We start from the raw sequence: 41,412 nt of genomic DNA, 5'->3' as shown, positions 1-41,412 counted from the left end.
GTACGAGAGCGATCCTCCGCCTTGCGATCGCACGCACCAGCCGCCGCGGGCCCCGCCTTGCAGGCGGACGGCGCTACTTTGAAGACACCCCCTAGGTCCCGCGGGCCGGTGGTCGTACGCCGATATCCCGATGTAAGGGGAGCGGCCGGGCTGCGACCATTACCGCCATGTCTCATGTCCCGTCAGGCACCGAAACCGCGTCCGACCAGCAGCCCCCGGCCGAGCGAGAGCGCGGACGCGGCACCGACGGCGCGCGGCCGGCCCGCACCTGGGCCGTCATCATCGCCGCGTGCGCCGGGCAGTTCCTCGTCGTACTCGACGTCTCGGTCGTGAACGTCGCGCTGCCTTCGATGCGCACCGACCTGGGACTCGGCACCACTGGTCTCCAGTGGGTGCTCAACGCCTACTCGATCGCTTTCGCCGGCTTCATGCTTCTCGGTGGCCGCGCCGCCGACCTCTTCGGCCGCAAGCTGATGTTCCTCGCCGGGCTCGGCGTCTTCACCGCCGCGTCCCTGGCCGGCGGTCTCGCGCAGGAAGGCTGGCAACTGCTGGCCGCCCGCGCCGTTCAGGGCCTCGGCGCCGCCGTACTGGCCCCCGCGACCCTCACCATCCTGACCGCAGCCGTCCCCGCCGGACCGGCGCGGACCCGGGCCATAGCCACCTGGGCGGCCGTCGGTGCGGGCGGTGGCGCGGCGGGCGGGCTCGTCGGCGGCGTCCTCACCGACGTGCTGTCCTGGCGCTGGGTGCTGCTGATCAACGTGCCCGCCGGGGCGCTCGTCCTGGTCGCCGCCGTGGTGTGGCTGACGGAGAGCCGGGCGAAGGAGGCACGGCGCCGGCTGGATCTGTCGGGCGCCGTCCTGGTCACCGGCGGTCTCGCCGTCCTCGCCTACGGCATCGTGCAGACCGAGCAGTCGGGCTGGGGAGCCGCCGGGACGCTCGTGCCGCTGCTCGGCGGACTGCTGCTCCTCGCCGCCTTCCTGGGGGTGGAGGCGCGCGCGAAGGCGCCGCTGATGCCGCTGAGGCTCTTCCGCGTCCGGGCGGTATCGGCGACCAACGCGGCGATGCTGGTGTGCGGTTCGACGTCGTTCGCGATGTGGTTCTTCATGACCGTCTACGCCCAGAACATCCTCGGCTACACGCCCCTCGAAGCGGGCCTCGCCCTGATACCGAGTTCGCTCAGTGTCGTCGTCGGCTCCAAGCTGGCACCCGTGCTGATGCGGCGGATCGGTGCCCGCGATGTCGCGGTCATCGGCGCGTTCGTGGGCGCGATCGGATTCGGCTGGCAGTCGACGATGACCGCCGACGGCACCTTCCTCAGGACGATTCTGGGTCCCGGCATCCTGATGATGGCCGGCGCCGGACTGACCATGACACCGCTCGCCGCCCTCGCCACGGGCGGCGCGGCACCGGGCGAGGCCGGTCTCGTCTCCGGTCTGGTGAACACCTCGCGGACCATGGGCGGGGCCATCGGCCTCGCGATCCTCTCGACGGTCGCGGCGGCGCGGACGTCACACGGGACGGATCCGGTGGCGCTGACCGGAGGGGTACGCGCTGGCCTTCCGTACCGCGTCGGGGCTGCTGGTCGTCGCGGCGGTGCTGATGGCCCTCTGGCTGCCGCGCCACTCGGACACGTAACGGCGCGTAACGCGGCGGGACCCGGGCCGGATGCTCAGAGGCTCAGAGCCAGCCTTGCCGGCGCGCCGCGCGTACGGCCTCCATGCGGTTACGGGTGTGGGTCTTGCCGATCGCCGAGGAGAGATAGTTGCGGACCGTCGACTCGGACAGCCGCAGCTTCTCGGCGATGTCGGCGACGGTCGCCCCGTCCACGGACGCGCTCAGCGCGTCCCGTTCGCGCGCGGTCAGCGGGCTCGGCCCCGCGCTCAGCGCGGCGGCGGCCAGCGCCGGATCGACCACGGTCTCACCCGCGAGCACTCGCCGGATCGACTCGGCCAGCTCCTCCACGGGCCCGTCCTTGACCAGGAACCCGGCGGCCCCCGCCTCCATGGCCCGGCGCAGATAGCCGGGCCTGCCGAAGGTGGTGAGGATCAGCACCCGGCAGTCGGGGACCTCGTCGCGCAGGTCGGCGGCGGCGTCGAGACCGCTGCGGCCGGGGAGTTCGATGTCGAGCAGCGCCACGTCGGGGCGTGTGGTGAGCGCCGTGCTCACGATGGTGTCCCCGGTGGACACCTGGGCGACCACTTCCATGTCCTCCTCCATGCCGAGCAGCAGCGCGAGGGCGCCGCGCATCATGCCCTGGTCCTCGGCGAGAAGGACTCTGATCATGCCGGTTGCCCCGATTCCGTCGGTGAAGGTGAGACCGCCGGTGCTGCCGCTGCCGTCGGCGGCCCGTCCGCCGCGAGATCCACCGGAAGCACGGCCGTGACCCGGAAGCCGCGCCCCGCCGGGCCCGGGGGCCCCGCTTCGAGCGAACCGCCCGCCACCGCCAGCCGCTCGGTGAGCCCCTTCAGGCCCGTACTCCTGCCACGTGTATCGCCGGCCGTGTCGCCGCCCGCGCCGTCGTTCATGTCGCCGGCCGGTCCAGAGCGTACGCCGCGGCCGTTGTCCGTGATCACCAGCCGTACCTGTTCCGGCGCGCCGTCGACCGTGATCTCGCACCGGCTCGCCCCGCTGTGCCGTACGGCGTTGGTGACGGCCTCCCGTACGACCCAGCCCAGCAGCGCCTCCGTACGCGGCCCGAGCGGCGGCCCCGACTGCCGTACGACGGGCTCGATCCCGGCGGCGGTCAGCCCGGAGCGCGCCCGGTCCAGCTCGGTCGAGAGGCTGCTGTCGCGGTAGCCGGTGACGGCCTCGCGGATCTCGGTCAGCGCTTGCCGGCCGATGGACTCGATGTCGGTGATCTGCGCCAGCGCCCCGTCCATGTCGCGCGGCGCGAGCCGGCGCGCGGCCTCCGACTTCACCACGATCACGGACAGGGTGTGGCCGAGCAGGTCGTGCAGATCGCGCGAGAACCGCAGCCGCTCCTCCTCGACCGCCGAGCGTGCCAGCTCCTGCCGGGTGGCGCGCAGCTCCGTGATCGTCTCGGTCAGCGCCAGGATCGCCGCCGTGACCAGCATCGACATGATCGTGGCGTACGAGATGGTGATAGCGCCCCAGCCGTCGTGAACCGCCGCGACGACCGCGACCACCAGCGTCAGCGGCACACCGGCCAGGGCGAGGGCCCGGCCGCGCAGCACGGTGCCGCAGGCGAGTCCGAACAGCGGGAAGAACAGCAGCCAGCTGCCCCCGTACGCGCCGCCGAGGCCGAACGTCATCACGGCCATGCCCCCGAGCGGCCACCAGGTGCCGGGACCGCGCCGCCGCATCGGGTGGAACGCCCGGAACACCACCTGTATGTAGAGGGTGTTGAAGATCAGCAGACCGGCGCCGCCGAGCCAGGGGCTCGGGGTGTCGCCCTGGACCAGGTTGGAGAGTGAGCCGAGGCCCAGCAGCAGCCAGGGCAGCATGGTGAAGCCGGAGGCCCGGCGCGGCGGCCGGGGGTGCCCGCAACGTGTTCTCTTCGGATTCTCGCTCATGCCGTCCTCGCGGATTTGCGGTAGGACATCACAGCGTACGAACCGAACGCCGCCAGCCACCCGAGAAGTACGGCGACTGTCGCGGTCGCGGGGGCGTGTCCGTCGGTGGTGGCCCAGCCGAGTTCGGCGAAACCGTGGGCGGGCGTGTACTCGGCGAGGGTCCGCAGCCATTCGGGGAACGCCTCGATCGGGAACCAGAGCCCGCCGACGACGGCCAGACCCATCAGGGCCCCGGTGTTGACCACTCCGGCGCTCTGCGCGGAGAGGCGGTAGCCGTTGCCGATCCCCAGCAGCGTGAACGGCAGTGTGCCCGCCCACAGGAGGAGGACCAGGACCGCCCACTGCCAGGCGTCGAGCCGTACGCCGTTGGACACGGCGCCGGCCGTCAGCACCGCCAGGATCGCGGGCAGAACGGTCACCGAGCTGGTGGCCGCGCGGCCGAGTACGACCTGGCGGGAGCGCATGGGTGTGATGCGCAACTGGCGCAGCCAGCCGAGCGAACGGTCCTCGGCGATGCCGGAGCCGACGCTGACGGCGGCGCCGAGCGCGCCGTAGGCGGCCATGCCGACCATGGCGGTCGTCTTCCAGGCGTCGCCGGCCTCGTCGGCGCCGCCGAGGTTGGTGAACAGCAGATACATCAGCACGGGCATTCCGGCGCTGAAGATCACGAATCCGGGGTCGCGCAGGGTGCGGCGGACTTCGAGCCTGACGTACTCCAGCATCACACCGTCTCCTTTGTCGCCGTCGTTGTGGTCGCCGCCCGGTCCGTCGCCCCTGTGGCCGTCAGCGCCAGGAAGGCGTCCTCCAGCGTGGCGTGGGCGACCTCCAGGTTTCTGACCATGCCGAGCCCGACCAGCGCCATGACGGTCGCGTCGGAGTTGTCCGTACGGAGTCGGGCCCGGTCGCCCCGTATCTCCACCGACACGACGCCCGGCAGCGCGCCGAGTCCCTCCGTGCCACGACCCGCCAGGTCGAAGGCGACGAGATGGTCGCCGACCGCGCGCTTGATGCGCTCACCGCTGCCGTCGGCGACGATCCGGCCGTGGTCGACGACCACGATCCGGTCGGCGTTGTCGTCGGCCTCCTCCATGTGGTGCGTGGAGAACAGGACGGTGTTGCCCCGGCGGGCGTAGGCCCGCATGGAGGTCCAGAACGCGCGTCTGGCCTCCACGTCGAGCGCCGCCGTCGGCTCGTCCAGGACGATCAGCTCGGGGTTGCCCGCGAGGGCGACGGCGAAGCGGACGCGCTGCCACTGTCCGCCGGAGAGCTTGTCGACGCGGCGGGCCGCGAGTTCGGTGAGCCCGGCGAGATGGAGGGCCTCGGCGACGGGCAGCGGGTGCGGGTAGGTGCTCGCGACGAACGAGACGAGTTCGCGCACCGTCGTACGGCGGACAGGACCGCCGTCCTGGAGCATCGCGCCGACCCGGCCCGATCGCACCGTGCGCTCGGGGGTGTCGCCGAAGAGACGGACGCGTCCGCTGTCGGGCTCGTCGAGGCCGAGCAGCAGGTTGATGGTGGTGGACTTGCCCGCGCCGTTGCGTCCGAGGAGTGCGAGGGTCTCGCCGCGTGCGATGTCGAGGTCGAGGCCGGCCACCGCGCGTACGGCGCCGAAGGACTTGACGGCTCCTTCGACGCTCACCGCGGGCGTGGTTCCGGGGCCGGGGCCGCTCGCCGTCGCAGGACCCGGTCGTGTGATCGGTGCCGTTGCCGTTGCCGCTGCCGTGGGCTGTGTCATGCCGACGACGCTACGGAGCGGGGGCGGTCCTGCGGCAGATGCGCATGTACGGACTCCGCCGGTACAAATGTCCTGCCCCCGCCGGGGGTTCCGCCTCGAACGCCGAACGGGCCGCCCAGCAGGGGGCGGCCCGTTCGGCGTTCGAAGACGTGGTGTTACGACGCGTGGCCGCTCTGCCCGTTGTCCCCCGGGCGGCGGTGGCGGCCGTTGACCGACGACTGGGAGTCGTCCGTCGCGGCGGCTCCGCCCCGGTGTTTTCCGTGGCCGGTTTCGTCCCGGTCGCCGACCACCTGGTGCGGACGGTTCTGGGCCGTGTCTGTTCGGCTTTCAGACATGTGGGAAGTCACCCCGTTGGATCGCTGATGGCGCTGATGCCGCCGCTTGCGTGGCACACGGAGGCCGGCCGTCCCCGTACCGGCCGACCGGACCCGCGGCGAAATTCTAACCAGCCCTACCCGGCGGCCGTTCGCCCGGTGAGGGGTGCCTGCTGCAAGGGAACCGGCTTGCGGGCCAGGCGAGTTGGACCGGGCGCTGACCCATTTTCGCCCGTGGCTTCCGCTTGTGCGGGTTCCGTGATCGATTCGGGTTCTTCGTCCCCCGCCGTGGCATGCCAGGTGTCCATCGGTACGTCCCTGGGCACATCGCGCGGCGCCTCCACCCGTGCCACGCCGCACGGCATCGTGCCCGTGGCGTACGGCAGTTGGAGCACCCCGTCCGGCGACCACAGCCCCGTCCCGGCCAACCAGCCGTCCGGCGCCGCCTGTTGGTGCAGCCGTCGGCCCGACGGCCGCCATGTCCCCACCCACGTGCCGGCCGGACCGTCGATCCGCAGCGCGACCGCGCAGCTCTCCGGCATCAGAACCTGCCCCGGCTGTACGGCGAACGGGGTGACCGTGCGGCCGGCCGGGCGCAGGCACTCCGGGAAGCGCACCGGCCGCGCGCTGCCCAGCACGCCCCAGCCCAGCCGGTCGTGCCCCGGCGCGTCGGAGCGGATCAGCAGCAGACCGCTGTCGGCGTCGGCCAGCAGCAGCCGGTCGTTGCTGCCCTCCGTGATCTGGAGGAACGGGCTGACCTCGCCGCCTCGTCGCAGATCGACGGCGACGGTCTTGACCACGCCGTCCAGTTCGCGGTCGAGGGCCAGCAGCCGCCCCGTACGGTCGAGCCAGACGCCGCCCGTGCAGCGGCCACGCACGGTCGTGACCGGTTCCGGGCCGAACGCGCCGCCCGCCACCTGCCAGAGTGTGGTGCCGTGTTCACCGGGGGCCAGCGCGTAGGCGCTCCTGCCGTCGGGCGACGGCGGCAGCAGCGTCAGCCGCGCGCATTCGACGGCGCCCAGGGGCAGTTCACCCGTGCCGGGCCCGGTCGGATAGAGCAGCGAGAACGCCTGCCGGTCCGACACCTGACGGTGGATCAGCACCCGCCCGTCGGTCAGCGGCAGCACCTCGGCGTCGGGTTCCTCGGGCTGGTCGAGCGGGAGCGGTACGGCGTACGGCTCGGGCCCGTCCAGCGTCCACCGCTCCGGGAACCACGCCTCACCGGCACCGTCTCCCTTCTCGCCCTCCTCCGGAGAAGGGCCGGCGCCCGCCTCCGTACCGAGGGTCAGCCGAGCCGCGTAGGAACCGTCCGCCGCGATCACGAATCCCGCGCGCCGGGCGGCCCCGTCCGGCGCGGCGCTCTCCACGCTCTCCATCACACAGGCTGTCATCGCTCAGTCACCTCCGGCGACGACGCTAGGTTCGCACTCGCTGCCGAACAACACGGGACAACCCGCTTCACACATAAGGGTGGCCGGTCAACGGTTCGGCTGAGCGGGAGGGGGTGCTTGTGCTGAGCGGCGAGGGCATGCATAAGGTAAGGCATCCCTAAGTAAGAAACTTTGGAGCGCAGATGTCCGTTCGACGCCGCGGCACAGCCGCACTCGTGGCCCTGGCCGCCGCCTTCTCCCTCGCGGCCTGCGGGAGCGACGGAGGGTCGGAGGAGTCCGCGCCGCCCGCCGCCGGTGCGGACAAGAAGGCCGTCGCCCAGGGCGGCGAGGACTTCGCCGAAGCGGCGACGAAGACCGCGGGCTACGGCACCGACGCCAAGCCGGGCGAGTTCCCCCGTACCGTCACCCACGCCATGGGCAAGACCGTCGTGAAGGCCCGTCCCGAGCGCGTCATCGTGCTCGATGTCGGCGAGTTCGACAACGTCGTCTCCCTCGGCGTCGAACCCGTCGGCTACGCGCCCACCGAGGGCGACGTGGCCATACCGTCCTACCTGGAGAAGGGCGCGGGCAGCCCGAAGAGCGTCGGCACCATCAACGGCCTCAACCTGGAGGCGATAGCGGCACTCAAGCCCGACCTGATCCTCGGCAGCCAGCTGCGCGCGGCCGACAAGTACGACGAGCTGTCGGCGATCGCCCCCACCGTGTTCTCCATCCGCCCCGGCTTCACCTGGAAGGAGAACTTCCGGCTCAACGCGGCGGCGCTCGACCGGAGCGCGGCGGCCGATAAGGCGCTCGACGCGTACGACGCGAAGGTCAAGGCCCTCTCCACCGACATCGGCGCCGACAAGCCGACCGTCTCGATGGTGCGGTACATGCCGGGCAAGATCCGCCTGTACGCCAAGGCGTCCTTCATCGGCACCATCCTCGACGACCTCGGTGTGCCGCGGCCCGCGAACCAGCGGATCAACGATCTCGCCGTCGAGGTCAGCCCCGAGAAGATCGACGAGGCGGACGCCGACTGGATCTTCACCGGTGTGTACGGCGACGCCAAGGCCACCAACCGGGACACCGCGCGCGCCAACCCGCTCTGGAAGAACCTCAAGGCCGTGAAGTCGGGCCAGGCTTCGGACGTACCCGACGAGACGTGGTACCTGGGCCTCGGAGCCACCGCCGCCGGCCTGGTACTGGACGATCTGCGCGGCTTCCTGGCCGAGTGACGTCCGGCCGTGGCCGGGGAAGCCTCCCCGGCCATGGTCGCGGCACCATGCCTGGCAGGTAGCCTGTGCCCCGTGCCCCGCCTGTCCGAAGTCCTCGCCCAGCTCGACGCCCTCTGGCCGCCCGAGCGGGCCGAACAGTGGGACGCCGTCGGCACCGTCTGCGGCGATCCCGACGCCCCCGTGACCCGGGTCCTGATCGCGGTCGACCCCGTCCAGTCCGTCGTGGACGAGGCCCTGGAACTCGGCGCCGACCTGATCCTCACCCACCACCCGCTCTATCTCCGCGGGACGACGACCGTCGCCGCGGGCACCTTCAAGGGCCGCGTCGTGCACACACTCATCAAGCACGACATCGCGCTGCACGTCGCGCACACCAACGCCGACAGCGCCGATCCGGGAGTCTCCGACGCCCTCGCCGGCGCGCTCGGCCTGCGCGTCGTGGGCCCCCTCGTACCCGACCCGACCGACCCCGCGGGCCGCCGCGGGCTCGGCCGGATCTGCGAACTCGACCGCCCCGCCACCCTTCGCGACTTCGCCGCGCGCGCCGCGCACCGGCTGCCCGCCACCGCGCAGGGCATCCGCGTGGCCGGCGATCCCGACGCCCTCGTCAGCACCGCCGCTGTCAGCGGCGGATCGGGCGACAGCCTCTTCGACCACGTGCGGGCGGCGGGAGTGGATGTCTTCCTCACCGCCGACCTGCGCCACCACCCGGTCTCCGAGGCCACGCAGCGCTCACCGCTGGGGCTGGTCGACGCCGCGCACTGGGCCACCGAGTGGCCCTGGTGCGAGCTGGCGGCCACCCAGCTCGACGAGATCTCCGACCGTCACGACTGGGACCTGCGGGTCCATGTCTCGAAGACGGTCACCGACCCCTGGTCCTCCCACCATTCCTCAGGAGCCCCCAACTGAACGCCGAACCCGCCGACCAGATCCGACTCCTCGACGTCCAGGCTCTCGATCTGCGACTCCAGCAGATCGCCCACCGGCGCGACTCGCTGCCCGAGCACGCCGAGATCGAGTCGCTGAACAAGGACCTCACCCAGCTGCGCGACCTGCTGGTCGCCTCGCAGACCGAGGAGAGCGACACCGCGCGCGAGCAGACGAAGGCGGAGCAGGACGTCGACCAGGTCCGCCAGCGCGCCGTACGCGACCAGCAGCGGCTCGACTCGGGCGCCGTCACCTCGCCCAAGGACCTCGAAAGCCTCCAGCGCGAGATCGTCTCGCTCGCCAAGCGCCAGGGTGACCTGGAGGACGTCGTCCTTGAGGTCATGGAGCGCCGCGAGGCCGCGCAGGAGCGGGCCGCCGAGCTGACAGGGCGTGTCTCGTCCGTCCAGGCCAAGACGGACGACGCCGTCACGCGCCGGGACGCCGCCGCCGAGAAGCTCGACGCCGAGGGGGCGACGGCGGCCAAGGAGCGCGAGACGGTGTCGGCGACGATCCCCGCCGACCTGCTCAAGCTGTACGAGAAGCTGCGGGTGCAGCAGGGCGGCGTCGGCGCGGCCCGCCTCTACCAGCGCCGCTGCGAGGGCTGCCGGCTGGAGCTCAACATCACCGAGGTCAACGAGGTCAAGGCGGCGAGCCCCAGCACCGTCCTGCGGTGCGAGAACTGCCGCCGCATCCTTGTCCGTACGTCCGAATCGGGTCTGTAGATGCCGACCTTCGTCGTCGAGGCGGACGGCGGGTCACGGGGCAACCCCGGCCCTGCGGGCTACGGGGCCGTCGTGCTCGACGCGGTGACCGGTGAGACGCTCGCCGAGGCCGCCGAGTACATCGGCGTCGCCACGAACAACGTCGCCGAGTACAAGGGCCTGATCGCCGGGCTGAAGGCGGCGAAGGCACTCGACCCGGCCGCCGACGTGCGGGTCCGGATGGACTCCAAGCTCGTCGTGGAGCAGATGTCGGGCCGCTGGAAGATCAAGCATCCCGACATGAAGCCGCTGGCCGCCGAGGCGTCGCGGATCTATCCCACGGGGCAGGTCCGCTTCGAGTGGATCCCGCGCGAGAAGAACAAGCACGCCGACCGGCTCGCCAACGAGGCGATGGACGCGGGCAAGAAGGGCAAGCAGTGGGAGCCGTCGGCGTCGAACGCCGAGCTGGGCGCGGGAGCGCGGCGTAAGTCCACGCGCTCGGCCGTCGCGCCCGCCCCCGACGGACCGCCGGGGGACGCGGCGGCCGGCGCGGCGAAGGCGCGCGCGGCGCTGGCCGCCTCGTACGAACTCACCGTCGGCGTCCCCGAGCAGGCAGCCCCGTCCGTCGGGTGGGGCCCGGCCGACCTGGGCACCCCCGCGACCTTCGTGTTGCTGAGGCACGGCGAGACGCTGCTCACCCCCGAGAAGCGCTTCTCGGGCAGCGGGGGAGGCGACCCGGAGCTGTCGGCGGTCGGCCGCAGGCAGGCCGACGCCGTAGCGGCGGCGCTCGCCGCGCGCGGCACGATCCAGGCCGTCGTCTCCTCGCCGCTGCTGCGCTGCCGCGAGACCGCCGGCGCCGTCGCCACCAGGCTCGGTCTGGAGGTACGGGTCGAGGACGGGCTGCGCGAGACGGACTTCGGCGCCTGGGAGGGGCTGACGTTCGCCGAGGTCAGGGAGCGGTACGCGGACGATCTCGGCGCCTGGCTGGCCTCGCCCGACGTGGCGCCGACCGGCGGCGGCGAGAGCTTCAACGCGGTCGCGGCGCGGGTCGCCGCGACGCGCGACGCGCTGATCGCGCGGTACGTGGGACGTACGGTGCTGGTCGTCACGCATGTGACGCCGGTGAAGACCCTGGTCAGACTGGCGCTGGGAGCACCGCCCGAGTCCCTGTTCCGGATGGAGCTCTCGGCGGCGTCGCTGTCGGCGGTCGCCTACTACGCGGACGGCAACGCGTCGCTGCGCCTGCTGAACGACACGTCGCATCTGCGCTGAGCGGTCGCGGGCGGGGAGGGGCTCGGTATGGCCTGGCAACTGACCGACGACGCCGGGGAGTTCCGTACGGCGGCGGCCCCCTGCCTCGCACTGGACCCCGCCCGCTCGACGCTGCTGCTGACGATCAGCGAGTCGCTGCGCACGAACGGGGCCGGGGCGCCCGCGCGGTTCGGCTACTGGCGGGCGGGCGAGGACGCGCCGGTCTCCGCCGCCTTCCTCCAGACACCGCCGCTGCGCCCGCTGCTCGGCCCGATGCCGGACCGGGCGGCGCGCGAACTCGTACCCGTACTGCGCGCCGTGGACCCGTCGTTGAGCTCCGTACAGGGTGAGGAGGCATGTGTACGGGCGTTCGCCGCCGAGTGGACCGGGCGCCCCGGCGGCTGGCGGGTCTCGCACCGGGTACGGCTGTTCCGCCTGGGCGAGCTGACCCCGCCGGACCCCGCACCCGCCGGCCGCGCACGGCTCGCGACCGCCGCCGACCTGTCGCTCCTCGCCGAGTGGATGAGCGCTTTCGCGACAGACACCGGCCAGCCGGTCAGGGCGGACGGGGACTACAGACAGGCCACGGCGGAGCGCGTCGTGGCCGGCCGGCTGTGGGTGTGGGACGTCGCGGGCGCACCGGTGGCGATGGCCTCGGTCACCCCGATCCTCGCGGGCCAGGCACGAGCGGCGCCCGTCTACACACCGCTCGCGCTCCGGGGCCGGGGTTACGGGGGCGCGGTCACGGCCGCGGTCAGTCAGGCGGCCCTGGACGCGGGGGCCGAACAGGTGCTGCTCTACGCGGACTTGGCGAATCCGACGAGCAACGCGCTCTACCGGCGGCTGGGTTACCGGCCCCTGGTGGACAGTCAGGTTCTGACGTTCGATCGGCGGACGCCCGCCTGAGCAGGGCGTCCCGCGTCAGCGCAGCGCCGCCGCCTCGCGGGCCAGTTTCTCCACCCGGGGCCAGTCCTTCTCCCTGAGCGCGTCGGGCGGCAGCATCCAAGTGCCGCCCACACAGGCCACGTTGGGCAGCGCCAGATAGGACTCCGCCGACGCCAGGGAGATCCCGCCCGTCGGGCAGAACCGGGCCTGGGGCAGCGGGCCCCACAGGGACTTGAGGTACGCCGTGCCGCCCGCCGCCTCCGCCGGGAAGAACTTCATCTCCGTCACGCCGCGCTCCAGCAGCGCCACGACCTCCGACGCCGTCGAGACACCCGGCAGGAACGGCACCCCGGACGCCAGCATCGCGTCGAGCAGGCTCCCGGTCCATCCCGGGCTGACCAGGAAGCGCGCCCCGGCCGTCACCGACTCCGTCACCGACTCCGGCGTGATGACCGTCCCCGCGCCCACCACCGCCTCCGGCACCAGTGCCGCGATCGCCCGGATCGCCTCCAGTGCGACCGGGGTGCGCAGGGTCACCTCGATCACGGGCAGGCCGCCGGCCACAAGGGCGCGGGCCAGGGGCACGGCATCGGCGGGATCGTCCACGACGACGACAGGGACAACGGGGGCGAGGTCGAGCACGGAGGTCATACGGCCATCCTGCCGCGCCGCCCACGCTCCCCGCAACGAGCGTTGCGTCCTGTGCAACGGGGCCTGGTGCCAGCCCGGCGGGAGCCCTCAGTGGATCTCCGTCACCACCACGTCCAGCGCCCACGGCCGCCCCGCCCCACCCGGCTCGGCGACCTCCACCACATACCCCAACTCGCGCAGCGTCTCCACCAGTTGGGCGGGTTTCCGCGGCCCGGCACCCGCCATGAGCAGGTCCCGGACGAGCCGCCCCTTCGTCGCCTTGTTGAAGTGGCTGACCACCGACCGCTTCTCGACACCGTCCACGACCTGCGCGTGCAGGACGCGCACCGTCGCCGTACGGGCGGCGACCTCGCCCACCGGCTTCCAGGCCGGCGCGTACGACGACGAGCGCAGGTCCAGTACGAGCCCGGCGCCCGCGGCCTCGGGCAGCACCGGCGCCATCGCCTTGCGCCAGTGCGTGCTCAGCGCCCCGACGCCCGGCAGGCGTACGCCCATCGAGCAGCGGTACGACGGGATCCGGTCGCCGATCCGCACCGCTCCCCACAGCCCGGAGAAGACCAGCAGCGACTTCCCGGCCCGCCGTCGCGCGGCGGTGTCCAGCGTGGCGAGGCCGAGCGCGTCGTACAGCACCCCGGTGTAGATGTCCCCGGCCGGCCGCGCCCCCGCGGTCCGCAGCTCCACGTTCTTCGCGATCTCGCCGCGCAGCCCCTCGCTCAGGCCCAGGACCTCGGCGGCCTTCTCCTCGTCGGCGGCGCACAGCTCCACCAGCTCGTCCAGTACGGCCGCGCGTGCCTCGGCCAGGGCGGGCAGTGACAGTGACTCCGGCTTCAGCGGAGCCCCGCGGCCGGACGCGGCCTTGCCTTCCGACGGCGGCAACAGCACGAGCACGGTGGTTCTCCTCAAGGACGTACGGAACGGGGGATGCGGCCCCCCGTTCCGCCAGGTTAAGCGGTACGGCGGAGAGGGCGGGCTTCGCCCACGACGAGGGCACTGTCGCGTGGTCCCGTCATGCGATCTTCCCCTCGGCCAGAAGCTGAGGGTCCTCTTCCCGCTGCTCCCCCGCAGCTTGCTCTGCCCTGCGGCCGGCAGTGAGGAGGATCGCCAGTCCCGCCGTCATGATGGCGGCGATGGTGAGCAGTGCGTAGGTATAGCTGCCGGTGGCGGTTGCTATGGCGCCTGTGAGGTAGGGGCCGATGAAACCACTGAGATTGCTGACTGAATTGATCAGCGCGATGCCTGAAGCCGCTGCGGCACCCGTCAGGCACAGAGGGGGCAGCCGCCAGAACTGTGGCATGGCGGTGTAGATGCCGGAGACGCTGAGGCAGAAGGCCATGATGAACAGCACGTTGTTACGTGTGAAGGTGGCCAGCAGCAGGCCGAGGACCCCGAAGGCCATGGGCACGGCGGTGGAGAATACGACGGACTTGCGTGACGCCACCTTGGGCCACGCCAGCATGGCGATGATGGCGATGGCCGACGGGATGCCGGCCAGCAGCACGCTGCTGACGTTGGACGCGCCCGAGATGCTGCCGGTGAGGGTGGAGATCATCGTGGGCAGGAAAAAGGCGATGGGGTAGAGACCGAAGACCACCGCGAAGAAGGCGAGGGCGAGTGCCCAGACCCGGCCGCTGGTGAGTGACTGCCGTATCCCGGTCAGCGCGCCATGGGCTTCATGGTTAGCGGCCTCCTGCGCGATCCGGAGCTCGACAGCTTCCTTCTCCGCCGGGGTCAGCCACTTCGCGTCCTTGGGGCGGTCGGGCAACAGGGTGAAGATGAGGATGCCGGCCAGGACGGTGAGGCCGCCTTCGACGAGGAAGAGGGAGCGCCAGCCGGCAAGGCCTGTGAGGGCTTGTCCCCAGGACAGAAGAGCCGCTGCCAGGGGTGAGCCGATGATGCCGGAGAGCGGGATCATCATGAAGAACGCGGACATGGCCCAGGCCCGTTGTCTGCGGGGGAACCAGAAGGTCATGTACAGCAGGATTCCCGCGGCCAGTCCTGCTTCGGCGAAGCCGAGCAGGATCCGCATGGCGTAGAGCTGTCCGACATTCTGGACGGCGGCTGTCGCGACGGTGACGGCACCCCAGGTGACAAGGATGCGGGTGATCCATCGTCGGGCTCCGAAGCGGCGCAGCATCATATTGCTGGGCACTTCGACGAGAACGTATCCGATGAAGAACAGTCCCGAGGCCAGGCCGATCTGGGCGGCGGTGATGTTGAGGTCCTGCCTCAGCGACTCGGCCATGTAGCCGAGGTTCGCGCGGTCGATGTAGCTCATCACGTAGGCGATCCCGATGAGCGGGATGATGCGTGCGCCCACCTTGCGCCAAAGGCGGCGCATCGCGCGGTCGGTGAGGGCGGGGACGGTGACCTCGGCCATTGCGGACCTCTCTGTGGGTTGGGGTGATCCTGTGAGCGGCGTGGCGGGGTGTTGTGCGCCTGGGGTCTGTCGTTCGGATCAGGCCTGATCCGAACGACAGGCCCTAACGGCGCCGAGCGGTTCGGAGCTTGTGTGTGGCGGTGGTGTCGACGGAGCCGTCGGGGGTGATGACCACGCCGTAGTCCCGGGCTGCGCCGGCAACCGTCACCTTCTCGTCGAGTACGTCCTCCAGGACCCGGGTGGCGTCACGGGTACAGGGGTCCCCGTGGCCTCCTCCTCCAGCGGTGACCTGACGGTGGCGGTCGCCGGCGGCGAAGGTCCGGATGACCTTGGAAGGCAGTAGCTGTCGCCGGGCCGTTCCGTCGTGGAGAGTGTTGGACGACGGGGTGCCCTGACGGCCTCCTTGAAGGCCGTAGGGCAGGTGGGTGCGTCGGTCGGAGCGGATTTGGACCGATGCCTCGGGGTGGAGGATTGTCATGTCGCGGAAGGTCGACAGACCGCCGCGCCACCGTCCGGGGCCGCCGGTGTCCGGGAGATAGCCGTAACCGTCGATGCGCAGGTGACCGGAGTGTTCGAGCTCTTCGACGGGGGTGTTGGCGAGGTTGGCACCCAGTGGACTGATGCCGTCGACGCCGTCCCGGTCGGGCCTGGCACCCCATGCTCCGCACAGGATGTCCCACAGTACGGTGCTGGACCCGTCCGCCTCGGTGACCCCGATGGCGACGGAGTTGGGCCCGCCGTCGCCTGCGGCAGGCACTCGGTGGGGGAAGACGGGGGCCAGTGCCCCCAGGACGGTGTCGATGATGCGGTAGGCGACCAGGCCGCGCGCGCCGCGCGCGGAGGGCCGGCGGCCGTTGAGAATGGACGCCGGGGGAATCGTGAACGTGATGGGGCGGTAGAAACCGTTGTTGGCCGGGATGTCGGATCCCAGGGCGCCCTGGATGGCCGCGTACGAGGCGGACTTGGTGAAGGAGGCGGTGGCGTTCAACGCCGAGGCAACCTGCGGCGAGGATCCGGTGAAGTCCATGTGCAGGGCGTGGCCCGTGATGGTGACGGCGACTCGGAAGGGGATGGGCGGCGATCCCAATCCGTCGTCGTCGATGTGGTCCTCGTACGTGTAGGTGCCGTCGGGTGCTTCCGCGAGCGCGGCTCGCAGCAGGGTCTCCGAGTAGTTCAGGAGCTCATCGTTCAGGGCCGCCAGTCCGTCCTGGCCGTGGCGCTCGGCAAGGTCCTTCAGGCCTTCACCGCCGGCGTGGCAGGCTGCGAGCTGCGCTTCGAGGTCGCCCTGCAGGAGGGCGGGTTCGCGTACGTTGCGCAGGATCAGGGCGAGGAACGTCTCGTTGAGCGTGCCGGCTTCGACAAGTCGGGACGGTGGGATCTGGACGCCTTCGGCGAAGATGCTCGTGGACTGCACGGCCATTGATCCGGCGGCCCATCCGCCCACATCCGCGTGGTTGACGACGGTGACGGCGAAGCCGATGAGATCTTCGTGGTCCGTGAAGACGGGGGCGATGGCGAAGATGTCGGGCAGGTGCATGCCGCCCAGGTCCGGATCGTTGAGGAGGTACACGTCGCCGGGGCCGATGCGGTCGCCGAAGGCGTCGAGGGTGGCGCCCATGGCTTCGGGAATGGAGCCAAGGTGCACGGGACAGGTGTTGGCCTGCGCGATCACGCGTCCGGAGGCGTCGCACAGCGCGGCCGAGAAGTCCATGCTGGAGGCGACGATCTGGGAGTGCGCGGTGCGCAGGATGGTGATCGCCATTTCATCGGCGAGCCCCGACACGGCGTTGCGGAACACCTCGAACGTGGCTGCGTCGCGGATGGGGCGCGGGCTCATGATGATTCCTTCGCGGGCGTGGTCCAACTGATGACGATGTTGTTGAGGCTGTCGAGATGCGCGGTGGCTCCGGGCGGCACGAGGGTGGTGGAGTCCATGTCCGCGATGACCAGCGGACCGGGCACAGGGTGCGCGGCCACGTCGGTGCGGGCGATGACCTGGGTCATCGCGTCCTGGTCGAACCGACAGGCACGGGAGGTGGCAGGTTCATGCTCCGCCGAGGGCAGGTGGAGGGCGTGATCGATGGATACCGGGTTACGCACCCGTCCGCGGACGCGGATATTGACGATCTCGACGAGTTCGTCCCTGCCTGAGCGGCCGTAGGTGCGGCGGTGCTCGGCGTGGAACTGCCGGCGTGCCGCGCTCATGAACGCGGGTGTGAGCGTGCGGTTGGGCAAGGTGATCGGGAGCTCGAAGCGCTGGCCCCGGTAGCGCATGTCGAGTACCCGCCGCACCTCTGGTTCGGCATTCGGCACGGCATCCAGCAGTGCACTGGTCACGTCCTCGGCCATGCGCTCGAATTCGGTGGTGAGCGCTTCCAGTTGGTCGAGCTCGGGGCGGTGGGGCACGACCAACTGGCGCTCGGTGTCGGCCACGAGGAGGCCGAGACTGCTGAACAGCCCGGTGTGCACGGGGACGATGACGGTGGCGATGCCAAGTTCCTTGGCCAGGGCCGCGCCGTAGAGAGGGCCCGCTCCGCCGAAGGCCACCATGACGGCGTCGCGGGGGTCGCGGCCTCGTTCGCTGGTGACGGCCTTGACTGCCTTGGTCATGTTGGAGACGGCGACTTCGTATGCGCCGCGGGCGGCGGAAGGGATGTCGACGCCAAGCTCTTGGGCCACTGTTCCGAGGGCCTTCTCCGCGAGGTCGGGCCGGATGGTGACCCGCCCGCCGGCCAGAGCCTGGGGGCTCAGGTAGCCCAGGACGACGTTGGCGTCCGTGAGAGTGGCGTCGTCGCCTCCGTTGCCGTAGCAGGCGGGTCCGGGACGGGAGCCGGCGCTTTCGGGGCCGACCCGCAGAGATCCGGCGGCGTCGGTGGAGATGATGCTGCCGCCGCCTGCCCCGACTTCGGCGATGTCGATCGAGGGCACCCGTACGGTGTAACCGGCGCCTCTGCCCATGCTGCGGGTGAGGTTCATGCCTCCGCCGACCTCGTAGTCGGCGGCGACGAAAGGCTCGCCGTTCTCGATGAGGGAGGCCTTGGCCGTGGTCCCACCCATGTCGAAAGCTACGACGGAGCTGAGGTTCATCAGTTGGGCGAGCTTTTGGACGGCGATGACGCCGGCGGCAGGACCGGATTCGATGATCTGGACCGGGCGCTCGACCACAGACGTCGCGTCGAGGAGTCCGCCACTGGACTGCATGATCATCAATGGGGCTGTGATGCCTTGGTCACACAGTCCGTCGCTCAGTGCTGTGACGTAGTCGCGTACCTGCGGTCCGACGTAGCTGTTCACGACGGCCGTGCTGGTGCGCTCGAACTCCTGCGTCTGCGGGGAGATGTCGACGGACGCGGTGACGAAGACACCGGGAAGCAGCGAGCGTAGCTCTGCCGTGACGCGACGCTCTTCGTCGGGCCGGACGTGGGAGTTGATCAGACAGACGGCGACGGCTTCGATACCCGCGGTGCGGATCCGGTCGGCGAGGTCGGCCAATTCAGCGCTGTCGGCAGCGGGCTTGAGCAGACCCGTCGCGGTGATCCGTTGGTCCAGCTCGTACCGATGGCGTCGCGGCGCCAGGGGTACTGGCTTCTGCCACGACAGGTCATACAGAAGAGGACGGCGCAACCGACCGAGTTCGAGGACGTCCCTGAAGCCTTTGGTGGTGACCAGCGCGGTGCGGGCACCACGCATTTCCAGGATGGCGTTGGTGGCCACGGTCGTCGCGTGCAGCATGCCGCGGACCTGATGGGCCCCGGCACCGGCGTCGGACAGAGCGGAAGTTGTGCCGGTGAGGACTCCGGTGCCGAAGTCGGGGGGCGTGGAAAGAACCTTGACAGGCACGACGCGGCCGTCAGGGCCGAGGGCGATGATATCGGTGAAGGTGCCGCCGATGTCGGCGCCGATGCGCCACCCTCCGTCGTGATCGGTCCTGGTTGCTCCTGACACGTGTCGCTCCTTCGAGTCGGCCTGGGGGTGTCGCGGACGCCTCGCGGGCGGGATGGGTCGACCATAAGGAGGCGGTGAGATCTCAGCAATGGATAGCTAGGATCTTTTACCTACGGGAAATCGAGATGATGCCGTCGTGCACGGTCTCAGCGGCGCTGGACCTGCGTGGTCAGCCTGGTCAGCCGCCGACCCACTTCGGCAAGGTCGGCCACGGCCCCGCCGTAAAGGATGCGGGCATGCGTACCAGGGCCGGCGAAGGCGTCACCGGCAATGACCGTGATGCCATGTTCCAGCAGCAGGTTCTCCAGTGCGCGGCCGCGGACTCCCACGGTGGTGAAGTCGACGAAGGTGAAGACGCCGGCGTCGGGGCGTACCGCTTTCAGACCTGCTCGCGTGAGGCCGTCCACGAGGATGTCGCGGCGGACACGCATGGTCGCGAACGCGGGCTCGATCCATTCCTGCGGGCCGGTGAGGACAGCTTCCGCTGCGGCCTGAGCCACGTCGCCGACGTTGATGGAGTCCCATTCGAGGGCTCGGTGTATCTGCTCAAGCAAATGGGCGGGGGCGCTCACGTAGCCCACGCGCCAACTGGTGAAGGAGTAGTTCTTGCTGAGGCTGGTCACCGTGACGAGATCGGGATGGCGTTCACGCAGCAGCATCTGCGGCACGTAGCCGGGACCGTCCCAGACGTAGCGCTCGTAGGACTCGTCGGCGAAGACGATCAGTCCGTGCCGGGCTGCGACGTCCAGAAGCTGTTCGAGGCGTTCGCGGTGGGGGACGAAGCCAGTGGGGTTGTTGGGATTGCAGATCAACAGGGCCCTGGTCGAGGGGGTGACCGCTGCCTCGATCGCCTCCGGATCGTGATCCCACCCGCGGCTCTCATCGGAGAGCACATAGCGTGGGTGCAGCCCCGCCAGCCGCATCATGCCGTCGAAGAAGTACGTGGGGGCCGGGACGATGATCTCGTCGCCCGGCTTGAGCAGAGCTCTGAGCGCCACGCTCATTCCGTGCTGAGCGCCGTGGGTGACGAGCAGTTCGGTCCCGGGGTCAACGGCGAGCCGCAAGGTGGCGGCCAGGTGGTCGGAAATGGCCCGGCGTAGTTGGGTAGAGCCTTGGCTGCGGCGAGGGAAAACCTGGCCTGCGGCTGTTCGTACCGCTTCTACGACATGGCTGGGCATCGGGAGAACCGGCACACCCCTCATGGGGATCGGATCGGCGTTCGATCCTGACCGCTGGAGTGCCCGTTCGGCGATCTCGAGGGCAGGCAGTCGCTGGAGAACCATCGTGCTTCCTTTCGGAGGTTCGGAGAGTAAGATCTCTATTTAAGAAACTGAGATCTTAGTCCACCGCTGAGGAAACCCTCTGTCAACGGTTTCGGAAAACCAGGGAGAGCCTCTCCCTGCTCAGGAGATCTGGATGCTGGCCTCCGTGATCGAGGCGCTGGACATGAGCGCGTCGATGATGTGCTGCTGCGAGGTCCGGGTGCGGCTGTCCATGGCTGTGCGAGCCGCGGCGGGATCGCGTGCGCGAATGGCCTCCAGGATCGCCCTGCGCTGCTGGGCCGCCGTGGCCGAGAACGGCAGCGACTTCAACGTGATCCGCAGGACGCGCTCCAGCTCGTCGAAGACTCGTGTGATCGACTGGGCCAGCATGTCGTTGCCGCAGTTGTTGGCGATGATCGCGTCGAACTCAAGATTGGCGCGCAGGAAACCATCGACGCTGCCGGTGTCCCCCAACTCGTACGTGGCGCCGAGAAGTTCCTCCATGCGGGCAAGGCTCGCCTCCGGGCAACCGTGCTCGGCGGCCAGCCCGGCAGCCTCCGTCTCCAGGAGCTGCCGGAACGCGCACAGGTCCCGCGTGCCCTTCAGCGTCACGGGCAGAATGCGGTACCCCGACCGGGGCAGGGCATGGACCAGACCGTCCCGCTGCAGTCGGGTCAGCGCCTCCCGGACCGGCATCGTGCCGGCGTCGGCCAGGCGGGAGAGATCGGTCTTGGTCACATGCGCGCCCGGCGACAGTTCCAGCTCGATGATCCGCCGCTTGATCGCGATGTAAGCGCGCTCGGTGGCGTTCGGGTGGGAGTGATCGGTGCTGAGGATTGCCGGCAGATGCTTCACGGAGCCATCGTAGCGACTGGTGATCCCAGTGGTGCCTTCTCAGATCTCAGCTTCTGTGGTGGAGAGTTTCGCGAGGAGTTCTTCCTGCTGCCGCCGGAAGAGGGCGACGTTGCGCAGTTTGATCTCTTCGTAGCCGCGCACGATGTCCGGCAGTTCGGCGAGGTTCTTGACGAGGCGAGGATCGTGGCCGTCGGTGGACAGCGCCTTCAGGATGCCGCGCCGGTAGTCGTCGATGAGAGCGCGCTCCACGCGGCGGACGTGGGCATATCCGAAGGGGTCCACACGGGTGCCGCGGATCCCGCGCATGACGCGCAGGACGCGGAAAGCGGGGCGGAACCAGGAGCCCAGACTGATCTTGCGCTTGATGCCCATGGCCCGCAGCACGGGCGGGTGGAGGCGGTAGGAGAAGCGCGAGCCCGTTCCGAACCGCGACTCGATCTGGTGTTTCAGGTTCTCGTCGAGGGCGAGTCGGGCGACCTCGTACTCATCCTTGTAGGCCATGAGTTTGTACAGGTTGCGGGCGACTGCCTCGGTAACGACAGTCGGCCCTTTCTCCAGGCTTCGGATCTGTTCGACGTACAGGGCGTAACCGCGCGCGTATCGCTCGTTCTGGTACTGGATGAGGTCCGGGATGCGGATGTCGAGCAGCCGGGCGAGTTCGGTTCCGGGCGGGGCCGCGACGAGGGACCTGATCCGAACGGCGGAGGGCGGTGTGGGGCGCGGAGCGAGGGGCTGCGCGGAGGACGCCGAGGCTGCTCGCAGCGCGTCCGGCTCGGCCAGTAGCTGCCTGCCGCGGCGGAAGGCCTGGAGGTTGGCGTCGACCGCGGTGCCGTTCAGGGTGATCGCCTGCTCGATCGCCTGGGACGACAGAGGCAGGGCGCCGCTCTGGTAGGCCACGCCGATCTGGAGCACGTTGGCGAACTGGTCGTCGCCGAAGAGGTCTTCGGACAGGGTTCGGGCGTCCAGGTGGAAGGTGCGGGCACTGGCCGTCCGGATGCTGTCGTTGACCAGGTGCTGGTCGGGGAAGGCCACAGCGGTGTCAACGACCATACGTCCGGTGGGGACTTCGGTGGTGGAAACCACCGAGGTGGTGCGGTGGGGGTCGGCGACGGCGAGGTACTTCTTCTCGGCGCCCACCAGGAGATCGCAGACGAGGTAGAGGTCGCACTCCGCGGTGGCCAGCTTCGCGGCCTGCTCAAGAGGGGTCGCTGTGATTTTCAGGTCGGAGACGACCGCGCCGCCCTTCTGCGCCAGGCCCGTCTGGTCCAAGGTGCGGACGTGCTTGCCTTCGAGGACGGCGGCGGTGGCGAGGATCTGGGCGACGGTAACGACGCCGGTGCCCCCGACGCCGGCGATGCGCATGGTGAAGGCGTCGCGTTCGGTCTCTCGCACGGGCTCGGGCAGCTCGGACGGGGCGAGGTCCGGCAGCGTCCGACGGGCTTTACGACCGGTCGGTGTCACGGTCACGAAGGAGGGACAGTCTCCGTCGAGGCAGGAGAAGTCGAGGTTGCACGAGGACTGGTTGATCGTCGTCTTACGTCCGAACTCGGTGGTGACCGGCTGTACGGACAGGCAGTTGGACTTGGTACCGCAGTCCCCGCAGCCCTCACAGACCCTTTCGTTGATCACGACGCGGGTGGCCGGAGCGGCTTCCTTGCCGCGTCGGCGTTTGCGCCGTTTCTCGGCGGCGCATTCCTGGTCGTGGATGAGCACCGTGACGCCGGGTGTGGCGGCAAGCTCTTCCTGGCTGCTGATGAGCTGGTCGCGGTGGCGGACCTCCACCGGTTTGGGTACGGCGCCCTTGCGCAGGCGCTCCGGGGCGTCGCTGGTGATGATCACCTTGGAGACGCCTTCCAGGAGCAGCAGTGAGGCAATGCGTTCGACCGGAAGGGCGCCGACCGCCTGCTGTCCGCCCGTCATGGCCACGGCCGAGTTGTACAGCAGTTTGTAGGTGATGTTGACACCGGAGGCGACGGCGGCGCGGATGGCGAGGCTGCCTGAGTGCATGAAGGTGCCGTCGCCGATGTTCTGTACGAAGTGGTCGTCTTCGAGGAAAGGGGCCATGCCGATCCACTGGGCTCCTTCGCCCCCCATCTGCGTCATGCCGACGACGTTGCCCACCTGTTCGGGTTCCATGAAGACCGCCATCGTGTGGCAGCCGATGCCGGCGCCGACCAGCGACCCGTCGGGGACCTTCGTGGAGGAGTTGTGCGGACAGCCCGAGCAGAAGTACGGCGTGCGTGTCAGCAACGGCAGGCTGATGCGCTCGCGCGGCTCGGGGGCCTGTGCGGGTGGACGTATCCCGTGGTCGCTCAAGCGCCGGGACACACCGGTGGCGATGGCCTCGGGGCCGAGTTCCCCGATCTCACTGAAGAGCGTCGTTCCGTCCGGATCGCACTTGCCGTGGACAGCGGGCGCCTGAGGGCTGCCGTAGAGGATGTCCTTGACGGCCGCTTCGACAAAGGAACGCTTCTCTTCCACCACGATGACTTCGCTCAGGCCCGTGGCGAACTCGCGCACGATGGTGGGCTCGACCGGGTGGATGGCGGCGAGTTTGAGCAGGCGGATCCCGAGACGGGTGCGGGCCTCTTCGTCCAGGCCGAGGCTTCGCAGGGCCTGCTGGACGTCGAGGTGCGCTTTGCCGGCGGTGATGATGCCGATCCGGTCGGCGGGGGTGCGGTTCAGGATGCGATTGATGTTGCTGGCGCGCAGATATTCGTGGACGAGCGGGAGCCGGACAGTGTGGAGGCTGCGTTCCAACGCGGCGAGGCCGGCGCCGAGAAGGCGTCCGTCGGGGCGATGGGTGTAGGCGCGGGCCGACAGGACGGGAGGGGTCCAGGTGGGGTGCACCATGGCTGTTCCCGCCGCGTCCGCCACATTGGCGACGACCTTCATCGAGGCCCACACGCCGCTGGCCCGGGACAGTTCGACGGCGTGCAGACCGTAGTCCAGGATGTCCTGGGGGTCCGCCGGACTGAAGATCGGCATGGCGAGGTCGGCCAGAGCGAGTTCGGAGGCGCACGGCACCGAGGACGATTTCGCTGCGGGGTCGTCGCCGACGAGGACGAGCGCGCCTCCGCGCGCCGAGGCGCCGACAAGGTTGGCGTGACGCAGGGCGTCGGTGGCGCGGTCGAGGCCGGGTGCCTTTCCGTACCAGAGCCCGAGCACACCGTCCGAACGCAAGGTGCCTACCTCGCCGGCCAGTTGGCTGCCCATGACAGAGGTGGCGGCCAGTTCCTCGTTGAGCCCCGGCCGGTGTACCACGTCGTGTTCCGCGAGCAGGTGGGTGCGACGCATGAGTTCGAGGTCGAAGCCGGCCAGGGGCGAGCCCTCGTAGCCGGAGACGAAGGCCGCGCTGTCGAGCCCCGTCCCCCGGTCGTGCCTGATCCGGTCGAACAGAAGGCGAACCAGGGCCTGGACTCCGGTCAGGTAGACCGTGCCCTCGGCCCGCAGGTATCGGTCCTCCAGCGTGAAGCTTCTGGGCGTTTCCGTTGAAGCCTTCACAGCGGTCATACGATCACCTAACTCAACGACAGGCAGGCGTACTGTTCATTTGGTACGCATGGTAGAAGTGCAGCAGGTGCACTGGTCAAGAGATCCGTTCCTTGACTGAGCCATTGGTCTACTGCTTGCCTGGTGGCCCCACTCGGCGAAAGGCCACCGGTACAGCCATGGACGACCTCGATACGTCACTGCTGCGTCTGCTTGTGGAGGAGCCGCGGGCCGGCATGCGTGAGTACGCGCGCGTTCTGGGAGTGGCTCGGGGCACCGTGCAGGCCCGACTCACCCGCCTTGAGCGCATGGGGGTGATCGCCGACTACGCGCCGCGACTGAGCCCGTCGATGATGGGCTACCCCGTTCTCGCTCTGGTCCATCTCCACCTGGCTCAGGGCAGGTTGAACGATGTCGCCACGGCCCTGCACGCCATGCCCGAGGTCCTCGAAGCGCACACCATCGCGGGTGAGGGTGATCTGGTGTGCAGGGTAGTGGCACGCGACAACGGGCATCTGGAGGACGTGATCCAGCAGCTCATCAAGCTGCCCGGCGTTGTGCGCACCAAGACGGAGGTCATCCTCAGCGAACGCGTCGCCTACCGCGTACTGCCGCTGGTGATCCATGGCGGCACGACGCCCGCTCCTCCGGGACCGGACTCGGAGAGACAGAGCAACACGCGCTGACCGGCTGGAGAACCTTCCTGACCGCCGTGAGCCGGGCCACCAGCGCCGCCGGGTCGTCGGCGTGGAAGCGGACCACCGTCGCCGTGCCCCGCTTGCCCATGGGCCGTACGAACCCGACCGGCCCGGTCAGCTCCACCCGTACCGTCGTCTGCCCGCCCACGATCAGGTCCAGCGTGCCGCCGGGCTCGTCGATCCTGATCAACGAGCCGTCCGGGTAACGGCGTTCGACCCGTACCGAGCTGATCCGGTCGCTCGCGATCGGCATGTCGAACAGCGCGCCCCAGCGCACCCGGAGCGATCCGTCGGCGCCCACCACATGCGGCCGGGTCACACAGCTCGCGTGCAGCGCGAGCACCATCAGCAGGCCGTACACATCCACGACCAGCAGAATCCGGTGCACCAGCGGCCAGGGAACCAGGATCGCCAGCGCCACCGTCTCGACGACGGACACGAAGAGGAAGCCGTACATCATCGCCGTCTGCGGGCCGGTGTACGCGGCGGCGAGATCACCTTCGCGTACGCCGTGGACCCGCCGCCCCACCCACCGTACGAGGCTGGTCATGCCCCGCAGCTCGTTGACGAGAAGCCGGCGCACGGTGGCCGGTACGGCGGCCTCCACCGCCGAGACGAGGGCGGCCCGCCGCTCGGCCCCGGCCCGCCGGGCCGCCTTGTAGTGCCGCCGTACGAGCACGGCCTCGGCCACCACCAGCGTGAGCACGGCCGCCTCGGCGGCCAGCAGCACCGGAGTCGGGACGTCCACGCCCGCCACCAGACACACGACCAGCGTGAGCTCGGCTGGCACCAACACCCAAAGGGCCCTGCTCATCCCGTCCCCTCCGTCCTCTCGCCCCGGCGCTTCTTCGCCCGCTGGTCCCGCATCCGCCCGAGCGCCTCCATCACCAGCCGGGCCACCTCGGCCTGGGCCGGGGAGAAGTCGGCGAAGATCGCCGCTCCGACCCCCTCCAGCACGGGCGGCCCGTCGTCCTCCGGCATCGCGTCCAGCACCGCGTCCGGGACGATGGCCGCCAGCGCGTCGGCGAGCGGGACGATGCGGGGATCGTCCGCCGGGGCGTCGGCGAGGTCGTCGAGGCGGCCGTAGAGCGCGAGGACGTCCGGGTCCTCCAGCAGGGGGTGCAGGGCCTCGTAGAACTCCTCGCCGCCGCCCGCGGTGTCGAGCAGCACGAGCAGCTCGCGGTCCTTGACCGCCGTCGCCGAGTCCAGGTCCGGCGCGGCCCGCAGCAACCGCGCCAGCTCGGGCGACACCGGCCCCTCGGGCGGCAGCGGCTCCGTCATCAGCTCGGCGAGCCTGCGCCGCCTGTTACGGATCTCCTCCTCCTGCCGCGCCAGATCGGCGTCCAGCTCCCCGAGCACCTCCGCCAGCTCACGCCCCGCGTCGTCGGCGAGGACGTCCCGTACCTCGTCGAGGCTGAGCCCCAGCTCGGAGAGCCGCCGGATCCTGGCGAGGAGTACGGCGTCCCGTACGGAGTAGACGCGGTACCCGTTGGCCCGCCTCCCGGGCTCGGGCAGCAGCCCCATGTGGTGGTAGTGCCGCACCGCCCGCGAGGTGACCCCCACGAGTGCGGCGATCTCTCCGATTCGCATACGCCCAGTAGAAACCCTGACGTCGCGGCAAGGTCAAGGACCCGGCCGGCCGCCACCGGCCCGCCCGGCCGGGTACCATGACGATCACGGCAGACGAGCCGGGCGGACGGCCGCGTGAAGATCTCCGGATCTTCCCGAGGAACGTCCGGACTCCACAGGGCAAGGTGGTGGGTAACGCCCACCCGGGGTGACCCGCGGGACAGTGCCACAGAAAACAGACCGCCCGGCGCTCAGGTGCCGGGTAAGGGTGAAACGGTGGTGTAAGAGACCACCAGCGCCCGAGGTGACTCGGGCGGCTAGGTAAACCCCACTTGGAGCAAGGTCAAGAGGGGCCGTCGCGAGACGGCCCTGCGCGGACGTCCGAGGGCTGCCCGCCCGAGTCCGCGGGTGGACCGCACGAGGCCGGCGGCAACGCCGGTCCTAGATGGATGGCCGTCTCCCCGGCCGCCGCGAGGCGACCGGGCGACAGAATCCGGCGTAGAGCCCGACTCGTCTGCCGCCAAGGACGCTACGGCCAGGGAAAATGCTGGTCAGGGTCCCTTCTTCGTAAGTCGAAGGACTTCACTAGACCCCGGTCCGTACCAGTTCAAACCGGTACACGCGGCTGTGAACGCAGCCACGAAGGTAGCCACCCACGCGGCCACTGCGGGCACGCATCCTGATCAATGGGCTGCGGTGATTCTCCGTGCATTACAGCCCAGCTAGCTGAACGCAAAGCAGCCTCCACCCAACTCGGGGCACTCCCGAGCCTCCATCAGCCCCGGAGCGGTTCACTCTGACAGGCACGCGGCCAATGGGAGAGATGTCCCCTTCATTGCCGCTGAGCTGCGTGTGTTGGCCGAGGAGCGCTAAGCACGTCACTCCCTGGCATTGCCAGCCGCAGTTCGGTGCATGAATCTGACAGGCTCCCGCAGGACGGCGGCCGCCCCGTCCAGATCGGCCAGGCGTGATGCGACGGTTGCTTCCGCCAGACGAGGCGGCAGGGCGGCGCTGAATTTCAGCCCGGCCACCGCGCGAGGGTCCACGGCGGGCAGACAGAGGTGTTCGGCAGCCTCTGCGGCGGCCTTCCTCCACTCCTGAGGCGTGATGTCCTCGCGCAGCCGCACATACGCGTCGGTTGGGCGCTGCAGGGGGTCGGCAACCGAGGTAAGTGTGGCCGCGAGTGTGGCGTTGGCCCGGTTGCCTGCCCAGGTCCACCAGCGAACGTTGGTGTCCTGGCCATCGCGGATCATGACGGTGCTGCCGGCGTGCACCATCTCGCCGTACCGTTCCCGGGTCTTCGCCAACGCGCCCTCGGCGCGCCGAGTCAGTCTGACCGGAGGAGTCGAGCCGAGCAGGACCTCCCGTGCGGCGCGGGCGAGTTCGAACGACGCGGATCGGGCGAGCCCCATGCCACCCCAGCGTGCCCTGCCGCCGTCTTCAACGGGTTCCACGAAACAGCGCCGCCGTGACCAGTCGATGTACGTCACCTGCCAACTGCGTCCGGCGAGGAGCAGCCGGCGCGGCCCTACCACCTCATCGGTGAGCAGCGCCGGATCCGTGGTGCCGATCTCCGTGCGTCCGGACAGCACGGTGAACTCGGGGGCCGCGGTGAACACCGCCGTCAGATCCATGAAATGCCGGAATCCGAAGCGTTGTTCGGCTTCGGGGCCGATGAACAGCATGCCTCCGTCCCGGTCCAGGTAGCCTTGCTCGATCAGATGACGCATCACGGGTTCCGCAGCGGGACCGAAGGGGCCGGCGCCACCCCACCACTCCTGCCACAGCCGGTCCCCGACCCGATGCTCCTGAAGGCACAGCGCGAGGATCTGCTGAGCGGCGATGTGCCGGGGCTCGGGAGGCGGAGTGATCGGTTCCACCCAGCCACGCGACCACAGCAGGAGAAGAGCGGCGGCGGACAGCAGATCGGCCTCGTCGATGGCTAGGAAGAGGCAGTTGCGTACGGACCCCGACCGCCGACCGGTGCGCCCGATGCGCTGCAGAAATGAGGCGACGGTGCCCGGCGCGCCGATCTGCAGGACTCGGTCCAAGTCGCCCACGTCGATGCCGAGTTCCAGTGTGCTGGTGGAGACGATCACACAGTCGCGGGCCTCGGCGAATGCCTCCTCGGCACGGGTCCGCTCGTCCACGGAGAGTGAGGCGTGGGACAGGAACGTGGTGACGCCCTTCGCGCGCAGGCCGGCGCCGAGTTCCTCCACCTCCCGGCGGGACTCGCAGAACACGAGCCGCTTCTCGCCGTGGTGGAGGGCCGCGACCACCCGGGCCGCGTTGTCGAGAGAGCCGACGTAGTCGAGTTCGACCTCCCCGGGTGGGGGGAGCGCCGCGGAGACTTCACGGAGATGGAGATGGGGAGCAACGACATGGGCTACGCGTTTTCCGGCCCCTGAGCCCTGAAGCCAGCGCAGCAACTGCTCCGGGTTGCCTACCGTCGCGGAGAGGCCGACTCGCTGCACCGGGTTCCCGGCCACCCGTTCCAGCCGCTCCAGTACGGCGAGCAGATGCCATCCCCGATCGTCGCCGGCGAACGCGTGCACCTCGTCGACGACGATCGCCCGCAGGCCCGAGAAGAAGGCGCGATGGTCGACATTGGTGCTGACCAGCATGGCTTCGAGGGACTCGGGGGTGGTGAGCAGCACGTCGGGCCGGTTGCTGAGGATGCGTTTGCGACGTGAGTGCGTCACGTCCCCGTGCCACAGCGCGGCAGTACGCCCCACCCACGAGGTGTACGTCTCAAGCCGCGGCACGAGGTTGTTGAGCAGCGCCTTGAGGGGGCAGACGTAGAGCAGGGAAGTACCTGTCCAGCCTTCCAGCGCCATCTTCGACAGCAATGGAAAGGCCGCGGCCTCCGTCTTTCCGCCAGCTGTGGGCGCCAGCAGTACCGCGTCCGCCCCGTCGAGGAGGGGAGCGATCGACTCCTCCTGGAGAGGTCGAAGAGCGGGCCAGCCAAGGGAGTTGACGATGTGGTGGACCAGGCCCGGGTGCAGCCGGTCCAGCGGGTCGGAGTCCTGGTCGCCTCCTGTCACGGAAGCTCCAGTTCCACGTCGTCCGCCCCGGTCGCCGCAGCGTTCCTTTCCACTTCGGTGAGTTCGGAGGAATTCACCGTCAACGCGTAGTGTCTGCGCGGATCGAAGTCCTCGAACTGGTCGATGCGGTCGAGGACATCGCCCACCAGCTTCTTCAGGAACAGCCTGGGGGCCACTCCGACCTTGCCCCCCAGAGTGCCGCCGACGGCACCTGCCAGGTCCGCGACGTAGGCGTTGTCGGCCATCGCCGCGATGCGTTCCGGATTCGCGGACCCGTCCGCGTACAGGTCCCGGATGGTCTGCCCGAGAGCGATCAACGACGCTTCCGTGAAACCCGGAAGCCTCAGCTGCACGGCGCGTGGGTTGTCGAAGCGCGGTTCGGTGGTGAAGTCGGTTGCCAGTCGCTGAGCCAAGGGTGCCAATCGCTGCACACCTTGTTGGCCGTCGTAGAACGCCGGTGTGCCCGTGATGATGAGATAGAGACCGGGAAACCGACCGGAGTGCACCTCGTCGATGAGCTGCCGCAGTGCGTTGAGCGCTTTGTCGCGGGCGTCCGAACGGACCCGTTGGAGGGTTTCCACTTCGTCGAGTACCAGGAACAGCCCCGCGTGGCCGCTGTCCCGCAGCACCGTGAGCAGTCCCTGGACGAAGCCCAGCGCGCCGAAGTGGTCGAGATCCCCCCGAACCCCGGCGGCTCTGCGGGCGGCGGCGGCCACATGGGGCTGTCCGCCGAGCCAGGCCATGACGGCCGCCGCGGTGGCCTCGTCACCGGAGGTGAGCGCGGCGCGGTACCCACGGAGCGCGGCGGCGAAGGACGGGGCGTGCCGGGACACCTCGGCGAGGCGCGCGGCCATGAGCCGCTCGACCGACTCGGAGAGGCCCTCTTCGGTGGCCCCGTCGGCCAGAGCGTCCTCTTCCAGCGCGTAGAACCACGCGTCGACGACAGGGCGGAGCGCGCTCGGTGGGAACCCGGGGGTGGCCAGCCGTTCCGTGAGCCGGCGGTAGACGGTTTCCAGCCGGTGCAACGGAGTCTCGGTTTCCGAGACCTGGATCTCGGCCACGGCGAAATTCCGGCGCTTGGCGCGCTCGCCGAGCCACCGCGTGAAGAAGGTCTTGCCGGATCCGTACTCCCCGCGGACCGCCTTGAACACCGACGCGCCCGACGCCACCGCCGAAAGCTCCGCGTCCAGTGCGGTCTCGAAGCGGTTCAGGCCGGTTGCCAGCAGGTCAAGACCACTTTCGGGTACGGCCCCTCGCCGCAGCGCGTCGATCACATCGCGTCGTCGCGTCGCACTGACGGGGGAGATCCGGGGCGGCTGATCTGTACTCACCCCATCAGTCTTCCATCCCGTGGCGGACGGTGCGGCGGGGCCGGGAACAGGTATCCGGCGGCCGGGGACGGCGGCACCGACTCCACCGTGACATCAGGGGTGTCCGAATACGTTCGTGATGGCTGAATAGTAATGAGGCTCAGGTGCCTCGATTACCGCATTCCTTGACGGAACTCAGAATGGCTTGATGCAATACGGTCTCCACCATTGGTGTTCAAAGCGGGGAGACCGCAGCGTGTCGCTGGACAGTCCGAAGCTCAAAGATCTGCTCAGGCAGGTCGAGTCAGGGGCCTTGCAACTACCTGATTTCCAGCGTGAGTGGAAATGGAACGACGAACACATCCGGGCGTTGATCGCAACCGTCACGCTCAACTACCCGCTCGGTGTCGTCATGTCGCTCCAGACCGGCGGCAACACGCCCTTCAGGCCCAGGCCGCTGAGTGGCGCGCAGGTCTCCGACGACAGGGTGCCCGACCTCCTGCTCCTCGACGGCCAGCAGCGAATGACCTCGCTCTACCAGGCACTGCGCCGCGACAAGCCGGTGGACACCGTCGACACCCGCGGCAAGGACCTGAAGCGCTGGTACTACATCGACATCGCCAAGGCGATCGGATCGCCCTCGGACCGCGACGACGCAATCGTGTCGGTACCCGAGGACCGAACCCTCAGGACGGACTTCGCGCGCCGGGTCGTCCGCGACCTGAGTACGACGCAGCTCGAGTGCGCCGCTGGTCATTTCCCGCTCAATCTCGTGTTCGACACCCAGCGCATGAATGCCTGGCACCGGGAATTCGTGAAACTGGACGAAGCGAACTGGGAGGTCTGGTCACAGTTCGAGGAGCACGTGCTCAACCACGTGCAGTCGTTCGACGTACCGATGATCAACTTGCCCGCCTCCACCGAAATGGACGCGGTGTGCGCGGTCTTCGAGCGGGTGAACGCGGGCGGGGTCCCGCTGAACGTCTTCGAACTGCTCACGGCCACCTACGCGGGCGACCGCGCTCATGTGGCGGAGTTCGGGGAGTACTACCGGCTTCCCGACGCGTGGCTGCAGATCAAGTCGGACCTGACCGCCGCCCATCCCGTGTTCGGCAGGATGGAAGCCGGAGTCGAGGACGGGTTGAGCAGCAGCGACTTCCTTCAGGCGATCGCCCTTGTCCGCACGTGGGAGCATAAGCAGGACGGGCTTCGTAACTCGCTCTCCTGCAAGCGCCGCGATCTGCTGGAGCTTCCGCTGGTCGACTTCAGGCGGCTGGCCCCGCGGCTGGCGGAGGCCTTCGCCTGGGTCGGAGCGTTCCTGGAGCGGCAGTGCATCGTCAATTCGGCGGACCTCCCGTACCGCACCCAGCTCGTGCCGCTGGCCGCCGTACGCGCTGTCATGGGCGACGAGACGGACACTGCGGACGTCGAGGAGCGCATCACCCAGTGGTACTGGAACGGCGTCCTCGGCGAGATGTACGGCGGGTCGATCGAGAGCCGCTTCCCCCGTGACGTGGAGCAACTCGTCACGTGGATCCGGGAGCAGGGCGGTGAACCGGACACGGTGGCGGAAGCCGTGTTCGTCTCCGAGCGGCTCGACACCCTGAGCACTCGCAACAGCGCCGCCTACAAGGGAATCTACGCACTGCTCGTCAAACAGGGCGCTGTGGACTGGTACTACACCGAGGCGCCGCTGAGTCCGGGCCAACTGGCCGCGCACGGCGTCGACGTACGGCTGATCTTCCCCAAGTCCTGGGTGTCCAAGTCGCACCCCGGTTACGCATCACGGGTCAACTCGATCGTCAACAAGACCCCGCTGTCGTACCGGGCGAGCCGGAGCATGACCGGTCCGCCCACCGCGTACCTCAAGTCGCTGATGCTGGAGTCGGGTATGCGCCCCGAGTGGTTCGACGATGTCGTCGCGACGCATCTCATCGATCCGGCCACGCTGCACGAGGGGGATTTCGAGCGCTTCTACACGGACCGTTCCCGACAGCTCCTCGATCTGGTGCGGTCCGCCATGCGCAAGCACACCGTGCACCGCGGCCTCGCCGAAAAGCTGGGTGGGTGAGCGCCACCATGCCCTCCGACGACAACCTGATGGCACTCAAGGGCACGAAGATCCCGGTACGGGAACTGCTCGCGCTCTTCGGTACGCGCCGACGCGACGACCAGTCGGTTCTGGCCATTTCGCAGGCCCTGAAAGATGTGGGCCTGTCCACCGTTCCGTCCTTCGCCACCTGCGGCCATGGGAGCTTCGTCCACGTCGTCGCCTTGGAGACGGTCGCGGTGGTGGACGAGCGGAGCGACGAGGAGCCGGAGGAGGAGCAGGCGCCGGGTCTGCTTCCGCAGCATCCGCTGCGGATCGGGGACATCGCGGCCGCCCGGGCCGGCCTGGAGTCCCTCCCGCCGACCGCGCAGCTCTCCGAGGCCACGCACCTGATGCGCACCAAGGACTACTCCCAGCTGCCCGTCATCGACGGAACGACCAAGCTCTGCGGCGCCGTCACCTGGAGGTCTGTGGCCAGGATGTACGAGAAGGCAGGCGTCGACCGGGTCCTCGCGAACGCGCTCGTGGACGATGTGCCGGTGGCCGAGGAGCACCAGAACTTCTTCGCCGTACTGCCTCTCGTCAGCGAAAGGGGGTACGTGCTTGTCCGGCGCAACGACGGACGGTTCAGCGGGATCGTGACCTCCGCGGACATCACGGAACGCTTCGACGCGACGGCCCGGCCGTTCTTCATCGTCGGGGAGATCGAGTTCCTGCTGCGCAAGTGCCTGGGTGCCGCGATCGACCCCGAGGCCATCAAGGCCGTGCAGCCGAAGAAGGCGGAGCGGCAGACCGGCAAGATCTCGGACCTGATGTTCGGCGACTACGTCACGCTGCTCGACGGCCAGCAGACCAAGGACGCACTGCGCGTCCGGGCGGACCAGAACTGGCAGTCGCTCGACTGGACCATGGTGAACCGCGTCCAGTTCGTGTACCAGCTCGACCAGGTCCGCAAGATCCGCAACAAGATCGCCCATTTCGCCCCCGAGCCGCTGGAACAGCGATTCCTCGAGGAGCTGGGGCAGTTCGTGCGGATCATGCGGCAGCTCGTCTGACAGGGCGCACAGAAGTGACACCTGGTACCGGCCGGTGCTTGCCGGGCCGGTACCGGGTCACGACTGTCGATCCAGCTCGAACTGCCCCGTTAGCAGACCGACGTTCAGCCGCAGGGTCCGGCCGTCCGGCAGCGTCTCCAGAACCTGGGCGCCGTCGTAGTTGAGCAACTGACGCAGTACGGCGCAGAAACCTTCCGCGCTGCGCCCGGCCGGAAGCCCGACGCGCTGTGCCAACGCAGTCATCGGAAGCGTGCCCCCGATGTCCAGCAGAACCCGCACCGCCTGCTCCATCCTTGGCAGCTCGCGCTTGCGGGCCAGCACCTCCACCTGGGCCTGGTAGATCTCGGAGGCGAGCAGGGCGGTCATCAGAGCCTCGTTAGGTGAGGCGGTCTTGTCGGGTGTGACGGCCGTGACGGCCAGCAGCGAGTCCTCCGCCTCGGCGGAAACGAGCACCATGTCGAAGAGCGAGTCCCGGCCCGCCACGGTCTCGACCGCCTTCTTCGCGGCCTTCCCGGTCGGGCGCGATGTCGCCGGTGCGGACCGTGTTCCCGCCGGCCGTGACGTGGACGAAGGCGCGGTCGTCAAGGTCGTCGTCTGCGCGGTCTCGGCCGAGGGTGCGTCGACGCGCCACCAGGGGGGCCGCTGGTCACCGAGCTCGCGCCAGCCCTTGGGCGGCTGCGCGCCGAAGGGAAGAAAAGCCAGTACGGGGATGGCCACTTCGGCGAGGGAGGCTCCGCCGTGGTAGCCCGCCTTCTGTGACGTGTAGCGCGAGTCCGCGTCCCAGAGCGCCACGACCTCGCCACCGGACGCGCGCCCGGCCGCGTCACCGGCATCGGGCACGACGACCCGGCGCCCGGTCAGCAGGACCTCCGGCTCGGCGAGAGGCCCGCCCGGCTCCCGGTGCCGGGCCGACAGCGGGGCACCCGAAGCGACCCGCGAGCCGTGCCGGTCGACGACGTGCCCGTGGTCACTGGTCAGGATGACCGCCCGACCCTGGAGCGCGGCGTACCGCAGCAGTTCCCGGAGTTGCCCTATCTCGGCGAGCCGCCAGGTGCCGTCGCCGAGTTTCTGCTCCTTGGCCAGCCGGTCGTCGATCGTGTTGAGGACCACGGCGACCTGCGTACCGTCGTCCATGAGTGCGGCGAGCAGCTCGGGACCGAACGAGTCTCCGGCCGCGTCGGCGCGCAGGTCGTCCTTGTGGAAGACCGCGGCCTGAGAGTCCCCCCAGAACCGGTGGGCGGGAAACATCCGCTTCTCGTCGGCCTGGGCACCCGAGGTCAGCGTGGCGGCGAAGAGGGAGGTGCGGGACACGGCCGTGAGGGTGGGCAGCGCGGCGGCCATCGCCCGGCGCCGTGCCGGGTCCTTGGCGCCGCCCAGCGGGTCGTACTCGACCCAGTGTTCGCGCAGTTCCTCGGCCAGCTCGGAGGCGATCGCCGCGCTCATCCCGTCGAGGACGAGCAGCAGTACCCGCCGGTCCCCGGACTTCGTCACGGGGGCGACGACGCGCGGGAGGAAGGTCTCCACCGTCAGCATCGTCCCGGGTGTGCCGCCGTCCGCGGTCCAGACGGCGAGCGCCTGCGCGAAGTGCCGGTCGATCTCCCGACGGCGAGCGCGCACGGAGGTACACAGGGTGTCGTACGAGGACCGCAGTGTCGGTTCGCTCTCACCACCGGCCTCGATGTGTTCGAGGGCCAGATCGGCCCAGCCCGTCTCCGCGACGTGCCGACCGACCGCGGACGCGACGTTCTCCGATGCGATCGGCGGATCGCTCGCCAGCCACCGTGTCAGCCGTTGTGCCATGCGGACGCGCGCGATACGCGTACGGGTGTCGGTGTCCGCCGAGAGAGCGTGGTCGTCGAGTGCGCTGACGGCCTGGGAGATTGAGCGCGGGTCACCACCACGAAGCGCCTGCCCCGCCGCACCGAAACGGGCCTCAAGTCCGGCCGCCAGTACGGGACTCGACTGAGCGGCCCGCTCGGCTCCGAACTGCCGTACCAGCGATTCCGCCCGGTCCAGGGCGGCGCCGCTCATCCTCCGGGCAGCCGCAGCCGACTCGTCGAACTCCGACCGGCCGCTCAGGAGCAGCGCGGAGACGAACTCCTCGCAGGCCCGGCCGAAGGAGGCCGTGAGCCGGTCCAGGGCCTCACCGTGCGCCAGTGGCTCCTCGCCGAACCAGCGCTCCGCACGCCCACGTGCCCGGTAGTCCTCGGTGTCCACGGTGACACCGCCCGTTGCCGCCCGGGCGCGGCCTGCCGTCCGCCGGTGACCGCGCCGCCCGCTCGCCGCGTCCGGAACCTCCGTGTCCCGCCAGAGCGCGGCGCAGACCAGACCGAAAGCGACCGCGTCCGGCCCGTGCTCGGCGCCGATCAGCGCGAGCAGGGCCCGCCCGGTCAGCCCGGTCAGCCCCACCTGGTCGTCCTCCCCGAGGAACCGGGTCAGCCCGGCCCGCTCCGGTGCCCGCAGCGCGAGGAAACGGTCGGGGCCTCCCGGCTGCAACGTCCAGCGCAACAGGGCGTGTACGTCGAGTCCGTCGGCCCCCGTCGGCCCGCCGGGGACGCGATCGGGGTCGTAGCGCCCGATACCGAGCCTGCGCATCGCCAGTGCCGCCAGCGCCTCGCGCCGCGACAGCGTGCCGCCCGCGAGCCGTGGCCAGCCGCCCGGAGGGGTGGCGTCGAGGAGGGCTTCGGCGGCCCAGTTCTCCTCGGAGAGCCAGTGGTCGGTCGCGTCGGCGCCGAACGCCTCGCGGACCACGTCCCAGATGTTGACGGCGCTGACGCGGTGCTTGTGGACCTTGGACAGCAGGTCGGGGCCGAGTTCGGCCTCCTCGCGGTCGGTGAGGACGACCAGGACATCGGGATCGGTGATCAGGACATCGTGACTTGTGGCGGTGGACGCCTGATGGGCCAGCACCAGCTCGTACACGGCGAGCGGCGAGGGCCCCGAAGCGATCCGTGCCCGCCGTCCCTCACCCCACGGAAGTTCGTCAGGGCCGTCCCACACAGGTGCCGCCCGCAGCAGTACCGAGCGGCGCTTGCCGGGGGCGAGACCGGGCTGGGCGGTGAGGTACTGGGTGATGGTGGCCGCGTTGAGCCGTACCGCACTCGTGCTGGTCGCCGTACTCACGCGCCTGCCCGCCTTGTTTTCCTGGCGTTCACCGCCGCACCTGCCTCTTGTCCCGTTCCCACGTCCATGGCCCGCGCCACAGTAGCCGCCGTCGTCACTCCACGACTCGCCAGTGGAACTCGACGGTGACGTCGGGCTCCGCCGCCGCCAGCGCGGCCAGCTCCTCACGCAGCTCGGCCGGTGCCTGGGAGGCCCTGGTCCGCGCCCCGCCCGAGCGCCGGGCGCCACGGCCGACGGTCCCGGTTCCCGTCCCGGCGGCCGGAAGGGGTGGCTGTGTCGTGGGCACCGGCGGGTGGCTGCTCGCGGTGGTGAGGTCCACGGCGCCGGGCGAGGTGAGCGGCCCCGGAGCGGGCGTGGACGGGCCGGGCGCGGGCCGGGTGGGCGCGTTGGCGGCCTGGTTGCGCTTGAGCGCGGCGACCCCCGCCACCCTCGCTTTCTCCAGGGCGTCCTTGAGATTGACGGTGCGCTGGTCGGCATTGGCGGCGCTGCGCAACTGCGCGAGTACTGCCTCGCCCTCCGGGCCGATGTTCGCGGCGAGCTCGAACGTGTCCCAGCTGGCACCCGCGAGGGCCGCCGCGACGGCCTCGGCCTGCTTGACGGAGGCCCCGTAGCGGCTGGCCGAGGCCGTGCCGAGGTCGAATGCGGCGAAGGCGGTGATGATCTGCTTGGCCGCGGCGATGCCGCCCGCCGCCCCCTGGTCGAAGCCGGCCAGCTCGTCGAGGAGATCCCGCGAGCGGCGGGCGAGGGCGAGCCGGCCGGACTCGTCGCCGCCGTCGAGCGAGAGGAACACCGAGTGCTTCTCCAACTGCCTCAGCAGATCGTCCGCGTGCGGCCGGAAATGCCGCGCCTTGGCCAGGATCTGCCGCGCGAACTGGCTGACCAGCCGCCCCCTGCGCAGCGTCGGCGGCTTCGTCTCCGACCCCTCTACCCCGAAGACGTCCCAGTACCGGCTCCCCGCCTCCGCCCAGACGTCCTCCTCGGGCAGGGGCTGAGACCGTAGCGCGTCCTGCGGCCTGATCGCCGAGAGCTCTGGCGCCGGGTCCAGAACCGCACCGGCGCGGACCCACACCCGGTCGTCCATCTCCGCGTACGACGCGATGACCAGGTTCGCGAGGAACGGCTCCAGACCCATTCGCTCGGGCCGGTCGATCCACTCGGTGAGCTTGACGACGCTGAGGTCACCGGGTCCGCCGTCCGTCCGCGCCATCAGCGCGAAGTGCTCGGCCCACCGGTTCGACAGCCGGAAGTACGCCTCCTTTTGCTGTCCCAGACCGAGCGGTACGGCGATCCGCTCCATCAGAGCCTTCTCCTTGCCCGAGTTCTCCACCTGCCGGTCGGAGGCCTCCGCAGCCGCCCGGACCAGCCCGAACACGGTCCGCGTCTCACTCGCCCTGACGGGGGTGTTGCTGCCCTGCGGATCAAAGTCCGGGTGGGCGGGGAACTGGTGGGCGAGCAGCTTCGCGACGATGTGCCGGGCTCCGGCCCGCATCGACTGCCCGATGGAGATACGCAGGTCGGAGACCTCGGGCAGGGCCTCCAGATGGTCACTGAAGGAGACATCGACGTCGGAGGCCTTCTTGTCGGCCAGCCCGTACGCCTCCTTGAAGGCGTCCTTCACGGTCTGGGCCAGCGACTCCCGCTGCCCTTCGAGGAGGCCCTTGGCCCGCGCCCGGTTGTCGGCGTTGAGGTGCTGCGCGTACTGGGTGTCGAAACGCCGCTGGTCGGCCAGCGCGTAGTCGATGACGACGAGCCGCTGGAAGTCCTTGTAGCGGGCGGCGGACAGCCGCGCGGGAATCCACGCCACGGTCTGCGGCTGCGTGCCGGGCCGCTCCCGCAGCCCGCGCATCCGGTTGACGTCGTCGACCGCCCCGTACTCGCTCTCCGCGTACGGCAGACCCACGATCACCCGCCACATGCCCTCCTGGCTCGGCTGGAACTCGTGGTCGGCCAGGTCGTCCGGATCGGCGACGGTGCCGAAGACGACCTCCGCCGTACGGTTCGAGCCGCGCCATACGAGGTTCAGCTCGTCGGCGACCAGCCGGTCCTGGAGGTCGAGGCCCAGCTCTTCGGCGAGCAGCCGCTTGGCCAGGGTGCGCCGGTTGCCCCGGCTGTTGTTCACGTTGGCGTTGGCGATGACCGAGTCCACGTCCACGCCGGCGAGTTCGAGCCGCACGCCCGGGTTGGTGTCGGTGCCGGTCGCCTTGATCTCGGCGAACTGGGCGGCCCACTCCTTGACCTTCGTCTTGATCAGCCCGACGTCGGCGCCGGGGATCGGGGAGACGACGGAGCCGTGGTTGAGCGCGCCGAGCCGCCGGATGGTGAGGTCCCGCAGCGCGGGCACGCTGGGCGCGAGGGCGGACAGCAACAGTGTGCACATCAGCCGGTTGTCCCCGACGAAGCTCTGGCAACGGCCGAGCAGCGCCGGGTCCGTGATCGAGCCCCGCCGGTGCGTGTACTGCTCGATGTCCTCCTCGGTGACCTCGTACGTACCGAGCAGATACGGCCGCATCTTGGTCCGGTACAGCTTGTCCGCAGTCTGGAACTCGACCTTCAGACTGTCCACGAACGGCTTGTCGCCGCCGTCCGCGATCACCGGATACAGATCGCCGAGCGGGATCAGCTGATCGAGGGTGGCGTCGTCACGGTGCGTGGCGAGCAGCTGCCCCATGAGCTTGAGGCCGGTACGGGACCGCTGAAGCGCGGACGAGATGTGGACGAGCGTGTCCATGAAGGCCGGCGAGAACGGATACGTCAGCCGGAACGACGCCTCGTCCGCCCCGGTGGTCCCCTCGTCCGACCCGAGGAGTACGTCCCACACCTGCGGCCCGACCCGCTTGATCTTGGTGAACGCGGCGTCGAGCTTGGCCCCGGCCTCCGCGTCCTTGGGCCTCAGCAGCCGGGCGTGCGCGATCTGTGGAAGGTTGCGGTCCTCCAGGGTGATCTTGTCGAAGCGTCCCGAGGCAAGGTTCAGACTGTCCTGGATGGCGGTCTCGGCGGCCCCCGAGGTCTCCTCGCCCACCAGCTCACGCAGGTCGCGCTGGCGGGCGATGAACGACACGATCGGAATGGCCCGGCGTGAGTCCGCGCCCTCCACGAAGTTCGTGATCTTGTCCGCCTCGCGGGACACGAACCGCTGGTCGTGGATGCGGTTGGCGAGCCACAGGATCAGCTCGTCCATGAAGAGAATCAGACCGTCGTAACCGAGCGACTTGGCGTGCTCCGCGATCACCGCGAGCCCGGCATCCAGCGAGATGAACCCCTGCTCGTCCTCGGCCGCGTTCTTCGCGAACCCAGGGAACCAGGTAGAACTGGCATCGTGTACGAGCTTGGCGCGCAGCTCGGCGGGGGTGCTCGGGTTGACGAGGTCGAGGTTGACCTCGCCGCCGTCAAGCTCCTCGGCGGCGAGCGCGGTGTCGAGCAGATCGGGCGTCCAGGCGAAGGACTCGCCCCATTCGTCCTCGTCGCCACCGGCGGTGCCGGACACGTCCGCGTCCCCGTCGGCTCCGGCGAGCCCCTCGATGAACTTGTCGTCGCCCATCCGGATGCGGTGCGAGCGGATGTCGTCGAAGAGGGCGTCGGTTCGGTAGACCTGCGGGGTGGGGATGTTCTTGTCGCCGTGCAGTGCCTTGACGTGACTGACGTACCCGCCGAGCACGCGCTGCTCCAGGGACTTCGCCCCGAGCATGTGGTAGGGCACCAGCAGGAAGTTCTTCTGCTCGGTGTTCAGCCACTCGTGCTTGCCGAGTATCGGGTCGAAGTCCCGGCGGGAGAGGGCGGAGGGGTCGCGCCGCAGGATGGCATGCAAAACGGCCATGAAGTGGGACTTACCGGAACCGAACGATCCGTGGAGGTAGGCGGCCTTCGACGTGTTCCCGTCGAGCGCGGCCCTGATCAGCCGGAGCGCCTCGTCGAAGTTGTCGAGGAGCCGCTCGGTGACGACATAGTCCCGCAGCGCGTTCGCCGCGCCCTCCTCGGTGACCGCCTCGGCGAGCTTCAGGACGAAGTCGGAGGTGGAGATCGACGTCTT

General features: G+C 69.8%; 28 protein-coding genes, 1 other RNA gene and 1 pseudogene (1 of these 30 only partly in view). 10 read left to right on the top strand and 20 right to left on the bottom strand.

The genetic code is table 11. The annotated features are described in order from the left end of the window. Window positions 1-167 precede the first annotated feature (167 nt). Window positions 168-1,635 (top strand): annotated as a pseudogene (locus ACFWV8_RS03255) (MFS transporter). Between the two features lie 42 nt (window positions 1,636-1,677). On the opposite strand, the gene ACFWV8_RS03250 reads toward ACFWV8_RS03255, so the two are convergent. The 6 genes from ACFWV8_RS03250 to ACFWV8_RS03225 form a co-directional block, all read right to left on the bottom strand. Further along, the gene (locus ACFWV8_RS03250; RefSeq protein ID WP_384197500.1) at window positions 1,678-2,283 is read right to left on the bottom strand and encodes a response regulator; all 606 of its coding nucleotides are present in this window, start codon (window positions 2,281-2,283) and stop codon (window positions 1,678-1,680) included. Further along, window positions 2,280-3,533, bottom strand: coding sequence for a sensor histidine kinase (locus ACFWV8_RS03245; RefSeq protein ID WP_384197498.1), 1,254 nt, complete (start codon window positions 3,531-3,533; stop codon window positions 2,280-2,282). Before ACFWV8_RS03245 ends, ACFWV8_RS03250 begins: the two co-directional genes overlap by 4 nt. Continuing rightward, the gene (locus tag ACFWV8_RS03240; RefSeq protein WP_384197496.1) at window positions 3,530-4,255 is read right to left on the bottom strand and encodes an ABC transporter permease; all 726 of its coding nucleotides are present in this window, start codon (window positions 4,253-4,255) and stop codon (window positions 3,530-3,532) included. Before ACFWV8_RS03240 ends, ACFWV8_RS03245 begins: the two co-directional genes overlap by 4 nt. Then, complete coding sequence (locus ACFWV8_RS03235; protein ID WP_384197494.1) at window positions 4,255-5,172, bottom strand: ABC transporter ATP-binding protein; 918 nt, start codon at window positions 5,170-5,172, stop codon at window positions 4,255-4,257. Before ACFWV8_RS03235 ends, ACFWV8_RS03240 begins: the two co-directional genes overlap by 1 nt. Window positions 5,173-5,423: 251 nt before the next feature. Then, a complete protein-coding gene (locus ACFWV8_RS03230) occupies window positions 5,424-5,603 on the bottom strand; it encodes a hypothetical protein (RefSeq protein ID WP_384197493.1) in 180 nt (59 codons plus the stop codon). A gap of 116 nt (window positions 5,604-5,719) precedes the next feature. Beyond that, complete coding sequence (locus ACFWV8_RS03225; RefSeq protein WP_384197491.1) at window positions 5,720-6,973, bottom strand: hypothetical protein; 1,254 nt, start codon at window positions 6,971-6,973, stop codon at window positions 5,720-5,722. Window positions 6,974-7,155: 182 nt separating this feature from the next. On the opposite strand from ACFWV8_RS03225, the gene ACFWV8_RS03220 reads away from it, so the two are divergent. The 5 genes from ACFWV8_RS03220 (at window position 7,156) to ACFWV8_RS03200 (ending at window position 11,975) form a co-directional block, all read left to right on the top strand. Further along, window positions 7,156-8,190, top strand: coding sequence for an ABC transporter substrate-binding protein (locus tag ACFWV8_RS03220; protein WP_384197489.1), 1,035 nt, complete (start codon window positions 7,156-7,158; stop codon window positions 8,188-8,190). Window positions 8,191-8,262: 72 nt separating this feature from the next. Then, a complete protein-coding gene (locus ACFWV8_RS03215; RefSeq protein WP_384197487.1) occupies window positions 8,263-9,099 on the top strand; it encodes a Nif3-like dinuclear metal center hexameric protein in 837 nt (278 codons plus the stop codon). After that, window positions 9,096-9,839 carry a C4-type zinc ribbon domain-containing protein gene (locus tag ACFWV8_RS03210; RefSeq protein WP_329392467.1) on the top strand — a complete coding sequence of 248 codons (744 nt, stop codon included), beginning with the start codon at window positions 9,096-9,098 and terminating at the stop codon, window positions 9,837-9,839. Before ACFWV8_RS03215 ends, ACFWV8_RS03210 begins: the two co-directional genes overlap by 4 nt. Further along, the gene (locus ACFWV8_RS03205) at window positions 9,840-11,090 is read left to right on the top strand and encodes a bifunctional RNase H/acid phosphatase (protein WP_384197485.1); all 1,251 of its coding nucleotides are present in this window, start codon (window positions 9,840-9,842) and stop codon (window positions 11,088-11,090) included. A 27-nt stretch (window positions 11,091-11,117) separates the two neighbouring features. Next, window positions 11,118-11,975 carry a GNAT family N-acetyltransferase gene (locus ACFWV8_RS03200; RefSeq protein ID WP_384197483.1) on the top strand — a complete coding sequence of 286 codons (858 nt, stop codon included), beginning with the start codon at window positions 11,118-11,120 and terminating at the stop codon, window positions 11,973-11,975. A 15-nt stretch (window positions 11,976-11,990) separates the two neighbouring features. Here the strand turns inward: ACFWV8_RS03200 and eda are convergent, their stop codons facing one another. The 8 genes from eda to ACFWV8_RS03160 form a co-directional block, all read right to left on the bottom strand. Further along, a complete protein-coding gene (eda, locus tag ACFWV8_RS03195) occupies window positions 11,991-12,605 on the bottom strand; it encodes a bifunctional 4-hydroxy-2-oxoglutarate aldolase/2-dehydro-3-deoxy-phosphogluconate aldolase (RefSeq protein WP_384197481.1) in 615 nt (204 codons plus the stop codon). Window positions 12,606-12,692: 87 nt separating this feature from the next. Continuing rightward, on the bottom strand, window positions 12,693-13,493 hold the full coding sequence (yaaA, locus tag ACFWV8_RS03190) for a peroxide stress protein YaaA (protein WP_384197480.1): 801 nt from the start codon (window positions 13,491-13,493) through the stop codon (window positions 12,693-12,695). 118 nt (window positions 13,494-13,611) lie between these two features. Then, entirely contained in the window at window positions 13,612-14,982 is a 1,371-nt protein-coding gene (locus ACFWV8_RS03185) for an MFS transporter (RefSeq protein WP_384197479.1), read from the bottom strand. A gap of 103 nt (window positions 14,983-15,085) precedes the next feature. Continuing rightward, complete coding sequence (locus ACFWV8_RS03180) at window positions 15,086-16,819, bottom strand: hydantoinase B/oxoprolinase family protein (RefSeq protein ID WP_384197477.1); 1,734 nt, start codon at window positions 16,817-16,819, stop codon at window positions 15,086-15,088. Then, window positions 16,816-18,927 carry a hydantoinase/oxoprolinase family protein gene (locus tag ACFWV8_RS03175; RefSeq protein WP_384197475.1) on the bottom strand — a complete coding sequence of 704 codons (2,112 nt, stop codon included), beginning with the start codon at window positions 18,925-18,927 and terminating at the stop codon, window positions 16,816-16,818. Before ACFWV8_RS03175 ends, ACFWV8_RS03180 begins: the two co-directional genes overlap by 4 nt. A gap of 146 nt (window positions 18,928-19,073) precedes the next feature. Next, window positions 19,074-20,105, bottom strand: a complete 1,032-nt coding sequence (locus ACFWV8_RS03170) for a pyridoxal phosphate-dependent aminotransferase (protein WP_384197473.1) — start codon at window positions 20,103-20,105, stop codon at window positions 19,074-19,076. A 225-nt stretch (window positions 20,106-20,330) separates the two neighbouring features. Then, window positions 20,331-21,044 carry a GntR family transcriptional regulator gene (locus ACFWV8_RS03165; RefSeq protein ID WP_384197471.1) on the bottom strand — a complete coding sequence of 238 codons (714 nt, stop codon included), beginning with the start codon at window positions 21,042-21,044 and terminating at the stop codon, window positions 20,331-20,333. Window positions 21,045-21,083: 39 nt separating this feature from the next. Continuing rightward, window positions 21,084-24,557 (bottom strand): indolepyruvate ferredoxin oxidoreductase family protein, encoded by a 3,474-nt coding sequence (locus tag ACFWV8_RS03160; RefSeq protein ID WP_384197469.1) that lies wholly within the window; start codon window positions 24,555-24,557, stop codon window positions 21,084-21,086. Window positions 24,558-24,715: 158 nt separating this feature from the next. Between ACFWV8_RS03160 and ACFWV8_RS03155 the strand changes: the two genes are divergently transcribed. Beyond that, window positions 24,716-25,222: an Lrp/AsnC family transcriptional regulator gene (locus ACFWV8_RS03155; protein ID WP_384197467.1), complete on the top strand. Its 507-nt coding sequence runs from the start codon at window positions 24,716-24,718 to the stop codon at window positions 25,220-25,222. Here ACFWV8_RS03155 and ACFWV8_RS03150 read toward each other — a convergent pair. Together ACFWV8_RS03150 and ACFWV8_RS03145 are read right to left on the bottom strand one after the other, a co-directional pair. Then, window positions 25,119-26,048 (bottom strand): hypothetical protein, encoded by a 930-nt coding sequence (locus tag ACFWV8_RS03150; protein ID WP_384197466.1) that lies wholly within the window; start codon window positions 26,046-26,048, stop codon window positions 25,119-25,121. The two genes, ACFWV8_RS03155 and ACFWV8_RS03150, sit on opposite strands and share 104 nt — an antisense overlap. Continuing rightward, the gene (locus ACFWV8_RS03145) at window positions 26,045-26,824 is read right to left on the bottom strand and encodes a MerR family transcriptional regulator (RefSeq protein WP_384197464.1); all 780 of its coding nucleotides are present in this window, start codon (window positions 26,822-26,824) and stop codon (window positions 26,045-26,047) included. Before ACFWV8_RS03145 ends, ACFWV8_RS03150 begins: the two co-directional genes overlap by 4 nt. Before the next feature lie 94 nt (window positions 26,825-26,918). Here ACFWV8_RS03145 and rnpB point away from each other — a divergent pair. After that, window positions 26,919-27,320, top strand: an RNA gene (rnpB, locus tag ACFWV8_RS03140) — RNase P RNA component class A. Window positions 27,321-27,681: 361 nt separating this feature from the next. Here the strand turns inward: rnpB and ACFWV8_RS03135 are convergent. Beyond that, a complete protein-coding gene (locus tag ACFWV8_RS03135; RefSeq protein ID WP_384197462.1) occupies window positions 27,682-29,847 on the bottom strand; it encodes a DEAD/DEAH box helicase in 2,166 nt (721 codons plus the stop codon). Continuing rightward, on the bottom strand, window positions 29,844-31,178 hold the full coding sequence (brxD, locus tag ACFWV8_RS03130; RefSeq protein ID WP_384197461.1) for a BREX system ATP-binding protein BrxD: 1,335 nt from the start codon (window positions 31,176-31,178) through the stop codon (window positions 29,844-29,846). Before brxD ends, ACFWV8_RS03135 begins: the two co-directional genes overlap by 4 nt. Before the next feature lie 235 nt (window positions 31,179-31,413). Between brxD and ACFWV8_RS03125 the strand changes: the two genes are divergently transcribed. Both ACFWV8_RS03125 and ACFWV8_RS03120 read left to right on the top strand, forming a co-directional pair. Further along, the gene (locus tag ACFWV8_RS03125; RefSeq protein WP_384197460.1) at window positions 31,414-33,228 is read left to right on the top strand and encodes a DUF262 domain-containing protein; all 1,815 of its coding nucleotides are present in this window, start codon (window positions 31,414-31,416) and stop codon (window positions 33,226-33,228) included. Further along, window positions 33,225-34,262, top strand: coding sequence for a CBS domain-containing protein (locus tag ACFWV8_RS03120; RefSeq protein WP_384197459.1), 1,038 nt, complete (start codon window positions 33,225-33,227; stop codon window positions 34,260-34,262). The genes ACFWV8_RS03125 and ACFWV8_RS03120 overlap by 4 nt, the downstream gene beginning before the upstream one ends. Window positions 34,263-34,319: 57 nt before the next feature. Here ACFWV8_RS03120 and pglZ read toward each other — a convergent pair whose 3' ends face one another. Further along, the gene (pglZ, locus tag ACFWV8_RS03115; protein ID WP_384197458.1) at window positions 34,320-37,385 is read right to left on the bottom strand and encodes a BREX-2 system phosphatase PglZ; all 3,066 of its coding nucleotides are present in this window, start codon (window positions 37,383-37,385) and stop codon (window positions 34,320-34,322) included. Window positions 37,386-37,479: 94 nt separating this feature from the next. Next, window positions 37,480-41,412 carry the 3' portion of a phage resistance protein gene (locus tag ACFWV8_RS03110; protein ID WP_384197456.1) on the bottom strand. Its footprint extends 51 nt past the window's final position, so the window shows 3,933 of its 3,984 coding nt (coding positions 52-3,984); the start codon falls outside the window, past its right edge; it ends in the stop codon at window positions 37,480-37,482.

Source organism: Streptomyces sp. NPDC058665 (assembly GCF_042714995.1).
Lineage (GTDB): Bacteria > Actinomycetota > Actinomycetes > Streptomycetales > Streptomycetaceae > Streptomyces.
Note: the sequence above shows the minus strand (reverse complement) of the source record. Positions and strands in the feature narration are given on the sequence as shown.

Coding starts and splice junctions, on each gene's coding strand:
- ACFWV8_RS03250 (WP_384197500.1), bottom strand. CDS start 2,283: ATGATCAGAGTCCTTCTCGCCGAGGACCAGGGCATGATGCGCGGCGCC.
- ACFWV8_RS03245 (WP_384197498.1), bottom strand. CDS start 3,533: ATGAGCGAGAATCCGAAGAGAACACGTTGCGGGCACCCCCGGCCGCCG.
- ACFWV8_RS03240 (WP_384197496.1), bottom strand. CDS start 4,255: ATGCTGGAGTACGTCAGGCTCGAAGTCCGCCGCACCCTGCGCGACCCC.
- ACFWV8_RS03230 (WP_384197493.1), bottom strand. CDS start 5,603: ATGTCTGAAAGCCGAACAGACACGGCCCAGAACCGTCCGCACCAGGTG.
- ACFWV8_RS03225 (WP_384197491.1), bottom strand. CDS start 6,973: ATGACAGCCTGTGTGATGGAGAGCGTGGAGAGCGCCGCGCCGGACGGG.
- ACFWV8_RS03220 (WP_384197489.1), top strand. CDS start 7,156: ATGTCCGTTCGACGCCGCGGCACAGCCGCACTCGTGGCCCTGGCCGCC.
- ACFWV8_RS03205 (WP_384197485.1), top strand. CDS start 9,840: ATGCCGACCTTCGTCGTCGAGGCGGACGGCGGGTCACGGGGCAACCCC.
- ACFWV8_RS03200 (WP_384197483.1), top strand. CDS start 11,118: ATGGCCTGGCAACTGACCGACGACGCCGGGGAGTTCCGTACGGCGGCG.
- eda (WP_384197481.1), bottom strand. CDS start 12,605: ATGACCTCCGTGCTCGACCTCGCCCCCGTTGTCCCTGTCGTCGTCGTG.
- ACFWV8_RS03185 (WP_384197479.1), bottom strand. CDS start 14,982: ATGGCCGAGGTCACCGTCCCCGCCCTCACCGACCGCGCGATGCGCCGC.
- ACFWV8_RS03180 (WP_384197477.1), bottom strand. CDS start 16,819: ATGAGCCCGCGCCCCATCCGCGACGCAGCCACGTTCGAGGTGTTCCGC.
- ACFWV8_RS03170 (WP_384197473.1), bottom strand. CDS start 20,105: ATGCCCAGCCATGTCGTAGAAGCGGTACGAACAGCCGCAGGCCAGGTT.
- ACFWV8_RS03160 (WP_384197469.1), bottom strand. CDS start 24,557: ATGACCGCTGTGAAGGCTTCAACGGAAACGCCCAGAAGCTTCACGCTG.
- ACFWV8_RS03155 (WP_384197467.1), top strand. CDS start 24,716: ATGGACGACCTCGATACGTCACTGCTGCGTCTGCTTGTGGAGGAGCCG.
- ACFWV8_RS03150 (WP_384197466.1), bottom strand. CDS start 26,048: ATGAGCAGGGCCCTTTGGGTGTTGGTGCCAGCCGAGCTCACGCTGGTC.
- ACFWV8_RS03145 (WP_384197464.1), bottom strand. CDS start 26,824: ATGCGAATCGGAGAGATCGCCGCACTCGTGGGGGTCACCTCGCGGGCG.